General features: G+C 41.9%; 50 protein-coding genes and 1 tRNA gene (2 of these 51 cut by a window edge). 26 read left to right on the top strand and 25 right to left on the bottom strand.

Annotated elements, in window-relative coordinates; all coding sequences use genetic code 11:
• From gdhA (BMW53_RS06675) to BMW53_RS06650, 6 genes are all read left to right on the top strand, one after another.
• A protein-coding gene (gene gdhA / locus BMW53_RS06675) for an NADP-specific glutamate dehydrogenase (RefSeq protein WP_038556450.1) crosses the window boundary here: on the top strand, nt 1–62 show its end. 1,294 nt of this gene lie to the left of the window's left edge; 62 of the gene's 1,356 nt are visible here — the last part of the coding sequence; its start codon lies off the left edge, out of view; the stop codon is at nt 60–62.
• 256 nt (nt 63–318) lie between these two features.
• On the top strand, nt 319–2,721 hold the full coding sequence (locus BMW53_RS06670; RefSeq protein ID WP_038556452.1) for a TonB-dependent receptor plug domain-containing protein: 2,403 nt from the start codon (nt 319–321) through the stop codon (nt 2,719–2,721).
• Nucleotides 2,722–2,950: 229 nt separating this feature from the next.
• Nucleotides 2,951–3,586, top strand: a complete 636-nt coding sequence (locus BMW53_RS06665) for a DNA-3-methyladenine glycosylase family protein (protein WP_038556454.1) — start codon at nt 2,951–2,953, stop codon at nt 3,584–3,586.
• A gap of 49 nt (nt 3,587–3,635) precedes the next feature.
• Nucleotides 3,636–4,112 carry a hypothetical protein gene (locus BMW53_RS06660; protein WP_038556456.1) on the top strand — a complete coding sequence of 159 codons (477 nt, stop codon included), beginning with the start codon at nt 3,636–3,638 and terminating at the stop codon, nt 4,110–4,112.
• A 99-nt stretch (nt 4,113–4,211) separates the two neighbouring features.
• Complete coding sequence (locus BMW53_RS06655; protein ID WP_038556458.1) at nt 4,212–6,824, top strand: TonB-dependent receptor; 2,613 nt, start codon at nt 4,212–4,214, stop codon at nt 6,822–6,824.
• Nucleotides 6,825–6,932: 108 nt separating this feature from the next.
• Nucleotides 6,933–7,757 carry a hypothetical protein gene (locus BMW53_RS06650; protein ID WP_038556459.1) on the top strand — a complete coding sequence of 275 codons (825 nt, stop codon included), beginning with the start codon at nt 6,933–6,935 and terminating at the stop codon, nt 7,755–7,757.
• Nucleotides 7,758–8,043: 286 nt separating this feature from the next.
• Here the strand turns inward: BMW53_RS06650 and BMW53_RS06645 are convergent, their stop codons facing one another.
• The 10 genes from BMW53_RS06645 to BMW53_RS06600 form a co-directional block, all read right to left on the bottom strand.
• Complete coding sequence (locus BMW53_RS06645; protein WP_038556461.1) at nt 8,044–8,514, bottom strand: ExbD/TolR family protein; 471 nt, start codon at nt 8,512–8,514, stop codon at nt 8,044–8,046.
• A gap of 9 nt (nt 8,515–8,523) precedes the next feature.
• Nucleotides 8,524–9,099 (bottom strand): ExbD/TolR family protein, encoded by a 576-nt coding sequence (locus tag BMW53_RS06640; RefSeq protein WP_038556463.1) that lies wholly within the window; start codon nt 9,097–9,099, stop codon nt 8,524–8,526.
• Nucleotides 9,100–9,132: 33 nt separating this feature from the next.
• Complete coding sequence (locus BMW53_RS06635; protein ID WP_038556465.1) at nt 9,133–9,591, bottom strand: hypothetical protein; 459 nt, start codon at nt 9,589–9,591, stop codon at nt 9,133–9,135.
• A gap of 11 nt (nt 9,592–9,602) precedes the next feature.
• Complete coding sequence (locus BMW53_RS06630) at nt 9,603–10,400, bottom strand: MotA/TolQ/ExbB proton channel family protein (protein ID WP_038556467.1); 798 nt, start codon at nt 10,398–10,400, stop codon at nt 9,603–9,605.
• Nucleotides 10,401–10,537: 137 nt separating this feature from the next.
• Nucleotides 10,538–10,625, bottom strand: a tRNA-Ser gene (locus BMW53_RS06625).
• 71 nt (nt 10,626–10,696) lie between these two features.
• A complete protein-coding gene (locus BMW53_RS06620) occupies nt 10,697–11,740 on the bottom strand; it encodes an asparaginase (RefSeq protein WP_038556469.1) in 1,044 nt (347 codons plus the stop codon).
• 27 nt (nt 11,741–11,767) lie between these two features.
• Nucleotides 11,768–12,532, bottom strand: coding sequence for a TatD family hydrolase (locus BMW53_RS06615; protein ID WP_038556471.1), 765 nt, complete (start codon nt 12,530–12,532; stop codon nt 11,768–11,770).
• Between the two features lie 272 nt (nt 12,533–12,804).
• Nucleotides 12,805–14,139 (bottom strand): NADP-specific glutamate dehydrogenase, encoded by a 1,335-nt coding sequence (gdhA, locus tag BMW53_RS06610; protein ID WP_038563957.1) that lies wholly within the window; start codon nt 14,137–14,139, stop codon nt 12,805–12,807.
• Between the two features lie 504 nt (nt 14,140–14,643).
• Entirely contained in the window at nt 14,644–16,281 is a 1,638-nt protein-coding gene (gene groL, locus BMW53_RS06605) for a chaperonin GroEL (RefSeq protein ID WP_038556473.1), read from the bottom strand.
• A gap of 25 nt (nt 16,282–16,306) precedes the next feature.
• Nucleotides 16,307–16,585, bottom strand: a complete 279-nt coding sequence (locus BMW53_RS06600; protein ID WP_038556475.1) for a co-chaperone GroES — start codon at nt 16,583–16,585, stop codon at nt 16,307–16,309.
• Nucleotides 16,586–16,945: 360 nt separating this feature from the next.
• Between BMW53_RS06600 and BMW53_RS06595 the strand changes: the two genes are divergently transcribed.
• Together BMW53_RS06595 and BMW53_RS06590 are read left to right on the top strand one after the other, a co-directional pair.
• Nucleotides 16,946–17,524 carry a hypothetical protein gene (locus BMW53_RS06595; protein ID WP_038556477.1) on the top strand — a complete coding sequence of 193 codons (579 nt, stop codon included), beginning with the start codon at nt 16,946–16,948 and terminating at the stop codon, nt 17,522–17,524.
• 194 nt (nt 17,525–17,718) lie between these two features.
• A complete protein-coding gene (locus tag BMW53_RS06590; protein ID WP_038556479.1) occupies nt 17,719–18,204 on the top strand; it encodes a nitrogen regulation protein NR(II) in 486 nt (161 codons plus the stop codon).
• A gap of 74 nt (nt 18,205–18,278) precedes the next feature.
• On the opposite strand, the gene secG is transcribed toward BMW53_RS06590, so the two are convergent.
• The 4 genes from secG to BMW53_RS06570 are packed head-to-tail and all read right to left on the bottom strand — an operon-like array spanning nt 18,279 to nt 21,003.
• The gene (gene secG, locus BMW53_RS06585) at nt 18,279–18,644 is read right to left on the bottom strand and encodes a preprotein translocase subunit SecG (protein WP_038556481.1); all 366 of its coding nucleotides are present in this window, start codon (nt 18,642–18,644) and stop codon (nt 18,279–18,281) included.
• A gap of 5 nt (nt 18,645–18,649) precedes the next feature.
• Nucleotides 18,650–19,249 carry a tetratricopeptide repeat protein gene (locus BMW53_RS06580; RefSeq protein WP_051567635.1) on the bottom strand — a complete coding sequence of 200 codons (600 nt, stop codon included), beginning with the start codon at nt 19,247–19,249 and terminating at the stop codon, nt 18,650–18,652.
• Between the two features lies 1 nt (nt 19,250).
• Nucleotides 19,251–19,766, bottom strand: a complete 516-nt coding sequence (locus tag BMW53_RS06575; RefSeq protein ID WP_038556483.1) for an LptE family protein — start codon at nt 19,764–19,766, stop codon at nt 19,251–19,253.
• A 4-nt stretch (nt 19,767–19,770) separates the two neighbouring features.
• Nucleotides 19,771–21,003: a sigma-54 interaction domain-containing protein gene (locus BMW53_RS06570; RefSeq protein WP_038556486.1), complete on the bottom strand. Its 1,233-nt coding sequence runs from the start codon at nt 21,001–21,003 to the stop codon at nt 19,771–19,773.
• Between the two features lie 239 nt (nt 21,004–21,242).
• Here BMW53_RS06570 and kdsB point away from each other — a divergent pair, with 239 nt between their 5' ends.
• The 3 genes from kdsB to BMW53_RS06555 all read left to right on the top strand — a co-directional run bounded on the left by kdsB (nt 21,243) and on the right by BMW53_RS06555 (nt 24,792).
• Nucleotides 21,243–21,977 carry a 3-deoxy-manno-octulosonate cytidylyltransferase gene (gene kdsB / locus BMW53_RS06565; protein ID WP_038563963.1) on the top strand — a complete coding sequence of 245 codons (735 nt, stop codon included), beginning with the start codon at nt 21,243–21,245 and terminating at the stop codon, nt 21,975–21,977.
• Between the two features lie 73 nt (nt 21,978–22,050).
• Nucleotides 22,051–22,401 carry a T9SS type A sorting domain-containing protein gene (locus BMW53_RS06560; protein ID WP_168136395.1) on the top strand — a complete coding sequence of 117 codons (351 nt, stop codon included), beginning with the start codon at nt 22,051–22,053 and terminating at the stop codon, nt 22,399–22,401.
• Nucleotides 22,402–22,596: 195 nt separating this feature from the next.
• Nucleotides 22,597–24,792 (top strand): phospholipase D-like domain-containing protein, encoded by a 2,196-nt coding sequence (locus BMW53_RS06555; protein ID WP_038556490.1) that lies wholly within the window; start codon nt 22,597–22,599, stop codon nt 24,790–24,792.
• Between the two features lie 32 nt (nt 24,793–24,824).
• Here the strand turns inward: BMW53_RS06555 and deoC are convergent, their stop codons facing one another.
• A complete protein-coding gene (gene deoC, locus BMW53_RS06550; protein ID WP_051567636.1) occupies nt 24,825–25,538 on the bottom strand; it encodes a deoxyribose-phosphate aldolase in 714 nt (237 codons plus the stop codon).
• Between the two features lie 122 nt (nt 25,539–25,660).
• Between deoC and BMW53_RS06545 the strand changes: the two genes are divergently transcribed.
• From BMW53_RS06545 to lepA, 3 genes are all read left to right on the top strand, one after another.
• On the top strand, nt 25,661–26,668 hold the full coding sequence (locus tag BMW53_RS06545; RefSeq protein ID WP_051567637.1) for an aldo/keto reductase: 1,008 nt from the start codon (nt 25,661–25,663) through the stop codon (nt 26,666–26,668).
• Between the two features lie 146 nt (nt 26,669–26,814).
• On the top strand, nt 26,815–27,315 hold the full coding sequence (locus tag BMW53_RS06540) for a putative molybdenum carrier protein (RefSeq protein WP_038556494.1): 501 nt from the start codon (nt 26,815–26,817) through the stop codon (nt 27,313–27,315).
• A gap of 76 nt (nt 27,316–27,391) precedes the next feature.
• Complete coding sequence (gene lepA / locus BMW53_RS06535; RefSeq protein WP_038556497.1) at nt 27,392–29,179, top strand: translation elongation factor 4; 1,788 nt, start codon at nt 27,392–27,394, stop codon at nt 29,177–29,179.
• Between the two features lie 114 nt (nt 29,180–29,293).
• On the opposite strand, the gene rprY is transcribed toward lepA, so the two are convergent.
• The 3 genes from rprY to purN all read right to left on the bottom strand — a co-directional run bounded on the left by rprY (nt 29,294) and on the right by purN (nt 32,222).
• On the bottom strand, nt 29,294–29,983 hold the full coding sequence (gene rprY, locus BMW53_RS06530; protein ID WP_038556499.1) for a response regulator transcription factor RprY: 690 nt from the start codon (nt 29,981–29,983) through the stop codon (nt 29,294–29,296).
• 2 nt (nt 29,984–29,985) lie between these two features.
• Nucleotides 29,986–31,527 carry a sensor histidine kinase gene (locus BMW53_RS06525; RefSeq protein ID WP_038556501.1) on the bottom strand — a complete coding sequence of 514 codons (1,542 nt, stop codon included), beginning with the start codon at nt 31,525–31,527 and terminating at the stop codon, nt 29,986–29,988.
• Between the two features lie 122 nt (nt 31,528–31,649).
• Complete coding sequence (gene purN / locus BMW53_RS06520) at nt 31,650–32,222, bottom strand: phosphoribosylglycinamide formyltransferase (RefSeq protein WP_038556504.1); 573 nt, start codon at nt 32,220–32,222, stop codon at nt 31,650–31,652.
• Nucleotides 32,223–32,406: 184 nt separating this feature from the next.
• Here purN and BMW53_RS06515 point away from each other — a divergent pair, with 184 nt between their 5' ends.
• The 4 genes from BMW53_RS06515 (at nt 32,407) to BMW53_RS06500 (ending at nt 35,408) form a co-directional block, all read left to right on the top strand.
• Nucleotides 32,407–32,640 (top strand): acyl carrier protein, encoded by a 234-nt coding sequence (locus tag BMW53_RS06515; protein WP_038556507.1) that lies wholly within the window; start codon nt 32,407–32,409, stop codon nt 32,638–32,640.
• A 38-nt stretch (nt 32,641–32,678) separates the two neighbouring features.
• Nucleotides 32,679–33,920, top strand: a complete 1,242-nt coding sequence (gene fabF, locus BMW53_RS06510; RefSeq protein WP_038556509.1) for a beta-ketoacyl-ACP synthase II — start codon at nt 32,679–32,681, stop codon at nt 33,918–33,920.
• A 6-nt stretch (nt 33,921–33,926) separates the two neighbouring features.
• The gene (gene rnc / locus BMW53_RS06505) at nt 33,927–34,658 is read left to right on the top strand and encodes a ribonuclease III (protein WP_081804772.1); all 732 of its coding nucleotides are present in this window, start codon (nt 33,927–33,929) and stop codon (nt 34,656–34,658) included.
• A gap of 63 nt (nt 34,659–34,721) precedes the next feature.
• On the top strand, nt 34,722–35,408 hold the full coding sequence (locus tag BMW53_RS06500; RefSeq protein WP_051567640.1) for a lipid-A-disaccharide synthase N-terminal domain-containing protein: 687 nt from the start codon (nt 34,722–34,724) through the stop codon (nt 35,406–35,408).
• A gap of 141 nt (nt 35,409–35,549) precedes the next feature.
• Here the strand turns inward: BMW53_RS06500 and BMW53_RS06495 are convergent, their stop codons facing one another.
• Nucleotides 35,550–35,930: a MotA/TolQ/ExbB proton channel family protein gene (locus tag BMW53_RS06495; RefSeq protein ID WP_038556511.1), complete on the bottom strand. Its 381-nt coding sequence runs from the start codon at nt 35,928–35,930 to the stop codon at nt 35,550–35,552.
• Nucleotides 35,931–36,148: 218 nt separating this feature from the next.
• Between BMW53_RS06495 and BMW53_RS06490 the strand changes: the two genes are divergently transcribed.
• The 4 genes from BMW53_RS06490 to BMW53_RS06475 all read left to right on the top strand — a co-directional run bounded on the left by BMW53_RS06490 (nt 36,149) and on the right by BMW53_RS06475 (nt 40,545).
• Nucleotides 36,149–37,234 (top strand): sensor histidine kinase, encoded by a 1,086-nt coding sequence (locus BMW53_RS06490; RefSeq protein ID WP_051567641.1) that lies wholly within the window; start codon nt 36,149–36,151, stop codon nt 37,232–37,234.
• Nucleotides 37,234–37,929, top strand: coding sequence for a LytR/AlgR family response regulator transcription factor (locus tag BMW53_RS06485; RefSeq protein WP_038556513.1), 696 nt, complete (start codon nt 37,234–37,236; stop codon nt 37,927–37,929). The genes BMW53_RS06490 and BMW53_RS06485 overlap by 1 nt, the downstream gene beginning before the upstream one ends.
• Before the next feature lie 55 nt (nt 37,930–37,984).
• Nucleotides 37,985–38,869, top strand: coding sequence for a cation diffusion facilitator family transporter (locus BMW53_RS06480; RefSeq protein ID WP_038556514.1), 885 nt, complete (start codon nt 37,985–37,987; stop codon nt 38,867–38,869).
• Between the two features lie 134 nt (nt 38,870–39,003).
• Entirely contained in the window at nt 39,004–40,545 is a 1,542-nt protein-coding gene (locus BMW53_RS06475) for a beta-N-acetylhexosaminidase (RefSeq protein ID WP_038556515.1), read from the top strand.
• 62 nt (nt 40,546–40,607) lie between these two features.
• Here BMW53_RS06475 and BMW53_RS06470 read toward each other — a convergent pair whose 3' ends face one another.
• Nucleotides 40,608–41,645, bottom strand: coding sequence for a WD40/YVTN/BNR-like repeat-containing protein (locus BMW53_RS06470; RefSeq protein ID WP_051567642.1), 1,038 nt, complete (start codon nt 41,643–41,645; stop codon nt 40,608–40,610).
• A gap of 83 nt (nt 41,646–41,728) precedes the next feature.
• On the opposite strand from BMW53_RS06470, the gene BMW53_RS06465 reads away from it, so the two are divergent.
• Complete coding sequence (locus BMW53_RS06465) at nt 41,729–43,105, top strand: alpha-L-fucosidase (protein ID WP_038556516.1); 1,377 nt, start codon at nt 41,729–41,731, stop codon at nt 43,103–43,105.
• Between the two features lie 27 nt (nt 43,106–43,132).
• A complete protein-coding gene (locus BMW53_RS06460) occupies nt 43,133–44,410 on the top strand; it encodes a hexokinase family protein (RefSeq protein ID WP_038556517.1) in 1,278 nt (425 codons plus the stop codon).
• A gap of 148 nt (nt 44,411–44,558) precedes the next feature.
• Here BMW53_RS06460 and BMW53_RS06455 read toward each other — a convergent pair whose 3' ends face one another.
• Nucleotides 44,559–45,305, bottom strand: coding sequence for a hypothetical protein (locus BMW53_RS06455; protein WP_038556518.1), 747 nt, complete (start codon nt 45,303–45,305; stop codon nt 44,559–44,561).
• Nucleotides 45,306–45,485: 180 nt separating this feature from the next.
• On the opposite strand from BMW53_RS06455, the gene BMW53_RS06450 reads away from it, so the two are divergent.
• Nucleotides 45,486–45,926 (top strand): hypothetical protein, encoded by a 441-nt coding sequence (locus BMW53_RS06450; protein WP_038556519.1) that lies wholly within the window; start codon nt 45,486–45,488, stop codon nt 45,924–45,926.
• Nucleotides 45,927–46,490: 564 nt separating this feature from the next.
• On the opposite strand, the gene BMW53_RS06445 is transcribed toward BMW53_RS06450, so the two are convergent.
• From BMW53_RS06445 to alaS, 3 genes are all read right to left on the bottom strand, one after another.
• Entirely contained in the window at nt 46,491–48,281 is a 1,791-nt protein-coding gene (locus BMW53_RS06445) for an AMP-dependent synthetase/ligase (RefSeq protein ID WP_038556521.1), read from the bottom strand.
• A gap of 195 nt (nt 48,282–48,476) precedes the next feature.
• Nucleotides 48,477–51,545, bottom strand: coding sequence for a cytochrome c biogenesis protein CcsA (locus tag BMW53_RS06440; RefSeq protein ID WP_081804773.1), 3,069 nt, complete (start codon nt 51,543–51,545; stop codon nt 48,477–48,479).
• Nucleotides 51,546–51,919: 374 nt separating this feature from the next.
• A complete protein-coding gene (alaS, locus tag BMW53_RS06435; protein ID WP_038556523.1) occupies nt 51,920–54,541 on the bottom strand; it encodes an alanine--tRNA ligase in 2,622 nt (873 codons plus the stop codon).
• A gap of 178 nt (nt 54,542–54,719) precedes the next feature.
• Here alaS and BMW53_RS06430 point away from each other — a divergent pair, with 178 nt between their 5' ends.
• The gene (locus tag BMW53_RS06430; RefSeq protein WP_038556525.1) at nt 54,720–55,700 is read left to right on the top strand and encodes a M23 family metallopeptidase; all 981 of its coding nucleotides are present in this window, start codon (nt 54,720–54,722) and stop codon (nt 55,698–55,700) included.
• A gap of 171 nt (nt 55,701–55,871) precedes the next feature.
• Here BMW53_RS06430 and BMW53_RS06425 read toward each other — a convergent pair whose 3' ends face one another.
• Nucleotides 55,872–57,671 carry the 3' portion of a peptidase domain-containing ABC transporter gene (locus BMW53_RS06425; protein WP_038556527.1) on the bottom strand. The gene runs 390 nt beyond the window's last position, so only the last 1,800 of its 2,190 coding nucleotides appear in the window; its start codon lies beyond the right edge, outside the window; it ends in the stop codon at nt 55,872–55,874.

The following is a 57,671-nucleotide window of genomic DNA, read 5'->3' as shown; positions in this document are numbered from 1 at the left end:
GTGCAAACATTGCCGGATTTGTAAAAGTTGCCAACTCGATGATGGCACAGGGGCTTGTATAAGCCCATAATACGCCTTGACTTTTGCGATGGGTTCCGCTCTTTCGCTCCCACAGAGCAAAGATGTCAGCATTTGTGGCCGGCAAAGCGGTGAAATAAATAATTCATATTCCTTCAGGATTGAGAATTCAAACCTGATTTCATCCTGAAAATTTCTTTCCAATCCGTTTGGTACAGTTTGTAATGCAGCAGTTGTGCACACAGGCATAATTTTTGTTGTAATGCGCCCGATTAATACATTTGCACAAAATTATTTTCGGTGAAAAAATTCAATCTGACCTTTTTTGTATTTCTACTTTCTATTTCCGCTGTTATTGCCCAATCGTATGTTCGGGTAATAAATGCCAAAACAGGTAATCCGGTTGAGCATGCCATGCTTATTTCTGATCACTTTCTTACACAAACCGATAACCAAGGCAGGGCAAAACTCGATGGTTTTTTGGCGGAGGAAAAAATCCTCTTTAAACATTCATCGTACATACCGTATGTAAGTACCCGGCAAAAAATTGAAACCCAAAGCCGAACCGTATTGTTGGTTGAAAGTCCGGTTCGGCTTAACGAAGTGGTTGTTTCTGTTAACCGCTGGAAACAGTCGAAAACCGAAATTCCGCATACCATAAAATCGATACAGCCCGAAGAAATAATGCATTACAATCCGCAAACCACTGCCGATATGCTGGGTACCAAAAGTGGTATTTTTATCCAGAAAAGCCAGATGGGCGGTGGTAGCCCGATGATTCGTGGTTTTGCTGCCAACCGCGTATTGATTATGGTTGACGGCATACGAATGAACAACGCTATTTACCGCAGCGGAAACCTGCAAAATGTAATTTCGGTTGATGCGCAAAGCCTGCAAAATACCGAGGTTATTTTTGGCCCCGGTTCGGTAATTTACGGAAGCGATGCTTTGGGTGGCGTAATGAGTTTTAATACCCTTTCGCCCAAACTTTCTACCGACGATAATTTTGAAACTTTTGGAAAAATATACGCTCGCTTTTCCAGCGCCAATTTTGAAAAATCGAGCCATTTTTCGTACAATTTTGGCGGAAGAAAATGGGCATCAGTAATTAGCGCCACCTACTCGGGTTTTGACGATCTGACAATGGGAACTTCCGGCCCCCACGAATATTTGCGCCCTGAATATGTAAAAGACGCTTCCTATTCCGGAGAGGATCAGATTGTGCAAAACAGCAACAACCGGAAACAAGTATATACAGGTTACAACCAGTTTAACCTGCTGGGGAAACTGCGTTTCAGACCAAATGAAACCGTAGATATTTTACTAAGTGCACAGCACTCTCAAACCGGCGATATTCCGCGATACGACAGATTGATTGAGTATAGTGGCAACGAATTAAAATACGCCCGGTGGTATTACGGTCCGCAAAAGTGGACACTTTTATCAGGCCGACTGCAACTGGAAAAAGAAATGCTGCTTTTTGATAAAGCCAACTTATTGTTGGGATACCAGGACTACACCGAAAGCCGCCACGACCGCAAACGAAATAACGATGTGCTGCGCCACCGTACTGAAAATGTAAACGTGTATTCGGCTAACATCGATTTTGGGAAAAACATAGATAGTAAAAGTGATCTGTTTTATGGTTTGGAAGGCTATTTTAATACGGTAGGTTCAACCGGATTTTCTGAAAACCTGCTTTCCGGAGAGCAGCAAACCATTGCTCCGCGTTATCCCAACAATTCAAAGTATTCGAGCCTGGCAGCTTATTACTCCTTTAAATATTCCATTAGCCCGAAAATTATTTTTCAAATGGGATCGCGTTTTACCTACACGCATTTGGAAGGCGAATTCGATACCGATTATTACCAGTTCCCGTTTGATGGTTTCAACATGAACAACTCGGCATTTAACGGCAACCTTGGAATTGTTTGGCATCCCGCTACCGACTGGCAGATCAATATACATGGCTCCACCGGTTTTCGCTCGCCCAACATTGATGATGTTGCCAAGGTTTTCGATTCGGAACCCGGCACAGTTGTGGTTCCCAATCCCGGCTTGAAGCCGGAATATGCCCGCAACATGGAGTTAAGCCTTATCCGTTCGTACCAAAATAAAGTGAAGGTTGAACTCACCGGTTTTTACACCTGGCTGAAGGATGCAATGGTTCGACGAGCTTTCGACGGACTGGGACAGGACTCGATTTTATACGATGGCGAAATGAGCCGCGTGGAAGCATTGGTGAATGCCGAATCGGCCACAATATACGGAACAACCCTAAATGTAGATTACCTTTTTAATAACCAGTGGCGCACCCGCCACGATATTACCATTACAAAAGGAGAAGATTCGGAAGGTTTCCCCATCCGGCATGTGCCGCCGGTATTTGGTTCGTCGCACTTTATTTTCGAAGGGCCAAAATTGTACCTCGATTTATACTTTAACTATAATGGCAAGCTAAATTTCGAAGACCTGGCACCCGACGAGCAAGACAAACCACATTTGTATGTTCCCGATGAAAATGGTAATCCGTATTCGCCATCGTGGTGGACGGCCAATATAAAGTCGAACTACCAGATTAATTCCAAACTGACACTAAGTGGCGGACTAGAGAACATTTTTAACAAACGTTATCGCCCTTATTCTTCAGGGGTGGTGTCTTCGGGAACGAACTTCGTTATTTCGGCATTACTAAAAATATAAGCGCAATATACTTTACTTCTTTATCGGTTAAATTTTTACTATTTACTGACGATTTGCGTCTTTGCATCCCTCTTGCCTCAAGAGAAAATTTACTACTCCCAAATAGTCAGCTAGCGTTTTTCGCTCAAAAGAGAGTAAACAATTTACGAGAGAAGATTTCATTTATTCAATGGGTATGAGTTGAACATATTCGGCTAAAAACGGTTGTTTGTGGTAAGTATTTTTTAGGATGACCAACATAAAAAACGAAAGCCATTTTAAAGAACTTTGCGACTGGCGTACTGGCGTAGAGCCCAAACTGGAGGCCGTTATCCGAGAATACGACTACCCTCCGCTATGGTACCGCAAGCCCGATTTTGCCACACTGATTCTAACCATTTTAGAACAACAGGTTTCGTTGGCATCGGCAAAAGCAGCTTACAATAAACTGGCTGAGAAAATAAAGGAAGTTACTCCTGAAAACTTATTAAAACTATCGGATGAAGAGTTGCGTGCCTGCCATTTTAGCCGTCAGAAAATACAATACAGTCGAATACTTGCCAACGAAATAGTTAGCGGCCAACTCAATCTTGCTGAATTAAACGAAATGGACGAAGCCTCCATTCGAAAAATTCTGATACAACTAAAAGGCATCGGTAACTGGACTGTTGACATGTATGTTTTAATGAGCCTTCATTTTTCTGATATTTTTCCTCCCAGCGATCTGGCAACCATTAAAGCAGTTTACGAATTAAAGCTTGTAGCTCCCGAAGCCACAAAAGAAGAAATTATTGATTACATGCAACGTTTTTCGCCCAACCGCTCGGTGGCAACTTATATTTTATGGCATTTTTACATTCAAAAACGTAAGCTGATTCTGGAGTAAAGGGTAAATCAGAAAATCACATTATAAAGATTTTCATTACCTTTAAACCATGCTCGTTTCCAACAAAATTTCAAGAACACTTGAAGGCCCGTATCGCTTTATTGGTTTCTATTTTGTGTTTGTAGGAGCGATATCCCTGTTCGAGCAAGCCTGGATTATTTTCAGTATCCACAGTGTTTTAGGCTGGTTTCTTTTGAGCTCTTATTCCGGCGTTGATATCGACACCGAAAAACAACTATTCCGTAGTTTTAATATGTGGTTTGGCATTATAAAAACCGGCAAATGGGAACCGATTAATAAGTTTATCGGGTTAACCCTGGTATCAATGAATAAAGTATATAGTTTGTACAGCCGCTCGAACCGCAATTCAACTTCAGGCAGGAAAGAATTCAGAGTGTATTTTGTAAATAAAAAGAAACGACCTGCCCTTGCCGCTAAAACATGTAAAACAAACGATGAAGCACAACGATGCATGGACGAACTGGCCATTTGGTTACACCTGCCGGTTTATAGCACAAAACATTAATCCTTTATTTGTAGTGCAAGGTTAATTCTCCATAACAGCCATATATTATTTCTCCCGATTTTCCGTTATTTATTCAAACAAACTCAGAACGAAAGAAACATGAAGACTCTTCTCAGTATAATTCTCCTGGTATTTATAGTTTTAACCTCGTTTGGCCAAAGTAAAAAACGCGACAAGGTAAAACGCAAGTACCGAAATATTGAAGCTGTTTCGCGCGAAATGCCTACCGTTTACATACGTGGTTCAGTATATGATAGCGATTACAATCTGCTACCAGGAGCAACCGTTACAATCGACGGTACATCGAAAGGAGTAAATACCAACGAAGACGGCGAGTATTTTATAACGAACCTGGAACCCGGAAGGGCACGTATTCGTGTTTCGTTTATCGGATATAAAACCCATACAGCTGATATTATTCTGAGGGAAGGCAGGAATGAGAAGAATGTTATGCTGCCTACCGACGACATCCATTTGGAACCCATATTGGTGAGCGCACAAAAACGCGAACAACAGTTACTCGATGTTCCAACGGCTGTTTCATCGGTGAGCGATCACCGAATGAACGAGGCCAACATCACCGAACTGAGTACCCTTGCAGAATTTGTTCCGGGATTATACGCCCGCGAACAGGGTGCCAACCGTCCCACTTTTGCCATTCGTGGTTTAAGTAGCGATGAAGTCAGCCCCAGTGCTCAGCCACGTGTTTCAGTATTCTTTAATAATGTACCGATAAACCGCGCCAATTCGGCTTCGCTTGAGCTGTACGACATGAACCGGGTGGAAGTACTGAAGGGACCACAAAACACACTTTTCGGAAGAGGCGCACAGGCCGGAGCAGTTCACTATGTTAGCAAAATGCCGGAAAACAACTATTATGGCAGCGTTACAGCCGGGGTGGGTAATTATGGCCATCAGGAATACCGGGGAATAATCAACGTTCCAATTATCGGGAACAAACTGATGATGCGGGCAGCCGGAATTTACAATTCGTACGATGGCTATGTGGAAAATACCTTTGGCGGCGACCTGATGGGTAAAGAAACACTTGCCGGACGCTTTTCATTGCGTTTCAAGCCACAGTGGAACCACCGTTTTGATGTAGTGGTGAATTACCAAAAAGACGATACTCCGGGAATTGCGTTTATGCCCGGCGGTGTGCCAAACACCAATGGCGACATTGGAATTTTTAGCGGTGTTGCCTCGCACGAGCAAGGCAAAAATCTGGGAACGGGAAAAGAAATTTTTGACGCCACACTGAATTATCGTCTGTACATGACCGAACATACTTACTGGACCAGTATCACTTCGTATCGTAAAACCGATGCCTCATCGCGATGGGATGGCGATGGCACTGCATCGGCAGCCATCGATATGGCAGAGTATGCCGGAGCATCACAGTTTTACCAGGAAATTCGAGGAAATTTCTCGCAGAACAGCCGGCTAAACGGTTCGCTGGGAGGTAGTTTCTGGCGAGAGAAAGCTGATCAGACTTACTGGTTCTCGCCCAACGAGCAGCATTTAGCCAACCTTATGCTATCGCAACCGCCGATGCCACTTGTGGATGCCAGCGGTCAGCCAGTTTCAATTCCTGCCATTCCGAACTACGATGCACAGCTGGATACTACGTTTTATATTCCTCTTCCAACAACGCACGAGGAAGAAATGTACAGTAAAGCCACGAATATGGCAGTGGAAGGGTTTATGGACCTGAACTACCAGATTGCCCGGAAGTTTTTTGTTTCGGCCGGTGTTCGGATGGTTTACGATCCCTATAAACTAAACAGTGAATCATCTTTTGTAAGTGGTTCGCCGTCAGTTTTGGGAACATTCACCGGAAACTATCCCAACGTTTTCTTTTTGCCATACGATGCGAAAGAGATCAGGAAAAATACGCTTTCGTTTACCTGGCGCGGTGGCTTAAAATACCGTTTTAATGAATACGGAAATGTTTATGCCAACTACTCGCGCGGACGCCGACCGGCGGTGTTACAATTTACCTCAACAGGCGAAGAGGAAGTGCTGGAGCCCGAGATCCTCGATAATTTTGAGCTGGGCTTTAAAGGAGCATTTTACAACCGTGTGTTTGTTGACCTAACTGGTTTCTACTCGCTTTACAAAGATTTTCAAACCCGTGCCTGGGTGGCCAATAACGAAACGGGCGAATACAACCTACTGTTTAAAGACGGCGGACAGGCGACATCGTATGGCGCTGAAGCCAATTTACAAGTAGCCATAATCGAACAATTGGATCTTTTTGCCAATTACGCATGGTTAAAAACCGGGTTCGACTCCACTGATGTTGACGGAGCTGCACAACTATATTCGGGCCATGTTTTTAGCCTGGCACCGGAACACAGTTTTGCCATAGGACTGAATGCCCGTGTTAACATTACTTCCAATATTAAGCTGTTTGTAAGGCCAAGCTATTCGTATAAATCGCATATTTATTTTGAGGATGCCAACACTCCCGGACTGGAGCAAGACGGCTATGGTTTGCTGAATATTAACGGCGGACTGGAATTGGCCGATCCAAACATACGGCTCACCATTTGGGCAAATAATGTGCTCGATGAAAAATACATTACCAGCGCCGGAAATACCGGGAGCCTGTTTGGCGTGCCAACCTTTGTGCCAGGTACGCCCAAAATGGCAGGCGCAAAGTTAACCTGGAATTTCACTAAGGATGATCGTCGGAGAAGGAGACGATAAATGTGTTTCATCATTGTGGATCCCGTAACCTTTTATAAATGTTTTATGTAAAAAAAGTTGTAATAGAGAAATAGATATTGCGAAGAAAAAAGGAATAAACAGAGTATTATGAAAACAATGCAGGCACATACCAGGCTTTTAGTTATTGCTGTTGGAATATTATTGGTGTCTATCCTGTTTTTACTTATTGTTACCCCGGCAGCTTATACAAAAACACTACCTAACGAGAACAATTCCGGAGCTTTAATAGGATTATCACTGGCAATTGGTCTTCGTTTGGTACTACTTTCAGCCTATCTGCGCATTATAAAAAAGCTCAGAAAAAACCACAACATTCGGATTGGAAGCTACATTGTAATTGGGGTTTTTCTGCTTATTCTGGGTTTAATTGATACCGATGGCGCTTTTGCCTACCTCAACAATACCGATGCCTTTTACATTTCCTTTTTACTTTTCACCAGTATTTTTTGCGATCTAACTGCCGCCGTACTCACTTTTATATCTGCTTCGTTAAAGCATAAAAATGTGGCCGTTAACACTTCGCCCGACAAAATGTTATTGTATGGAATTGTGGTTGGTATCGGCGTAGTTATGATGATTCTTTTTGCCTTTCCATGGGGAATAATTCTTTCGCTGGCCTTCTGGATCTACTTAGGGATAACCATTCGGAGAAAGCCGTCATTTTTCTCAGATAAAATTGAAGCCACGCTTGCAGAAAAACTCCAGAAACGATTAAAAGGACTTCTTACTGTCGCAGTAATTTCGCTTCCGGTTGCCGTTGCCGGTTTAGTAATACACCATGTAAACTCGGCTGGAACAGACCGTGAAGAATCACTGTTTTTCTATATTGGTATCATTGCCGAGTATTCTTTTGTTGTAGCATCTGCAGCCGGTATTATCACTTTTCTTAAAGGGCAACAAAACCCCAATTAAGTGCAAAACATTTGGAGTGAGCGATGCTTCCACCGGAAGTTACCTGTTATCCGTTTTGAATGTAGGTTTTTTGACAAATGAAAATTAATCACTTGTACTTTTTGATTTAATCACTTGTAATCTTTAAAAGCATCACAGGTGATCATTTTATTACTGTCTTGTAATGAAAATTGTTGTTTGAAAAACGATATGCCAGAGGATATGATATTCCCCTCTTTTAATCAAACAAATAAGCAACAAAAAAGGGAAGCGTTTGCTTCCCTTTTTTTGTATCTAATTCAATGAATTATCTTTCAGCCTTTTTTCTTGACGAGTAGTTAATGTTCAGTGCAGCCGATTTACGCAGCTCCTGCTTCACATCTCCTACAATACTCATTCTTGTATTCTCATCAATTTTCAACGACGTAACCATAAATGGTTGTTCAGCCTCATCTCTGGCTTCGCGTTCAGCAATAATGAAATCTTGTACTTCATCAACTGTTGCGAATTGATCGTTCAACTGAATACGTGGTGCCTTACCAAATGTTTTTTGATACATAGGCAGAGGTTCACCAATATAAATGTAACTTACTAAAGATTTCTTTTCCAGTTTGCTCAATTCAGTAGCTTCCGGAATACGCATTTTTACCTTTAGTGTTACCTCACGCATTGTTGTACTAACCATAAAGAAGAACAGAAGCATGAACACAATGTCAGGCAATGAAGCTGTTGATATCTCGGGAGTTCCCTTTCCATCATCTTTTCTAAATTTGCTCATAATCTATTCTTAAATATTTTTACCTTTTGGTTCAGCTTCAGAAATTTTCTGCGGATAAATCTTTCTAATGGCATCTTGTTTGTCATCGTCAAGATCTTCGTATGCTTTACCAAACTGTTGTTTAGCCAACTCGTCTCTTAATTCATTAATGGCAGCAACCAGTTCGTTTTGAACAGCGAGATAGGTTCCGTATTGAGTATCCAGGTCGTTTCGTAACGAAATCACCCCTTTTGATACCATAACTTGTCCGAAGTATGGTACCTCCATTGGTTCTTTCTCAGGCAAATTTTCAGCATTATATGGGTTCGCCATAAATTCTTTTGCCCTTTCACGCAGGTTCTCAATTTGTTCGTAATCACCTTCTACCAACAGGTCGTTATTTTTGTTAACAAGCACAACGAAAATGTTTCTTTCATTGATTTCGTTATTCTGATCCTTTAATTCTGAAGGATCGACCCATTGCGGAAGTTTTCTTCGAAGACCGCTGTCAACGTCCATCGTGGTTGTTACCAGGAAAAAGATAAGCAACATAAATGCAATATCTGCCAACGATGAGCCCGGAATTTCAGGTACTTTCTTAGCCATAATTTTTTCCTGTTTTTATTACCACAATTAAACTTATCTAAACAAACGCATTACTGCTGATGATGCAACCGACAAAATCGCCAATCCTATAAGGATATAGGTTGCATACAGCCCGGTGTCTGTTAATTTTGCTACTCTCTCATTTAAGGTTCCGTCTGCCAAAAATTTATCAACTCCTATAAATTGTGGAATTTCAGGAGAAGCCAATAGGTAGGCTACAAGAAACACTACTGCCATAAATCCCAGGGCAATAAGCCCTGACTTTGCAGCTCTTTTGTCGGTGAACATGTGGAACAGTCCTGAAAGAACTGCAACACCGGCACCAATAGCTACAAGTATGTAGCTCCATATCAAGTTGGAATTAATCCAACGCCCCATGGTGGGGTCAGTATCTACATCACTAATGTTTACAAATAACGAAACAAGAAGAATGGTAGAAACAATGATAAGAGCCCATAGTATAATAGTTACTATTTTTGCTGTTTTACCCATTTCTCTACTCCTTATTTTTTCATGTTATGTTTTACCAACAAGTCTAACAACGAGATAGAAGCATCTTCCATGCTGTTAATGATGCTATCGATTTTAGCTACACAGTAGTTGTAGAAAACCTGTAGAATCATTGCAACCACAAGACCTGATACAGTTGTAATCAAAGCTACTTTAATACCACCAGCCACAAGAGAAGGACTAATGTCACCTGCTACCTCAATAGCATCGAAAGCGCCAATCATACCGATTACTGTACCCATGAAACCTAACATAGGAGCCAAAGCGATGAAAAGTGCGATCCAGCTTAATCCTTTTTCCAAAAGACCGGCTTGAACACCACCGTAAGAAATAACTGTTTTTTCAACTACATCGATACCGTGATCGAAACGATCAAGGCCCTGGTAGAAGATACTGGCAACTGGTCCGCGAGTAGTACGACATACTTCTTTTGCAGCCTCTACACCACCACTTTCTAATGCTTCTTCAACACTAGCCAACAATTTTTTAGTGTTGCTGGTTGCAAGGTTAAGGTAAAGAACTCTTTCAATTGCAAAGGCAAGACCTAAAATGAGGGCTACCAATACGAAGCTCATAAAAGCAGGGTCACCTTCAATAAATTTTTGTTTCATCTGGCTGTGAAGTGATTTTCCTTCTTCTGCAGCGGCTGCAGCATCTTCTTCAGCTATTGCAGCAGATGTTTGCTCTACTTGTTCAGTAGCAGCTGCTTCTTCCTCCTGAGCAAGCGCTACATTCGATGCCATAAAAAACAGCATCCCAAATACGGCTATTAACGCGAATAGTCTTTTCATAATTGATTTGAATTTTTAATTAATAATCTCTTTGAATTTGTTTTTGTATTGATTTTTAAAATATTAATCCATTTCCACAAAAAACATGCCTCTATTAAAAAGCTTGTTTCTATTTTTAATGAACGTCCCATTTTTTGCGGAGAGAGAGGGATTCGAACCCTCGGTACCCTTTCGGGGTACACACGCTTTCCAGGCGTGCCAGTTCAGCCACTCCTGCACCTCTCCAGTATTCGTTAGCGCGGCCTCCCAAAAATGAGGGCTGCAAATTAATAAAAAATTGTGAAAAAAAAACTTTGCTATTCACTAATTTCCCCGCGCAGACTTTTATTGAGGTACATTTTGATTTCGTCCGGTTTAAGGCTTTGCCCGAGCAAAAACATCAACTTTGTAATTGCCGCTTCGGTGGTCATATCTTTTGCAGAAACGACTCCTGCATTCAGTAACTCAACACTGGTTTGATACTGCCCCATGACTACCTTACCTCCCTGGCACTGCGTAACATTTAAAACCACTATACCTCGTTTAATGGTTCGCTTAATGGCATTAATCAACCAGCGCGATGTAGGCACATTGCCTGACCCAAACGTCTCGAGTACAACACCTTTTAATCCGGGAGTATTCAGCACCGAGTTAAAAACGTTCTGGTTAATCCCGGGAAATATTTTCAGGATAACCACATTGTCATCAAAATCGGTATTTACTTTTAATATGCCTTTGTTTTCGGGGTAATAAATAAACTCGGTACTAAACTTGATGTCGATTCCGGCCACTGCCAGCTCCGGATAATTTACCGAACGAAATGCGCTAAACAATTCGGCATCGCGTTTTAAGGTACGGTTTCCCCGGTACAATTTAAAATCGAAATAAATACAAACCTCTGGAACAATACTGAGTCCCTGAATTTTTGCCGCAGCAATTTCAACGGCCGTTATCAGGTTTTCTTTTCCATCGGTTCGAATCATCCCGATAGGCAATTGCGATCCGGTAAGAATAATAGGTTTATCGAGGTTTTCGAACATATAACTTAAAGCCGAAGCAGTATAAGCCATCGTGTCGGTTCCGTGCAAAATAACAAAACCATCGTAGGCATTATAATGCCGCTCAATAGTTTTGGCAATTTTAATCCACGTAATCGGATTCATGTTTGAAGAATCGAGAGCCGGATTAAAAGTAATGGTCTTTATTATGAAATCAAATTTCTTCAACTCAGGAACTACCTCCTGAATTTTATCAAACTTTACTGGTTTCAAGGCACCATTTTTGGGATCCTGAACCATACCAATGGTACCTCCGGTATATATTATTAATATAGAAGTTTTTTTGGCAGCTCGTGTGGTCATGCAGTTTTTAATTAGGCCTGCAAGTTATCAAATTCCGAATAAATTACGGGCATTGGTGGTGGTTATTTCTGCAATGCGGGTAAGTGGCAAACGGTAAACATCGGCAACTTTTTGCGCAACATGAATAAGATAGGAACTCTCGTTGCGTTTACCTCTTTTAGGAACCGGGGCCAGGTAAGGCGAATCGGTTTCGAGAACAAGGTGATGCGGATCGATTTCTTTAATTACTTCGTCGAGATCGCTGTTTTTAAAGGTAACTACTCCGCCAATTCCGAGCAAAAATCCCAGTTCTGTAATTTTTTGTGCTTCCTCCACCGTTCCGCTAAAACAATGAAAAACACCACGGAGTGTTCCGTCTTGCTCTTCCTTTATAATTTCGTAGGTTGGGTCGAACGACTTGCGCACATGCACAACAATGGGCAGGTTTAACTTTTTTGCCAAACGTATCTGATAGCGAAAAGCCTCTTTTTGCTCCTGTTCGTATTTGCTTTCCCAGTACAGATCGATACCAATCTCGCCAATACCATAGAATTTACGCCGTTGCAACCAATATTCAATGGCTTCCAACTCTTCTTCGTAGTCTTCTTCTACTGAAGTGGGGTGCAAACCAATAAGCGGAAAACACAAATTTGGGTATGCCCCTGCCAGATCAAGCATATGTTTTATCGAGCCGGAATCAATGTTCGGCAAAATAATCTTTTTAACTCCACTCTCATCAGCCCGCTTTAATGCTTCGTCCCGATCGTGAATAAAATCTTCTGAGTATATATGCGAATGTGTATCTATTAACATCTAGGTACTTTTACCTTAAGCTAACTATTGCTTGTTTTTCTATCTATCCTTAATTATCACAATTAATCGTCTGTAAAATCAGATAATTAAACCTGAGTGGCCGACAAAAGTAAAAAAGTGTTTGTTCCTTACCCTCTTTTCAACTTTACCTAAAAATTAAATTTTCACTTTTCGGGATGGTCGCATCGCTGAATTAAAGGCAAAATAAAACATCCGCCCGAAATCCGAGCGGATGTTTTTGTATTTCCAATATTAAGTATTTCTTAACGAGGCTACACAACACCCTGCGCCAACATGGCTTCGGCAACTTTAACAAAACCGCCAACATTGGCACCTTTTACATAATCAACTTTATTTCCTTTTGAGCCATAGCTCACGCACGTTTCGTGAATCGCTTTCATAATTCCCTTTAAACGCTCATCCACTTCTTCGCGTGCCCAGTTGATACGCATACTGTTTTGCGACATCTCCAATCCGGAAACAGCAACACCACCGGCATTTACTGCTTTGCCCGGAGCATAATCCATTGCCTGACTTAAATAGTCGACAGCTTCAGCGGCACATCCCATATTCGATGTTTCGGCCAATAGTTTACAACCATTTTTAGCCAACTCTTTTGCATCTTCCAGACCTAGTTCGTTTTCGGTGGCACAAGGCATTGCCATATCAACCGGCACTTCCCACGGGCGTTTACCGGCAACAAACTCGGCATCGAATTCTTCGGCATACGGCGAAACAATATCATTATTTGTGGCGCGCAATTCAAGCAGGTAGTCGACTTTATCGCCTGAAATTCCATTTTTATCGTAAATGTATCCATCTGGTCCTGAGATGGTAACAACTTTTCCACCCAGCTCATTAATTTTTGAGATAGCTCCCCAGGCAACGTTTCCGAATCCCGACACTGCGATTGTTTGTCCTTCAATGTCTTTTCCAATTCGGTGCAGCATATGTTGCGCAAAATACACGGCGCCAAAACCGGTAGCTTCAGGCCGAATCAAACTTCCACCCCAAGCCAAACCTTTTCCGGTTAATACGCCGGTGAATTCATTTTTTAACCGCTTATATTGTCCGAATAAATAGCCAATCTCACGTCCACCCACTCCGATATCACCGGCCGGAACATCGGTATTTGGCCCGATGTGGCGATACAATTCCGTCATAAAACTCTGGCAAAACCGCATAATTTCGCCATCGCTCTTTCCTTTCGGACTAAAATCCGACCCGCCTTTTCCGCCGCCCATTGGCAAAGTGGTAAGGCTATTTTTAAATGTTTGTTCAAATCCCAAAAACTTTAAAATACTGAGGGTTACGCTGGCATGAAACCGCAAACCTCCTTTATACGGGCCCAATGCCGAGTTAAACTCTACGCGATAACCACGATTTATTTGCACTTCGCCCCGGTCGTCGACCCAAGGCACCCTGAACATGATTACGCGTTCCGGTTCAACCATTCGCTCCAAAATTTTGGCACGCTGGTAACGTGGATTCTTTTCATAAAAATCCCAAACTGAACCAATAACTTCTTCTACTGCCTGGTGAAATTCATTTTCGCCCGGAGTTCTGTGTTCCAAATTCGCAATGAATTCGTTTATTTTTGTTTTCATAAGGTTAAAAATTAGATGACAACCAACGTGCGGCTGCCCCATTAAAAATCATACTTATTTATGAGCTTGTGCAATCAAAATTTGATTGTTTGGCAAAGGTAGAGAAGTAAAAAAACAAATAACAAGCTTTTCGGAAGATTTGCAAAATCCTTTTATCACTGATAAACAACACTTTAGACTCCTGCAAAAAGATGTTAAAAAACACTGTGTGACGGAAATCAGTATTCCTGACATCATTCCCTGAAACACCTCAAAAACAGGCAATTGTAAGTTTTTACATCTCCAAAGTTTAAAATTCTAACTATTGTATTTAAGAAACTTTAGCGCCTGTAATTTAATAACTGCTTTTTCTATCAAAGTATCAAAATACAACGCTCAGTTTAAGCCGGCAAACACAACGCATAACCAGGCGCGTTCATTTTTGAGAAATAAAATCAAAAAAACGGGTATAAAAAAAGCCCCTCCCAAACGGGAAGAGCTTTCTGTATTTTTGTGAGCTGATTTTTACATCATGCCGCCCATGCCGCCCATACCTGGACCACCCATTGGCATTACTGGAGCATCTTCTTTAACTTCAACAATTACTGTTTCAGTAGTTAAGAACATACCGGCAATTGAAGCAGCGTTTTCAAGCGCAACACGAGTTACTTTTGCAGGGTCGATAACACCTGCTTCGTATAGTTTCTGATACTCATCAGTGCGGGCATTGTAACCATAGTCGCCTTCGCCGTCTTTTACGTTTTGAACAACAACAGCACCTTCTTTACCAGCGTTAGCTACAATCTGACGTAATGGCTCTTCAATGGCACGTTTAACGATTTCAACACCTGTTGTTTCGTCTTCGTTTTCGCCTTTCAGGTCTTCCAATGCAGCAATAGCGCGAACCAAAGCAACACCACCACCAGGAACAATTCCTTCTTCAACAGCAGCGCGGGTTGCGTGCAATGCATCGTCAACGCGGTCTTTTTTCTCTTTCATTTCCACCTCTGAAGCAGCACCAACATAGATAACAGCAACACCACCGGCTAATTTTGCCAAACGCTCTTGCAGTTTTTCTTTGTCGTAATCAGAAGTTGTAGTTTCCATCTGCGTTTTAATCTGGTTAACACGAGCAGCAATAGCTTCTTGTGCACCGGCACCGTTAACTACTGTTGTATTTTCTTTGTCAACAGTAATTTTTTCGCACTGACCCAACATATCAATTGTAGCCTGCTCCAGTTTCATACCTTTTTCTTCGGTAATTACAGTACCACCAGTCAGGATTGCAATGTCTTCCAACATTTCTTTTCTGCGATCGCCAAAACCAGGAGCTTTAACAGCACATACTTTTAACGAACCACGCAAACGGTTAACAACCAAAGTTGCCAATGCTTCGCCATCAACATCTTCAGAAATGATCATTAACGGACGACCTGTTTGAGCTGTAGCTTCCAAAACAGGAAGAAGATCTTTCATTGTGCTGATCTTTTTGTCGTGGATCAAGATGAAAGGATTATCCAGTTCTGCAACCATTTTTTCTGCATCGGTTACAAAATATGGAGAAAGGTAACCACGGTCGAACTGCATACCTTCAACTACGTCAACGTAAGTATCAGTACCTTTTGCTTCTTCGATGGTGATAACACCTTCTTTGTGTACTTTTTTCATTGCTTCAGCAATCAACGAGCCGATAACTGCATCGTTGTTGGCAGAGATTTTAGCAACCGATTCGATTTTTGCGTAGTCGTCGCCAATTGTCTGAGCTTGCTCTTTAATGCTTGCAACAACAGCTTCAACAGCTTTGTCGATACCACGTTTCAGGTCCATTGGATTTGCACCTGCAGTAACGTTTTTCAAACCAACATTAACGATCGATTGTGCCAAAACAGTTGCAGTTGTAGTTCCGTCACCAGCGTCGTCGCCGGTTTTCGAGGCTACTTCTTTTACCATTTGCGCACCCATATTTTCGTAGGCATCGCTTAACTCAATTTCTTTTGCAACAGTTACACCGTCTTTAGTAATTTGTGGTGCACCAAATTTTTTCTCGATTACTACGTTACGACCTTTTGGTCCTAAAGTAACTTTTACTGCATTAGCCAGCTGATCAACACCACTTTTAAGCAAATCGCGTGCTTCAATATCGAATTTAATTTCTTTAGCCATCTTTTCTGATTTTTACTTGTTGAAATTAGTTAATGTATAAAACGTCAGATTGCGACATCAATAAATAATCTACTCCATCAATGTTCAACTCAGTACCTGAGTATTTACCGTAAAAAACAATATCACCAACTTTTAATTCCATTGGTTCATCTTTTTTATCGGCACCCACCAATACAATTGTACCAACTTGTGGTTTTTCTTTTGCTGAATCAGGAATAATGATTCCACTCACTGTTTTTTCTTCTGCTTCCTGCGGTTGAACCAGGATCTTGCCAGCAAGAATTTTACCTTTTAAATCTGCCATTTTGTTTTAGTTTTTATGATTAAATATTTTTTTCGTTTTAACGCACTTTCCGTATCATATTTTGTGCCAATCGGCAAAAAGCATTCAAGCCCTCCAAATTAAAGACAAAATAACACGAACAACTGCAAAAACACCTCCAACACACCCGACTAGTACCTGTATATCTGACCATTACAGCCATGTCAGATTTCCTGCCATGGTGACAGCAACAGTAATAATCTACTGCACCAAATTCTATTCAATACCTTTTTGTCCTTTTATTCTTCTTTTCGCAACTAATAACCCGCTTTATTCGTACTTAATATAGTCGGAAAACAGAGCCAAAGTACCGTGGTTTTGTAACATTAAAAACAGAAAGCCATGAAACTCAAAAATTTAATTTTATTGGGGGTACTCTTACTGCCTCTGTTTGCCTGCGACGAAGCAGACACAGATTACACTACCGAAACCAAATTAATCGTTGATATTCCAACAAAATCGTATTTAGCCAATTTCAGCGAATCACCGGAAACTTATCATTTTGATGGCATTGGAATTTTCTGTCTGGGTTACAGCGATGAGCTCAAAAAATGTCCGGGCGATGTTGTTCAGATCCATCCGGGAGCGGGTTCTATCCTTTCATTTGAAACCCTGCAAAACAATGAAACAATTAAAGAACTCCGGCTTGCCATCTCGTTCAAAACTCAAGGCGACGAATACTACCAGCAAATCCACGCGGTAGATTTATTGCAGGAAGGTAATTTTTTAAGCGGCGATTCACATTCGTTGGTTCTGGATGATGTTCTGGCTCCGTTAACTAACCGTTTGAACGAAAATCCACGCTATCTTATTTCGATTGAAATTAAGGGCCTGGCCAACTTTAATCTTTCATCTGACGCGCAATTTGCTATTCCGCTAATTATTGAAAGCGAATACCATTCACCACGATTTACTTTATAGAGATTGCAACAACATGAATGATCATAACCGGGGATTAGCTGAGCATTCAACATAACAGTTTTAGAAATACCCGGCTATTCTCACTTTAAAGCACTCCGCACACAACACGCAGCGTGTACTCAAAAAAAATCCTTACACATTGATTTTCAATATGCTTTTTTGTACTTTTAAGCAATACACCAAACAAAATTGCTATGCAATCAAAAAAAACAATGGCCAATCACAGTTTCGACATGCTAGCCGAATCGGGGGAGTTTATGAATCTGGTTTTGGACAATATTACCAGCTGTGTGTTACTGCTCGACAAAGACATGCGACTGCAGGCTTTTAATAACGCACTAAAAACAATCTTCTCGAACAAAACCAACGAGGATCTTTTATACATGCTATGTGGCGAAGCAATTGGATGTGCCTACCAAATTGAAGAAGCAAAAGATTGTGGAAAAACCAGTAAATGTTGCACCTGCGAGTTACGGCTGGCCGCGTTCGATTCGTACCTGAACAATACTGCTGTGTATAAACAACATATCAGGCGCCCGTTTTTTAACAAGCATGGTGAACGTGAAATGAAAGACCTGCAGTTTTCAACCCGGCATTTCTATTTTCAGAAAGAGAAATACATCATCCTGATAATTGATGATATTACGGGAAGAACAACCACCCCGAACTTCCCTGAATGACAACATTAAAATTTTATCCAGAAAAAAAGCCGCTCGAAATCGAACGGCTTTTATATATCATTTTGTCTTGAATCCTAATTTTCACCACCTTCATCGTCGGCAGCCGGAGTTTCTTCAGTTGCAGCCGGAGGAGTTGTCGGGAATGTTGGAACCTGAGTAGGATCAACAGCTGTTTCAATTTGTTCCTGCACACGACTTTGGTCGGCTTCTGATTGCTCGCGAGGAATAAAACCCGCTCCTACAACAGAAAGGAATAATAAAGCTCCTGCCAAAAACCATGTTCCTTTTTCAAGGAAATCGGTTGTTTTTCGCACGCCCATAACCTGTCCTGAAGACTGGAAGTTACTTGCCAAGCCTCCTCCTTTTGAGTTTTGCACCAGTACAATCAGTACCAAAAGGATACAAACGATAAATAGTAAAACGGTGATTAAAGTATACATCTTTTTTAATTATTATTCTTTAACAATTCTATTTCTTCAATACGGCCTGCAAAGTAAACACTTTTTTCCGGATATTTCAAACTTAATTTTTTATAGGCATCCAAAGCTTTATCAAAGTTCTTTTGCTGAAAATAAATCGATGCCAAAGTTTCGGTTACCAGCTCCTCATCTTCTATTACCGACTGATCGACAATCCATTTCTCGCCTCCGTTCCCATTGGTATCCTGATTATGCTTTACAGTCCTCAATCGCTCACTGTTGATCGACAGAAATTTATCGATCAACGAGTTTTCCGCTTGCAATTCAACATCTCCTTCCAAACGATAAGTTGCCGGGGCGTTCTCGATTGAAGTCTCCACGTGTTTTTTAGGCAATTCATCATTTAAAAATTTAAACAACACTTTTCTGTCGGGAACCATAACCGCCACTTTCTTTAAAACAGCGTCATAATCGGCATGCCCCAGCTTCTTCAGATTCTTTAAATACAACAGCCAGCCGCCTGAAAACCACGGAAAATCGACAGTGAGTTTTTTTGCCTCATCCAACGTTTCCCCATTCAGCGATTTCGATGTATTTATATAGGTCAGAAACTGCTCGCTTTCCATATTACCAGTTTGCAATGGTTGCGTTAAAAATATCTTCGGTGAGCTTTTTAATTATTTCAGCACTCAGTTCTTCTTCTACCGAACTGATTGAAAGGTTACTGTCAAAGTCTTCGTAAGCCGAGAATGACTTTTCGAAATTTTCTTCTGGCACCTGATTGTTGGTGTACTTCAGATTAATTGTAACGGTGAGTCGTGTTTGTGCCGACTCATCCGCTTTTTGTATCGACATCGGACGAAATTCGTACCCAGTAATCTGCCCTTCAAATTCAAGGTCGCCACTTTCCGAAAGCTCGTTTAACGATGTTTGGCGTGTTAATTTCTCGCGCAATTCTTCGGTAAAACTCTGGCTTAAGGTCGGATTAATTAAACGTGCACGGTTGGGAAAATAATACACAGTAAAAGTTTTTACATTGGGCGACAAATTAGCTCCGGTAAATGTATAATTAATTTTACACGATGGTGCCAAAATGCCAACCAGGCCAGCCACAACGGCAACAAACAAAAGTTTTCTCAACATGTTTTTATCCCTTAATATCGTATTCTTTAATTTTGCGGTATAATGTCCGTTCCGAAATTCCCAATTCCTGAGCGGCATATTTTCTTTTCCCACGGTGTTTCTCCAGCGCTTTCTGAATCAACTCAATTTCTTTATCGGCCAAAGAAAGCGATTCTTCCACAAATTCCTCCGTATCCTGAATATTATCTTTATCAACCGAAGTAATATGTATCGGATTAGGCACCTGTTCTTTTGCCACAAAATTACCATCGTCGGTATTATACAAATTCCGGATAATCTGTGCCTGATCGCCTGAAATTGGTGCATCGCGGTTTTCCATTAAATCGAGCACCAGCTTTTTCAGGTCGTTCATATCGCTCTTCATATCAAAAAGAACTTTGTACAATATTTCGCGCTCGTTGGCAAACGACTTATTGTCTTCTTCGCGCGCCAGCAAAGCCGGCAAGTTGGCTCCTCCGCTTACCGGTAAATACGGCCGCAATGATTCGGCTGAAATATCGCGTTCCTGCTCAATTATCGAAATCTGCTCGGTAATATTTTTTAACTGGCGTATATTTCCCGGCCAGCGAAAGTTTACCAAAACCGTTCGTGCATCTTCTTCCAAACGCACGGGTGGCATTCGGTATTTTTCGGCAAAATCGCGTGCAAATTTCCTGAACAGCAAAATAACATCGTCGGGGCGTTCGCGCAAGGGAGGAATTGAAATCGGCACCGTATTTAAACGGTAATACAAATCCTCACGAAACTTTCCCTCTTCAATTGCTTTCGGAATATTTACGTTGGTTGCGGCAATAACCCGCACGTTGGTTTTAATTACCTGCGACGAACCTACCTTCATAAACTCGCCGGTTTCCAACACACGCAGCAAACGCACCTGGGTTGATAAAGGCAACTCGCCAATTTCATCCAAAAAAATGGTACCGCCATCGGCTTCCTGAAAATATCCTTTCCGGTCGGCAAGCGCTCCGGTAAATGCCCCCTTTTCGTGCCCGAACAACTCCGAGTCGATTGTTCCCTCAGGGATAGCTCCGCAGTTTACGGCAATGTATTTACCATGTTTCCGGCTCGAAAACTGATGTATTATTTGTGGAAATATTTCTTTACCAACACCACTTTCCCCGGTTACCAAAACCGACAAATCGGTTGGCGCTACCTGAACAGCAACTTCAATGGCCCGGTTTATTCCGGCAGTGTTTCCTATTATTCCAAATCTTTGTTTTATTGTTTGTATATCCATATTATATTCAGTCAACAACCTGCAAATTTACAATTTTTCGATGGCAATGACAGAAAGTCAGTCACAATTAAGTTTTTTTAGGGTTTTCTCCATCCGGAAGTGCCAGGCAAATCCCGTTCCAACATATTTTCTGCACAAAGCAGCTTAAATCTGAAGCGATTATTATCTTTGATGCGTCGATAAATTGTTCTGACAAATTGTTCGCAAAACAGACTGTAAACGCATTTAAAAAGAGAAAAATGAACTTCATTGGAATTATACCAGCCCGTTATCAATCATCACGTTTTCCGGGAAAACCACTGGCAAAAATAAAGAACAAACCGATGATTCAGTGGGTATATGAAAATGCTTCGAAAGCACTACCGTATGTTTGTGTTGCCACCGACGACGATCGTATTTTTGATGCCGTAAAAGCTTTTGGCGGCGAGGTGGTAAAAACACTTCCTACGCACCAAAGCGGTACCGACCGTTGTGCCGAGGCGGCATTAAAAATTGCTAAAAACCGCCCCGTAGATATTGTGGTTAATATTCAGGGCGACGAGCCTTTTGTAAAACCGGAACAAATTGAATTGATTAAGTTGTGTTTTGAAAGCGAAACAGAAATTGCCACACTGGTAAAAAAAATCGATTCGGAAGAAGAACTTTTTAATCCGAACCGCCCGAAAGTGGTGCTCGACAAAAACGATTCCGCCTTGTATTTTAGCCGCTCTCCTATTCCGTATTTTCGTGGGGAAGAAAACAAAAACTGGGTAAAAAAACATACTTTCTGGAGCCACATTGGCATGTATGCTTTCAAGGCTGATGTGTTACAAAAAATAACGCAGCTGGAACAAGGAAAACTGGAACTGGCCGAATCGCTGGAACAACTGCGCTGGCTTGAAAATGGCTACAAAATAAAAACCGCAGAAACAACATCGGCCACTATTGGCATTGATACACCGGGAGATTTGGAAGCCGCTTTGCAACTGTTTTAATTTTTTCCTGTATACAGCATATACAGGCATGCAATTTGCTGAATACACAAGGAAACAATTAAACAGTGCTGCCATGAAATATATTATACTTTTCTTATTTACATTATTTGTTGCTTCGGCGTCTTTTGCTCAAGACACCGGATTTTCTTCATTTCAAAATGAAGAAGAAGCAAAAAACGAAGTAAAAATTTACCCAAATCCCTGCAAAAACGATAAAGTTACCATTGATTATTCGCTAAACGAAATCAGCGAAATCCGTCTCACCAACATTACAGGGAAGCAAGTTTATTTGAAAGAATATAAAGTTCCTGTTTCAAAAATACAACTGCAGGTTAACGATATTCCAAACGGAATTTATCTGATTCAGATTTTAACAACCGACAATAAACGAACAATAAAAAAACTGATGATCTCGAGAAATTAATTTTTGAACAATTTTCTTTTTCCCCTGTAAATTACAACAGTATTTAGTTATTTTCACCTGCAAATTAAATAGTATGTTGCGAAACGAGCATGAACAAGATTTACACACAAAAGCAGTTAATCAAACTTATGCGAGTTCCCTTTCTGCCGACAGGCAGGCATCTTAAACCTTTAAAAACAAACTTTTTTAAAAAAGATGAAAATCTCTACATTTATTCTATTTCTTTTTTTTAGCGTTGAATTATTCGCTCAAACAAGTATTTACGAGGCACGTCAGCAAGCAACAAGCTCAAGCGTTACGGTTTCAGGCATTGTAACCAACGGCTCCGAACTCGGTTCCATCAGATACATCCAGGACAATACGGGGGGAATTGCCATTTACGACAATAAACTATCGGAAGTACAACGCGGAGACTCCATTACCGTAAGCGGCCAACTTGTTGATTACAACAACCTGCTCGAAGTTAGCTCTGTTACCAACTTTTCAATACACGCATCAGGACTGCCATTACCTGAACCACAAATCATCAGCATAAGCGATATTGGCGAAGAATATGAAGCAGAACTTATCCGGATAAATAATATTGAATTTGTAAATGCCGGCGGAGAATTTGGCGGAAACACGAACTACTCGTTTACAGATGGAACAAATACCGGAGAAATAAGGATAAGCTCAGGCAGCCCACTTGTTGGAGATGCCATTCCAACCGGAACATTCGACCTGCTTGCTATTTGCTCACAATACAAGACAACTTATCAGCTTCTTCCGCGCGATGCCGATGATTTTATTTTTAACACCAACATCCAACTTACGTCGGCGCTTGAAGTAACTGAAACTACAAGCAACTCGATTACAATTGAATGGAACACCGACACCGATGGCACTTCCGAAATACGATACGGATCAGAGATGGAAATCGCAGCATTGACGAATCATGCCAGCGGCCAATCAACAACCAGTGCCGATGAATATACGCACCGAGCGCAGATTACGGGCTTACAAAGTTCAGAGATTGTTTACGCGCAGGCTTTTTCGATTAACGAGGGCGACACCGCTTTTTCGGCTATCAGTGCTTTTGTTAGTAAATCAAATTCATCAGGCGCCATAAAAGTATATTTCAACACCGAAACTGACGAAAGCTACGCCAATCCAACTGTCGCCACTAATATTGATGATTTTATGGCCGACACACTCGCTGCCTATATTGGCAGGGCCAGCGAATCGATTGACTTCTGTATATACAATTTCGACAATTCAAAAATATCGGATGCACTGAATGCCGCATACGATCGTGGAGTTGCAATTCGGTTTATCACCTGCGGATCAACAAGTCACAACAGTGTTTACGATTTAAACAACAACATTCCGGTTCTTGAACGCCCGGAGATAGCCGAAGGTGGCATTATGCACAACAAATTTGTAATTTTCGATGCAAACGCCACAGATGCTAACGCAGCCTGGGTTTGGTCGGGCTCTACAAACCTCACTCCAAGCCAGTTAACTTACGACAGCAATAATATGATTTTTATTCAGGACCAGTCGCTGGCCAAAGTTTACGAGCTTGAATTTGAAGAAATGTGGGGAAGCACTAGCAACCAGCCGAATGCCGGAAATGCAAAATTTGGTGATGCAAAAATTAATAATACACCCCACCAGATTCAGGTAGGCGATAAATTAATTGCCTGCTATTTCAGTCCGTCGGACAACACCAATCAGCAGCTTATAAACGCAATTAATACGGCCGATTACGATCTGGATATTGAAACCATGCTGATCACCCGCTCTGATTTGGCTTATACTATAATCGATGCCTACGATCGTGGCGTTAACGTTAATGTTATTACTGAACGCGAAAGCGACAATACCGACCTGGTGAATAACAACCTTAGCAGCTCACTGCCCGCAAAAAAATACATTTTCGACGATGCAGCAGGTCAGCTTCACCATAAAGTAGCATTAATTGATGCCAACAATCCGGAATCTGATCCGCAAACGATAACCGGCAGCCACAACTGGAGTAGTTCGGCCAACGAACGAAACGATGAAAACACTCTCATTATTCACGATGCCGATATTGCCAACCAGTATTACCAGCAATTTGCTTATCGTTTTAAACAAAACGACGGAACGCTGGTGGTTTCGGCACAGCTGATAAAATCAACTTCGGTTAAGGTTTTCCCAAATCCAACCGAAGGAAGATTGATGATCACTGCAGATAAAGTAATCTCGCGTATTTCGGTATATAACACCACGGGCGTAAAAATCGAAGAGTTGCAGCCCAATGAAAACACGGCAGAATTCAATCTGCCACACCATTTAACCGGGCTGTTTCTGCTAAAAGTAGAATTAAGCAACGGAGATTATAACACGTATAAGATTTTGAAAAAATAAAAAAGGAGCTTCCTGAAACGGAAGCTTTTTTTCTATTCCCCAAATCGTTTTTTCGCTTCTTCAAGAATAGCAACTGTTGCCGTGGCTCCACAACGTGTGCAACCGGCTTCACGCACAGCCAGCAGAGCATCGAGTGTACGCACACCTCCGGCGGCTTTTATTTTTACGTTAGGCCCGCTGCTATCGCGCATCAATTTTAGGTTTTCAATGGTAGCTCCCATGTACGAGTATCGCCCATCGGCACCTTTTACAAAACCAAAGCCGGAAGACGTTTTTACGTAATCGGCACCAACCTCTGTGCATATCTCACACAGCTTTTTAATGTCTAATTTATTCTCAATGTAGTCGGTTTCGAAAATCACTTTTACAATCGCTCCGTTTTTATGACAGACTTTTACCACCGTACCAATTTCAAGTTCAATATATTTCCAGTCGCCCTGCAACGCTTTCCCTATATTTATAACCATGTCAATCTCAACCGCCCCGTCTTTACAGGCTGTTTCCGCCTCAAAAGCTTTTACTTCAATGGCTGAATTTCCGGCCGGAAAACCAATCACACAACCTACCGCCACCTCCGTATTTTTTAACAATTGCCTGGCCTGTTTTACCGCATAAGGTTTTACACACACCGATGCCACATTATACCTTGCCGCAACGGCACATTCCCGTTCCAAATCGTAATCGGTCATCGTGGGATGAAGGATCGAATGATCGATCATTTTTGCAAGCTGCTGAACACTAGTCATTTTAATTGGTTTTAAGTTATAAGGTAAATTTACAAAATATGCCGACTATCTGTGATATATTTTAGAGAACCTTTTTTCAAATAATAAGTATTAAAACAGAAAAACCATAAAACTTAATGACGATGACCAACAGAAGATCTTTTTTAAAATCGCTTGCCGGCGCTACTGCCGGAATTAGCATGGCTTCGGGCTCTTTTGCCTCCGGGCAGGAAACGCGCGACCGACTTGGCGAAGTATTGCCAAAACGAAAATTAGGAAGAACCGGCGAACACGTTACCATGCTTGGCACCGGTGGCTACCACGTGGGCTGGACGACCGAACGCGATGCACAGGAAGTCATTGAAGCTGCCTTAGAAGGCGGTGTCCGTTTTTTCGATACGGCAGAAAGTTATTCGAGCGGAACCAGCGAAGAACGTTACGGAAAATACCTGACACCAAAGTTCCGCGACCTGATTTTTCTGATGACAAAATCAACCGGCCGCGATGCAAAAACAGTGCAGGAACACCTGGAGGGATCGTTACGAAGATTAAAAGTTGATCAAATCGACCTGTACCAGGTTCATGCCATTTCAACGCCCTGTGATGTTGACAATCGAATAAATAACGGTGTTTTAGACGTACTTTTAAAAGCCAAACAAGAGGGCAAAATAAAATACCTCGGATTTACAGGCCACCAAAATCCGTATGCCCACATGCGAATGCTCGAACAAACGGAAGCAAGTGATATTTTCGACACTGTATTAATGCCGGTCAACCTTCTCGATGCATCGTATTATAGTTTTATCGAAAATGTAATGCCAAAGGCGCTGGATCGAAACATGGGAATCTTATCCATAAAATCGTTGGCCGACGGAAGATTCTTTTCGAAAAAAGAAGAAGCCAACTGGACATCCGACGACCCGGTTATCCCGAACTATGTAAGCATAAAAGAAGCGATGCATTTTGTTTGGTCGCTACCTGTTTCAGTATTAATAGCAGGCAATGAAAATGCAACATATATGCGCGAAAAAATTGCGCTGGCACGTTCATTCTCAAAACTATCGGAAGATGAAAAACAGAATCTTATCGACAAAGTAAAACTTCTTGCCGAGTCGGGAGGAATTGAATACTACAAACAAAAGGAATCATAAAAGAAAAATCCCGGAGCCTCTGCTACCGGGATTCAAACTAAACCTAACTAAACCAAACTTATGAAAAAACAGCATATTGCTGTGAAGTATTTTGTTTCTAATTTGTTTTCTGAATACAATTAATAGTACTCAGTTTAATTGTTTTCATGACGAAAACTAAAATACAAATACCGTGCCAAAAGTTGATCACAGGAGGACAAACTGGAGTTGATCGTGCAGTTTTAGATGCCTGCCTGAACTATTCATTCCCGTGTGGCGGCTGGTGTCCGAAAAACCGAAAAGCTGAAGACGGTAAAATCGCTGCAAAATATCCGCTGATAGAAATGCACGAAGAAGACTATGCGGCCAGAACACGAAAAAATGTAGCCGGGTCTGACGGAACATTAATAGTGGTCTCCGGAGACTTAAAAGGCGGAACACTGCTTACCCAACAGTTTGCTCACGAGCTAAAAAAACCGTTGCGAATTGTTCGTCCATACACAAATCCTTCGCACTTAATTCCGTGGCTGATTCTGAATAATATCAGCACGTTGAATGTGGCCGGCCCCCGCGAAAACGAGTGGATTAACGCCTACCCGCTAACCTACCGATTTATTACCGAATTGATTGTAAAAATTAAATCATCAGCATCGGCGATACTGCCCTGATTTATATCAAAAAATAAAATATCTTTGCGCAAAATAGAAGGAACCATTTAATAGAATGGTTGTTAAGAGGTAGTAAATGGAGAAAATTAGAAACTTTTGCATCATTGCACACATCGACCATGGAAAGAGTACGCTGGCTGACCGCCTTTTGGAATTTACCAAAACGGTAAGCGAACGCCAAATGCACGCCCAGGTGCTCGACAGTATGGATCTGGAACAGGAACGTGGGATCACAATTAAAAGCCATGCCATTCAAATGGATTATGTGCACGACGGTGAGCCCTATAAATTAAACCTGATTGATACTCCGGGACACGTGGATTTTTCGTACGAAGTTTCAAGATCGATTGCAGCGTGCGAAGGAGCATTACTAATTATCGACGCTACCCAGGGAATTCAGGCGCAAACCATTTCGAATTTGTACCTGGCCATTGAACACGACCTGGAAATTATTCCGGTACTGAATAAAATGGATCTCCCCAACGCCATGCCCGAAGTTGTTGAAGATCAAATCATCGACCTTATCGGTTGCGACCGCGAAGATATTATTCGTGCCAGCGGAAAAACCGGAGAGGGAGTGCAGGAAATTCTGAACCAGATTATATACAAAATACCCCACCCGAAAGGCGATCCTAAAGCACCACTGCAGGCACTGATTTTCGATTCGGTTTTTAACTCGTTTCGTGGAATTATTGCCTATTTCAAAATTCAGAATGGCGAGATACGGAAAAAAGACCTGGTGAAATTTGTGGCCACCGGCAAACAATACGATGCCGATGAAGTGGGCGTACTAAAACTAAGTTTGCAACCGCGTGATGTTTTAGGCCCCGGCGCTGTTGGATACATTATTTCGGGTATTAAAACAGCGAAGGAGGTAAAAGTTGGCGATACCATTACCCACGTTGATAACCCATGCGACAAAGCCATTGAAGGTTTTGAAGAAGTAAAACCGATGGTTTTTGCCGGAGTTTACCCTATTGACGCCGATGATTACGAAGATCTGCGTGCGGCTATGGATAAACTTCAATTAAACGATGCATCACTGACTTTCGAGCCGGAATCGTCGGCAGCACTGGGATTTGGATTCCGATGCGGATTTCTTGGGCTTTTGCACATGGAAATTATCCAGGAACGACTGGAGCGCGAATTCGATATGAACGTTATTACAACGGTACCCAACGTTTCGTATAAAGCTCACCTTACCGACGGCAGCGAAATTACGGTTTACAACCCTTCGGGAATGCCGGCTTCAACAACTGTTGATGAAATTGAGGAACCATACATCAGAGCCAATATAATTACGGCCTCGGAATTTATCGGGCCGGTAATGACCCTGTGTCTCGATAAACGTGGCGAACTGGTCAGCCAGAATTACCTGACTGCCGAGCGTGCCGAACTGGTTTTTAACCTTCCGCTGGGCGAAATCGTTTTCGATTTTTACGACAAACTAAAAAGTATATCGAAAGGTTATGCTTCGTTTGATTACCACATGAGTGGTTTTAAACCGGCCAAACTGGTACGTTTGGATATTCTGCTGAACGGCGAAATGGTAGATGCCCTGTCAACATTAATTCACTTCGACAATGCATACCCTTTCGGTCGCCGGATGTGCGAAAAGCTAAAAGAACTGATTCCGAGACAACAGTTTGACATTGCCATTCAGGCCGCTATTGGTGCAAAAATTATTGCGCGCGAAACCGTAAAAGCGGTTCGAAAAGATGTAACGGCAAAATGTTATGGTGGCGATATTACACGTAAACGCAAATTACTGGAGAAGCAGAAAAAAGGAAAGAAACGAATGAAACAAGTGGGTAACGTTGAGGTACCACAAAAAGCTTTCCTTGCCGTATTGAAACTGGATTAATACCGATTCATTTGCGAAGATGCGCTAAGCGGATGTCAACCGCTAAGCGCCTGGAATACAAAAAAGCCTGATAACTTTAAAACTATCAGGCTTTTCTTTTGCTATAGCGTTTCATCAAACAATCAGTTTATAACCTTTTCCGTGTACATTTATAATTTCAACGGAAGGTTCTTCTTTCAGGTGCTTGCGCAGTTTGGTAATATAAACATCCATACTGCGTGCATTAAAATAGTTATCGTCAATCCAAATGGATTTTAATGCATAATTACGTTCCAGCACTTTATTGGCATTCTGGCAAAGTAGTTTCAGCAAATCCGATTCTTTGGTAGTCAGTTTTACGGCGTTCTCGCCTTCGGTAAGCGTTTGCTTCCGGGTGTCGAAGGTAAATTTACCAAGGGTAAAAACCTGCTGAGTACTGGCCTGTCCTTCCTGCGAGGTACGACGCAAAATCGCCTCCAAACGCATAATCAGCTCTTCCATACTAAAAGGCTTGGTAATATAATCGTCGGCCCCCAGCTGAAAACCTTCCAGCACATCGTCTTTCATGTTTTTTGCTGTCAGGAAAATTATCGGGATGTCGGCATTTATAATACGTATATCTTTTGCCAGTGTAAATCCGTCTTTTTTGGGCATCATCACATCCAACACACAAATGTCGAAATGCTCTTTCATAAAACCTTTGTAAGCTGCTTCTCCATCAGGATACAGCTCGGCATCATATCCTTTTGCAACCAAATATTCTTTTAATAATAAGCCTAAATTCTCGTCGTCTTCTGCCAGTAATAATTTTGTTTTTTGTTCCATGGTTAATTATTTATTTGTGGGAAATAAATTTTAAATTTCGTTCCTTTATTCAACGCACTTTCAACTTTTATTGTACCGTTGTGAAGGTCGATAATCTTCTTCACATAGCTTAATCCCAGACCGAATCCTTTTACATCGTGAACATTTCCTGTTGGCACCCGGTAAAAGCGATCAAAAATCTGCGCATGATGTTCTTTAGCAATTCCAATGCCATTATCCTGAACAGAAATAACAAGCTGATCTTTTCGATTTTCGGTTTTCACCCAAATCTCAGGTATGTCCTTGCTGTACTTCATCGCATTGTCAAGCAAGTTAAAAATAACATTTGTAATATGCACCTCGTCGCCTTTAATAAGTGCATTATCTGCTGAAATTTCAGTATGAAGTGTTCCGTTTTTATTGTTAACCCGCAACTCGAAATTGGCGGTTACTGTTTTTATCATCTTATTCGCGTCGAACTCGCGGAACTTTAACTTCAGGCGTCCTTCATTAAAAACAGCCATCTGCAGCACTTTTTCCACCTGGAAACCCAAACGCTTACTTTCCTGGTTAATTACGTTAGCAACGTGTTCAATTATCGACGGCGTATTCGTCACACTGCCATCCTGCAACATTTGACTGGCCAGCGAGATGGTTGAAATTGGAGTTTTCAACTCGTGGGTCATATTATTAATAAAGTCGTTTTTAATGTTCGACAGCTTTTTCTGGCGCATAATAACCATTAAAGCATAAGCAAAAATGGCAATCAGCAATCCGGTTAAAATAAATGTTGGTATAATGGTTAATCCGGTTTGTTTCACCAGGTATCTTCTTCGCTCCGGAAAATAAATATTTAAATAATTGGGTTTCGATCCGGTGTAATCGTTCTGAAAAAGCAACTGCGGATATTCTTTCTTTTTACCCGGCTTGTAATCTGTATCGCCAAAAATAATCCGGTCTTTTCCCAATGTTGAGTTTTTAATGGCGTATTTATAGTCCAGATCGATTTCGGTTTGCGCCAGCGCATTTCTCAAAAACATTTCCAACCGTGCCGAATCAATACGTTCTTCAATGGGACGATCTTCCAAAAGAATATCGTAATTTTTCCAGTCGGCATCGCGAAGCCACTGTTGTCGTCTTCGCTCTTGCTCCAGGCTTTCTTCCAAAAAGCGCTGCATTTGCGAAATAGCACTCACTTTTACCGAATCGGCCACCTCTGCCTTATATTTTTCTTCCATTTGCCCGTAAACGCTACCCTGCGAATAGCTGAGCTGAAAACTTACCGTTGCCTGCGACAGGCTATTTCGCGGAAAAACGTTGCTAAACTCACTTGGATTATTCTTTTGCCCCGGCACTATTCCGCGGCTTGCATATTCGCGTGCCAGTCGCTGTTCATCTAAATCCAGCTGCACGGCAACCATATCCAATGCATTAGCCACTAACTGGTTAAACTGCTCCTCCCTGATATCAGATGCCGACTTGATCATCGATCCCTGCACCAATATCAAACCCGACAGCACAACCGCCATCAACACAATTAATGTTATTAGCATTTTACGACTCATGCGACAAAGATAATTTTATTGAAATGCTGAGAATATGGCACTTAACATTATTTAACAGGATATTGTAATTTGTAAAATTAATTAACCAACCCGCCATATTTCCGGTTAATTATTGACGTTTATTAGCTATTTCGGTTTAGCACTTTTTCGATTACCTGTGGGTAATGTTCGTATTCCAACGCATGTACTTTTGCTGCAAGCTGTTCGGGTGTATCGTTGGGCAACACCTCGCATTGTGTCTGAAAGATGATTTTTCCCTCGTCGTAATTCTGATTTACGTAATGAATTGTGATTCCCGAGTGCGTTTCTTTGTTTTCCACCACCGCTTTATGCACATGCATTCCGTACATTCCTTTACCGCCGTATTTGGGCAGCAAAGCCGGGTGTATATTAATAATCGTGAAGTTTTCGACCAGCTTATCCGGAATTAACCACAAAAAACCCGCCAGCACAATAACATCCACTTTACGATTTCTTAATGTTTCAATAATTTCGTTGGTATTATAGAATTGGTTGCGATTGAATACAAAGGTTTCTACCCCATGTTTTTGTGCCCGCACCAATGCATAAGCTTCAGATTTGTTTGCCCACAGTGAATCGATCTTAATTTTTTCATTTCCAAGAAAATACTTAAAAATATTCTCGGCATTGGTTCCCGATCCCGAAGCAAAAACAGCAATCCTCTTTTGTTCCATTTTAACGTTTCTTTAGACTTTAGAACTTTTAAACAATTCGTTCAATTTTAGGCGATTAATAGTTATATGAGCTGCAACGTTAACATCTTTTTTAATTTTTTTCTTGGAGATTTAAAGCGTAAATGTATTACTTTGCAGCGAATTATTTTAAAACAAAATTTAGTATTAATTAAAATTAAGAATTATGTCTGACGTTGCAGCAAAAGTAAAAGCAATAATCGTTGATAAATTAGGTGTTGACGAAAGTGAAGTAACTACAGAAGCATCTTTCACTAACGATCTTGGTGCTGACTCACTTGACACCGTTGAATTAATCATGGAATTCGAGAAAGAATTTGATCTTGCTATTCCAGACGACGAGGCAGAAAAAATTTCTACAGTAGGTGAAGCGATCGCTCACATCGAATCTGCACTCTAATTTTTTAGCACAAGAAGTTATATTCATAGAATTCATTTATGGAATTAAAACGGGTAGTAATAACCGGTGTTGGAACCGTTAATCCTTTAGGGAATTCCGTTGAAGAGTACTGGAAGAATCTTAAGAACGGCGTAAGTGGAGCTGGGCCTATAACCCGCTTCGACGCTTCGTTGCATACCACAAAGTTTGCATGCGAGATTAAAGATTTCGATCCTCTTAAGTACATGGAGAAAAAGGAAATCCGCAAATACGACCTGTACACACAGTATGCATTTGCATCTTCAGAGCAAGCTGTTGCTGACAGCGGCATTGATCTGGAAAAAGTTGACGGTGACCGAGTTGGCGTTATTTGGGGTGCAGGAATTGGAGGCTTACAAACTTTCCACGAGGAAGTAAGAGCTTACAAAGAGGAGCGTCCTCGTTTTTCTCCGTTTTTTATCCCTAAAATGATTGCAAACATTGCGGGTGGTTTGGTATCGATGAAATACGGTTTCAGAGGACCAAACTATACCACTGTGAGTGCATGTGCTTCAGCTTCTCATGCCATGATTGATGCGCTTAATACCATCCGTATGGGAAAAGCCGACATGATTTTGACAGGAGGATCAGAAGCCGGTGTAAACGCATGTGGTATTGCCGGATTTAACTCAATGCGAGCTATTTCAACACGCAATGATGATCCAAAAACTGCTTCGCGCCCATTCGATAAAGACCGTGACGGTTTTGTTATGGGAGAAGGTTCTGCAGCGTTCATATTCGAAGAATACGAACATGCCGTAGCTCGCGGAGCAAAAATTTATGCAGAAATTGCAGGTGGCGGAATGTCGGCCGATGCTTATCACATGACAGCTCCCGATCCGGAAGGAAAAGGTGCGTACTTAGTGATGAAATGGGCATTGGAAGATGCAGGGTTAAAACCTGAAGACGTTGATTATATTAACGTTCACGGAACTTCAACTCCGCTTGGCGACATTGCAGAGCCAAAGGCTATTCTGAAAACATTTGGCGAACATGCTTATAAACTGAGCATCAGTTCAACCAAATCAATGACTGGTCACCTCCTTGGTGCTGCAGGAGCCATTGAAGGTTTAGCAAGTGTTCTCGCCATGCGCGATAGCATTGTTCCGCCTACAATCAACCACTTTACACCTGACCCAGAAATTGACGAAAAGTTGGATTTCACATTCAACAAAGCCAAAGAAAGGGAAATCAATGTAGCTATTAGCAATACATTTGGTTTTGGTGGACATAATGCAACAGTAGTTTTCAAAAAACTATAGTACACTGTGGTTAGAAAAATAGTACAACGAGTAAAACTCTTTTCGTCTGATCGAAAAGAGTTTTATTTGTTTTTAAAAGATCTTTTAGGATTTTACCCCCAGAATTTGCGTTTGTACGATCTTGCTTTTATTCACAAGTCGGCATCAATAGTCGATTCGCAGGGCAATTTTGTAAACAACGAACGTTTGGAGTACCTCGGCGATGCCATTCTAGGAGCCGTTATTGCCGATTTTTTGTACAACCGTTTCCCGCAGGAAGATGAAGGTTTTTTAACCAAAACCCGCTCGAAATTGGTAAACCGTGCCATCCTTACGCAGTTAACGCACGAAATGGGATTACACGTTTTTATCGATTCGAACACCACAAAAAACATCGACAAAAGCCACATTTACGGCGATGCACTTGAAGCGCTGATCGGTGCCATTTATCTGGATAAAGACTACAAAGCGGCAAAGTTTTTCGTTACCAAAAAGATCCTTCCTCAATTTGTCGATCTGAACGAAATTGAACAGGAAGACTCGAATTTTAAAAGCCAGTTGATTGAGTGGAGCCAGAAAAACAAACGCGAAATAGAATTTGAGACCACTGAAGAAACCGACGAAAAAATTAAGCAGCCACGGTTTAAAGCTGTTGTAAAAATCGACAATAAAAAAGCCGGCGAAGGTGTTGGAACGTCTAAAAAAGAAGCCCACCAGAAAGCCGCACACGAAACCTTAAAAAAGCTCGACCAGCTTTAATATTTCCGATGCTCGCACTGCTTATTGCTTACGTTTATTAAATTTGGCCCGCGATAACCATACATGGAAAGTATTTTAATCATAGGACTTGGATTTTTTGCCCAGGGTTTATTCTTTATCCGCACCATTGCGCAATGGTTTAAATCGGAGAAAGAAGGAGAAGTAATATCGCCGGTAATTTACTGGCAGATTAGCCTGGTGGCATCGATAATGATGCTGACCTACGGAATTCTGCGCCACGATTTTGCCATTGTTATGGGGCAGTCGCTGGTGTACGGCATTTACATCCGCAACCTGCAGCTTAAAAATGTGTGGACCAAAATGCACTGGGCCATTAAAGTTCTTGCATTGGCTATTCCTGTTGCTTACTGGGTTTGGCTGCTCACTTCGGGCAGTTTTGCCAACATTCTGCACAACGAAGACGTATCGCTTTTCTGGATGATTTGGGGAACCACCGCACAAGTGGTGTTTATCTCGCGTTTCTTCTACCAGTGGATTCATTCCGAAAACAAAAAGGAATCCTACTTCCCGCTGGGATTTTGGATTATCAGCACCTGCGGCTCGCTTATGATTTTTACTTATTCGATCATTCGTCTCGATCCGGTTCTTTTTGCGGCTCACAGTTTAGGGCTGTTTACCTACATGCGAAATATTGCCCTGCACTATGGCAAAAGCAGCCTGTTCGACAGGCTCAGCAAAATTCCGATGTTGAATAAAGTTATCGGTAAAGTTTCGGATAAGATTAAGTAGCCTCGTATTTCCCGGTTGTTTTAAGGGCATTTTAAATGGCAGATTTAGGATTATCTACCGCCAGGGTAGCCCGTGTAATTTCGCCGCATTATCAAAAAAAAGCAGGCCTCCCGAAAGAAGCCTGTTCAAACATTACTTTGTTTAATTGTTTCCCGTCATTTTCAGTTTAATAAATTCTTTTAACACATAGTAAATCGGCAAAGAAACAAGCAAAACGATTAGTCCCCAAATGGTGCTGTAAAAACTAACAATTGCACCGCCCATAACAATTTCGGGCGAAATATCGCTAGCGGCACGTATGGCCTCCAAAGCCTGCACAATGCCAATAATTTGCGATAAAACTCCGAATGCAGCCGCAAACAATCCGCCCATACGGATTAACCTGATTAGTTTCAGGTTGTATTGCTTTAGAACTACCATTTGGTAAATTTTAATTCCGGCTATAACCAACACCAATAAGCCCATTAAAGAAATAACTCCCATATTTGGGCCACCTGCTTTATGAAATTCTAAAAAGTTCATGATAGTTAATTTTAAAGTTTACACCGGCAAGCTACTCCACATTGTTTAGTTTACAGGAATTTAATCGTTTAACAACCACAAATCAAGGCTCAGTAACCATTTCCGTGAAGGATAACTTATCGGGTGGCTTTTAGGTTATTCATCTTCATTTCGGTGATTTTGGACGATAAAAATAGGTTAATCCAAAAATCCTCGATAATTTACGTATTAATTGTGTTATGACCGATAAGATCCAACATATAATAACCCGGGTAAAAACCTCGAAGTACATCCGACCTGCCTACCACATAGCCTTTTGGATACTGGTTGCCTGTTTCTACTTTTTCATGTTTAGCTGGAACAGTGCTTTTCGCGAGGCAACTATTATTTTCTCGGCCGGATTGCTGCCGGTGGCTATTTTGCTTACCTATTTCTTTAACCACTTTTTAGTGCCGCGCTACCTCTGGAAAAAGCGCTATGGCCTTTTTCTTTTGTACAGTTTTTTCACCCTGCTTGCCGGCGTTTGGCTGTCGTTACTCATCGTTTTTTACGCGCTCATTTATATTCTGAAAAGCAAAGCAATGATCGATCCGTCAGTGCTTCATCCCGAGCTACAAGTGATTTCGCTGAACTTCATTGTGTTTTTTGCCATCGCCGTAAAACAGATAAAACGTGCCTTTTTTATTCAGCAGGAAAAAAACGAGCTGGAACGTAAAAAATTGAATACCGAGCTAAAGCTGAAAGAGGCTAAACTGAAGTTATTAAAAGCACAGATTCATCCCCATTTTCTTTTCAACACACTGAACAACCTTTACGGGCTTACCATGGAAAAATCGGATGAAGCGCCGGGGCTGGTGCTGCGTCTTTCCGAAATTCTGGATTACATTCTGTACCGTTGCAACGAAAAAAAGGTTTTGCTCTACGATGAGATCCTGAACCTGCAAAACTACATCGAGATTGAAAAGCTGCGTTACTCTGAAAAACTAAGTATTACCGTTGATTTCCCCGAAGAAACCAACAACCTGCAAATTGCGCCTTTGCTTCTGCTGCCGTTTGTTGAGAATGCGTTTAAACACGGCGTTAGCCACAATCCGGGCACGGCAAAGATTATATGCAGTTTAAAAACACGACACACTTCAATGGTATTCAAAATCGAAAATTCCATGAATCCGGCGAAACCATATATTAAAAATCTGTCGAAAGGAATTGGCCTTAGTAATGTAAAAAAACGGATGGAGTTACTTTACCCTAAAAAATACGAGTTGAAAATTGACGAAAATGAAGCGACTTTTTCAGTAACTTTAGCCTTAGAATTAGCTGAATAATGTACCGCTGTATCATCATCGACGACGAACCTATTGCCATTCGGGTAATCCGTAACCACCTGTCGGCTTTTACCGATTTCGAAGTGGTTGCCGAGTGCAACAATGCACTGGAAGCAATGCCCGTTCTGCAAAAAGAAAACATCGATTTGCTGTTTTGCGATATACAGATGCCTCAAATTACCGGCGTCGATTTTATTCGTTCGCTACTGCATCCGCCCAAAGTAATTTTCACCACGGCCTATCGCGATTATGCCATCGATGCATTTGAACTAAATGTGGTTGATTACCTGCTGAAACCCATTTCGTTCGAGCGTTTTACCAAGGCCATTAACCATTTTCTTGAATTACAGACAGCTTCTCCCATTTCAACTCCTGAAGCACAGGAAACCCGCGATTTTATTTTTCTGAAAGCCGACAAAAAACATCACAAAATAAACCTTACCGACATTCTGTATTTCGAAAGCCTCGGCGATTATGTAATTGCTCACACCAACGAACAAAAAATTGTTACCAAAGAACGTATCAGCCATCTCGCTGACTTACTTCCGGCCAAACGTTTTCTGCAAATTCATCGCGGCTATATTGTTTCTATCGATAAAATTGAATCGATTGGTGCAGGTTTTGTTGAAATTAAGGGCAAAAAATTACCTATTGGCCGAAACTATAAACCCGATCTACAGAAACTGTTGTCGTAATAAACGTTTCGTTTTTAATCTGTTTTACCTACTTTTAAACCCAATAGAAAACCGGATGCAAAACAACAAGTATATATTTCGAGAAGGTTGGATATCCATTATTGTCAACACGCTTCTTTTCGGCTTGAAATACTGGGCGGGAATTGTAACAGGCTCGGTAGCTTTAATTGCTGATGCCTGGCATACACTCACCGACTCGGTGTCGTCGGTAGTTGTATTGATCGGTGGAAAGATTTCGAGCAAACCGGCCGACGATGATCACCCCTTCGGGCATGGCCGTGCTGAACATATTGCCGCCATAATTATAGGTGTTTTGCTGGCGATAGTTGCTTTCGATTTCGTATTAAAATCAGTTGATAAATTTGGCACCCACGAAACTACGGTTTTTGGCACCGTTGCCTGGGTGGTTACCATTATTTCCGTTGTGGCAAAGGAATTACTGGCCCAATATGCTTTTTGGGGCTTTCGGAAAACCAAATCAACCATATTAAAAGCTGATGGCTGGCACCACCGAACCGATGCGCTTTCATCGGTAATAATTTTAGTTGGTATGCTCGTGGGTAAATATTTCTGGTGGACAGATGCGGTTTTGGCACTAATAGTCGCCATAATGATCGGGTATGCCAGTTTCGAAATCCTATCGAAAGAAATCAAGTCGCTGCTTGGAGAAAGTCCTTCTGATGACTTGTTGGAACAGATCCACAAAACAGTTCAACTTAATTGCAAAATACAAGTTAACCTTCATCACATTCATTTACACCACTACGGACAGCATACAGAAATGAGCTGCCACATAAAACTCCCTCCTGAAATGACGCTTTACGAAACACACGAAATCTGCACAAAAATTGAAAAAACCATTAAAAAGGAATTTGGTTTTATCACCACCATACATCCTGAGCCATTGAGCGATAAACGCACAACATTTGAACGTTTTTAAGGCGGAGCTCACTAAAAATTATTTTTTACAGATCCCAACTCTTTTTTAACATGTAAAAACGCAGCGAGTCAGCTTAAATATTGATTTTTTTCCATATTTTTATCATCTATTTAAATTTTTTAAAAACTAGCTAGATGAGAAAGATATCAGTTTTGTCCATTTTTGTAATCCTCCTGACCATGTTTCAGTCGTGCTCTGAGAAAGTTGAAACCGACCTTACTAAAACGGCTTTTATACCAAAACCAACCAGTGTAACAGCAACAGGCGACGGCTTCAACCTTAATAAAGCCAGTGTAATTTATGTGCAGGAAGGTAGCGAAGGAGTGCTCCGTTCGGCCGAGATACTGGCTGAAAAGATCAACCAGCTTACCGGTGGATCGGTTACCGTAAAACCAACAAGTACTCCTCCATCAAGAGAAATTTACATTTCTGATGTCGACACCAAACACTTAAGTGAGCAAGGTTACGAGCTGAAAATTGAAAAACACCTGATATCAATTCAGGGTGCCGATGCAGCCGGATGTTTCTTTGGTGTGCAAACCTTGTTGCAAACACTACCGGTTAATGCCGATAATACACAAACCTTGTATGTACCAACAGGAACTGTGACTGACTCGCCGGAATATAGTTACCGTGGAGCCATGCTCGATGTTTCGCGCCACTTTTTCAATGTTGAAGAAGTAAAACAATTCATCGATTTCCTGGCGATGTACAAAATGAATGTGCTTCACCTGCATTTATCCGATGACCAGGGCTGGCGAATTGAAATTAAATCGTGGCCAAAACTTACCGAAATTGGTGGCCAAACCGAAGTAGGCGGTGGCGAAGGTGGTTTTTACACACAGGAACAATACAAAGAGTTGGTTCAATATGCTGCTGATCGCCAGATTATGATCGTTCCTGAAATTGATATGCCGGGACATACCAATGCAGCACTTGCATCGTACGCCGAATTAAATTGCGACGGCAAAGCCCGCGAACTTTACACCGGAACCGAGGTTGGATTCAGCACACTTTGTACCGATAAAGAAATTACTTACCAGTTTATTGACGATGTAATCCGCGAGTTGGCTGAAATAACTCCCGGTGAATACATCCATATTGGTGGCGACGAATCGCATGTTACCGCCCACGACGACTATGTGTATTTTGTGAACAGGGTTCAGGAAATCGTAAAAAAACACGGCAAAAAAATTATCGGCTGGGACGAAATTGCCAACGCCAAATTGATTGATGATGTTACCGTACAATTCTGGGCCGATGTTGAAAACACCACAATGGGCGTTGAAAAAGGTGCACAGGTGTTGATGTCGCCGGCAGCGCGCGCTTACCTCGATATGCAGTACGATTCAACAACTCATCTGGGCCTGCACTGGGCCGGTTACATTGAAGTGGATCATGGTTACGACTGGAATCCGGCAACACTGGTTGAAGGCATTACCAAAGAGAATATTCTGGGAATTGAAGCGCCACTTTGGGCTGAAACAGTTACCAATATTGATGAAGTGGAATACATGGTTTTCCCTCGCTTGCCGGGATATGCCGAAATTGGCTGGACAGCACCTGCAGAAAGAAGCTGGGACGAGTACAAAACGCGTTTGGCAAAACACGGCAAACGTTTTGAAGCCTTGGGCATCGATTATTACAAATCGGCGCTGGTTCCGTGGGAAGAATAGAACAAACTGATAGGATTAACATAGGAAGCGGGTTGCAAAAATGCAGCCCGTTTTTTTTTACATCATTCAAATATTACTTTCGAAATTCGACCTTGACTTCCGGCAGCAAAACCGGCCAGTTTACCTGGAATTGCCCGAAACGTATAATAACCTTCGCCGGAAAGAAAGTTCCAGTTTATTCCTCCATCGGTTGAAATATCACACCCGGTTTTTCCAATGGCAAATAAAAACGAAACCTCATCCGCTTCTACATCCTGAACGCATGATCGGTATTCTTTTGGCATAGTAACAGCCGGCTGCCAGGTTATTCCGCCATCAAATGTATAAGAAGCAATATTGGTGTTCAGTTCCGGCTCATCGTAAATTCCACCAACAACTATTCCTTCCCGATCGTTTTTAAATGCAACCGAAAATATTCCTGATGACGCCAATCCGCGAACCATTGGTGTTTTACTCACCTTCCACAATTTCCCAAAATCGTCGGAATAAAAAACACGGGCAGCTTTCCCTCCACTGGCAATCCAGGCTTTCCCTGTGGGCAAATATTCAATACAGGTATTTGAAGCTGCAAAGTTGGCCTCTCCTTCTGCCACCTCCGGAAGATCAGTAACCTGCTGCCAGGTGTTTCCGGCATCTTCAGTTCGCAACACAAAAAACTTTCCGTTAACCGGGTCGCTGACAGCCAAACCATTTTTTGCATCGGCAAATTTTACCGAGTTAAAAAACAGGCCACTTGTAGTGTCACTGAAAACCACATTCCACGTAGCTCCACCATCAACGGTTTTGTAGCCAAAATCAGGGCCGGCAACACCAAAAACGGTGGCCGTATTTTCGTCCCAGGCATGAATACTTCGGAAATCGTTTTGTTTAGCTCCCGGAACTGACACATCCTTCCAACTGTTTCCGCTATCAGTCGATACCAACACAGTTCCTCCTGAGCCACTCGCCCAAACAACGTTTTCATCAACTACGTGCAAGCCACGCAAGCTGGCTTCAGTATTTGGATTAAGTTCAGAAAAAACAACTGCGGCTGGTCTCTTAGGAGTTTGTGTACAAGAAAACAGCAGCAAAATAAAAGCGGAAGTCAGAAGAAATTTCATGTAAGTATCGTTTTTTATAAAACTAAAATAAAAATAATTGTAAGTTTAGGGTATAACTTAAATCATAATCTAAAACCAACAAAATGAAACGAGTTATTCTACTTTCATTCCTATCCCTTTTTATCACATTTTCCTACGCGCAGAAATATAAAGCCAACTGGAAATCAATTGATAGCCGCCCCATACCGCAATGGTTCGAGGATGTAAAATTTGGCATTTTTATTCACTGGGGAGTATATTCCGTTCCGGCCTGGGCACCGGCCAATGCCGATATTGGCGTTTATGCCAAATACGCCGAGTGGTATGGCTTCCGAATTAACGACAATAGCAAGGCCGGAAAACTTTTCCGCGAATACCATAACAAAATGTATGGTGAAGATTTCCTGTATCAGGACTTTGCGCCACGTTTTAAAGCCCAACACTGGAACCCGGAACAATGGGCCGAATTATTTAAACGCGCCGGAGCAAGATATGTGGTACTTACATCGAAACACCACGAAGGATTTACCCTGTGGCCAAGTGCCCAAAGCTGGAACTGGAACAGCGTTGACATTGGTCCGCACCGCGATATTTGCGGCGACTTAACCACTGCAGTTAAAAATGCCGGTCTGCACATGGGCTTTTATTATTCGCTTTACGAATGGTACAATCCGCTTTACCACAACAACCTTGAGAAGTATGTTGACAACCATATGATACTACAAATGAAAGATCTGGTTACCAGCTACGAACCTGATATTTTATGGACCGATGGCGAATGGGATCACCCGAGTGAAGACTGGAAAAGCACGGAATTTTTGGCCTGGCTTTACAACGAATCGCCGGTTAAGAATCAGGTTTGTGTAAACGACCGCTGGGGAGAAGAAACACGCAGTAAACATGGTGGATTTTACACTACTGAGTACGACCTGGTTCACGACGGAAAAAGTGATGGACTGGAAAAAGCATGGGAAGAATGTCGCGGAATTGGAACTTCGTTTGGCTATAACCAGATGGAAACCGTTGAGAATTACATGAGCTCTGAAGCCCTCATTCATTTGCTGATTGAAAAAGTTGCCGGAGGAGGTAATCTCCTGCTTGATGTTGGGCCTACCGCCGATGGCCGTATTCCTGTAATTCAGCAACAACGCTTACTCGACATTGGCACCTGGCTGAAAACAAACGGCGAAGCAATTTACGAAACAAGAAAATGGGAAGGCGCTGAAGATAATGATATCGCTGACGTATATTTCACCAAAAAAGGAAAGGATTTGTATGTACATTGCACAAAGTATCCTACATCCGATTTAAAAATAAAAGGGCTGAAAAAAGCATCATCGGTAAGTCTGTTAGGCTACGCGGGCGATGTAAAATTCAAAAAATCGGGTAAAACAATTACCCTTTCAGCGCCGGTGTTAACGCCGGGCAAACTTACCCAAACTTACGCCTGGGTGTTTAAACTTGAAAATGTACTTAAATAAGAATAACCAAATAAACGTAATAGCAAAATGACCAAAGCAACTGATTTTTTGAAAAGCCACAAGATGACGGCTGACGACATTAACATGAAAGCGGTGGTGAACGCCTTTCTGGACGAAATGGCTAAAGGACTCGCCGGGCAGGAAAGTTCACTTCTGATGCTTCCAACTTATATTGAAGCTGACGGTGAAGTAAAAGCCAACGAACCTGTTGTGGCCATTGATGCCGGTGGCACGAACTTTAGGGCAGCCAAAGTTTATTTCGACGATAACCTGAAACTGGTGACCGAAAACATTAAAAAGGCCAAAATGCCAGGCGTTGAAAAAGAATTGACAAAAGCCGAGTTCTTCGACACTTTTGCCGCTTACCTGGCAGATTATAAAACCATATCGAACAAATTCGGATTTTGTTTTTCATACGCTGCCGAGATTTTCCCGAACAAAGACGGCAAATTGATTGAATGGAGCAAAGAAGTAAAAGCTCCCGACGTGATTGGTGAAATGATTGGCGAAGGCCTTTTGAACGCCATGCAAACACCCGACAAACAGTTGGTATTAATGAACGACACCGTATCTACCCTGCTGGCCGGGAAAGCAGCACGAGCGGTAAAAGCATACGACACTTACATTGGCTTTATTTTGGGCACCGGAACCAACACCAGTTACATCGAGGCCAATAAAAACATAACCAAAACCGACGGGCTGAATATGGAAGGCAGCCAGATCATCAACATCGAATCAGGCGCATTTACGCTGGCACCACGCACCGATATCGACATTGCTTTTGATAACACTACCGAGAATCCGGGCCGTTATGCTTTTGAAAAAATGTTCTCGGGTGGCTACTTTGGTGGTTTATGCACCAAAACGTTAAAAACTGCTGCCGCCGAAGGTGTTTTTGCCAGCCCCGAAGTTTTTGAGAACCTGAAGGAATTAACATCGGAAGAGGTGAATAATTATGTGCACGGCATTGAAAGTGCCCACAATGTTTTGCCCGGCGTTTTTACCAGCGATTCGGACAAAATGCTGGTTGCCGAAATTATCGACGGCCTTATTGAGCGCGCAGCAAAACTGGTAGCTGCTAACCTGGCTGCCGTAATTCTGCAAACCGGAAAAGGCAAACACCACGAAAAACCGGTTTTAATGACCATTGAAGGGACAACATTTTATAAGCTTCATCATTTTCAGCAGCTATTTGAAGATTACCTGCAGGATTTCCTATCGGGCGATAATCAACGTTATTACGAAATTGTTGAAGTGGAGAACTCCAGCTTACTGGGTGCAGCTATTGCAGCCATTGTAAACTAATTAATTTGGTGAGGTTTTCTTGAAAGATAAGATGGTTTGCGTAGAACATCACCCTGAACTCGTTTCAGGGTCTGTTTCCCGCAAAGCAAGATTCTGAATCAAGTTCAGAATGACGGAGTAAGCAACCTACAGGAAAGCCTCACCACTTCTAATTTTCAACCAGCGAAATAACCTTGGCACGCATTAAATCAAGCACAAAAACCTGATGAAACCGCGACTCAAACTCTTCAATACTGATCTTATTCAACAGATTGATATTCTTATCTGCCCGCAAGCAATCGGTGGTTATTAAAAGCCAGTATTGCTGCAGGTTTTGCTTCTGATAAATCCGCAGTTTTTCATCTTTTTTGGCAATGGCTAAATGAATATCGTCAACCACATTGTTTGATACTCCCAGGTTATTCGAACGTTCCCAAACCGACTCTTTTAGTTCCGGATGATAAGCAATCATAACGTGTTCCAATCCGGCAGGCAATTCAGAATTTGTAATTATTTTATGGTAAAAAGCGCCATCCGATATATCTGCAATAGCCGATTTTATTGTTGCAACGGTTTTCGATCGCACTATTAATTCGCGTTCAGGAGTGATTTTGTGTTTCTCCGAAAACATAAATTTCACAAAAAGCTTTGTCTCCGATCCTGCCTCAAAAAGCTCCCGCATATCGGCAACCAATTCGTTTCTGAAGTTAATCAGTGCTTGCACCTCTTCTGTTTTTGTTACCGCATTGGCCGGATTTAGCCGTGTAAGTTCAATGCCCAGTTTGTGTGCATTTTTCATTTTCACCACAAAATCGGGCGACTCGGATGCCACAACTTTCCCCTTTGGAAAACCGGGATAACAATCGCGAAAAAAGTTCACCAATAATACTTCCAGTTGTTTCTTAACTTCTTGCATACTAACCGATTTGTGTTTTTAAGTCTGAAAACCTAAAGAGCTTGTTATTGAAAAAACTAAAGATAAGAAAATACGGCATTGAAAAAACTTGATCGGATTATCATAAAACCGATCAAGTTTTTCTGAAAACTTTCAACCAAAAGCAAAATCTGGTGTTACATTTCAATAAAAACATAAATTATGTATCAAGGACTATTACACGCACATAACGGATTTCGCTGGTTGGTTTTAATCGCACTTGTAGCTGCAGTTTTGCTTGCCGTTAGCGGGCTGGCAAGTAAACGAAAATGGGGCCGCGCCGATAACCTGTCGGGATTAATACTGGTAATGTTAATGGATATTCAGTTTCTGGTGGGAATTGTACTTTATGCCTTTGTAAGCCCGATTACGAAAGCGGCGTTTGCCAATTTTGGTGCGGCAATGAAAAACAGCGACCTGCGTTTCTACGCTGTAGAACATATTCTGTTAATGATTATTGCACTTGCGTTGGTACACATCGGCAGGGCAAAAGCGAAAAAGAATGTGACTCCGCATAAGAAACACCGGGCAGCGGCTATTTTTTACGGTCTGGCATTGGTGCTGATTTTGGCAGCCATTCCGTGGGACAGAGCTTTGTTTTAATCTTAGTCGATTAATAAAAGGAGCATCGTACTCCGTACGTTTGAAGAAAACTGCGTGGGGGAAGCATCGTACTCAGTACGTTTGAAGAAAACTGCGTGGGCGGAGCATCGTACTCAGTACGTTTGGAGAAAACTGCGTGGGCGGAGCATCGTACTCAGTACGTTTGGAGAAAACTGCGTGGGTGAAGCATCGTACTCAGTACGTTTGGAGAATACTGCGTGGGGGAAGCATCGTACTCAGTACGTTTGACAAAGAATGATGCCCCGGAGAATAAAGCATGTTAGTAGAAGCGGCTGTCTGCTCTTCTATTTTTCCAGAAGTTGAAGTATTATACCAATTGTATTTCAACGTGAGCTTTAAGCCATACGTTAAGATTATCCCGAATTCTTTTCGGGAGTTAATGCCGATAATAAACGAAATAGACTTTAGGAGTTTGCGAACTAAAGGCTGGTTTCGATATTAAATCGGTATTAGAACAATTTGGCGAATAAAAAAGGCTGCAAGAATAATCCTGCAACCTTTTCAGTTTGATTCAGCATGTGCTTTCGCACCTGTTTTTTACTACTATTTTTTGCCACCTACGGCATATATATCATCAATTAAGTGCTGGTATTTTACGGCAACAGCATTTCTTCTCAGCTTGAGTGTTGGCGACAGTTCGCCCGAAGTTGGCGTCCACTCTTCGTGCACCAGTCGTATTCGGCTGATTTGTTCGTGCGATCCCAGGGTTTTATTCACCTTCATTACTTCCTTTTGTAATTTCTGAATCACCTCAGGCAGTTGAATCAACTCTTCATTGTTCTCGTAGTGTAATTTATGTTCTCCGGCCCAGTCGTGCAGAATAGGGAAACACGGCGAGATAATGGCACTTGCAAATTTTTCGTTGGCACCAATTACCATTACCTGCTCAATCAATTCAGATGTTTTCAACTTGTTCTCGATCATCTGCGGAGCGATATATTTTCCGCCCGACAGTTTAAAAATTTCTTTTTTTCGATCGGTAATCTTCAGGTATTTGTCGTCAACCAACATGCCAATATCACCGGTATGGAACCATCCGTTTTCATCGATTACCTCATCCGTTAACTCCGGGGCTTTGTAATAGCCCTTCATAATACCGGGGCCTTTACATAAAATTTCACCATCAGCAGCAAATTTTACGTCGTAGCCTTCCAGAATCGGGCCAACTGTCCCCACCATCATTTCCATGGTAGTTGGATTGTTTACGGCAATTACCGGCGAAGTTTCTGTTAAACCATAGCCTTCGAGCGTAGTCAATTTTGCCATTCCAAATACGCGGGCAATGCGCGGCTGGAGTGCTGCTCCACCTGAAACAATATAAGTGATATTTCCGCCAAGTGCTTCCCTCCATTTCGAATAAATCAGTTTATCGGCCACCGAAATTTTCAGTTGCATCAGTGGCCCAAACTTTTTATTGTATTCAAAATTACGGGTAAGATTCAATGCCCAGAAGTACAATTTTTTCTTTATTCCGGAGAGTTCTTTTCCTTTAGCCACAAAACCATCGTAAACTTTTTCGAGCAGGCGGGGTACCGAGTTAAACATATGCGGTTTCACCTCTTTAATCGACGAAACAATCTGCGCCAGGTTTCCCACATAATAAACGCCCATTCCCCTGTGCTGAAAGTGGTAATTCACACTTCGTTCGTAAACGTGGCAAAGTGGCAGAAAACTCAAAGCTCTGTGCTCTGTTCCCAAATTGTGGAGTTTTGCATGCTCGGTAAAATTCGATACCAGGTTACGGTGACTCAACATTACTCCTTTGGGCACGCCTGTAGTTCCCGAAGTGTATATAATCGTTGCCAGATCGTCAGGCTTGATATCGTTTTTAATGCTTTCAAGTTCTGCAGATAACTCTTCTCTTTTTGACTCGCCAAGTTCAAGTATCTGTTCATAGTGTTTGGCTCCTTCCACTTCTTCAAAAGTGTAAACCGTATCAATGCCATCAATCATATTGGCCATCGGACTCATGCTTTTGAAAAGCTTTTTATCGCCCACCAGAATGATCTTCACCTCGGCATGATTCAAAATGTACTTGTATTCGTCGTCTCCCAAAGTTGGGTATATCGGCACATGAATAAAACCACCCATTGCCAATCCCATATCGGCAATATTCCACTCGGGGCGATTGGTTGTAACCGTAGCCACTTTGTCACCACGTTTTAAGCCCAGAGCCATGAGTCCCAGGGCAAACTGGTGCGATTTTTCGTAATATTCCCCGGTTGAATAAGTGCACCATTTACCATTTCGTTTACCGGCAATGGAATCTTCGCGGGGGAATTCTTTTAATGCACGTTCGACTACATCAAAAGTACGTGTAACTGTCTGTCCCATATTTCAAATTTAAAAACCTCGAAATATAAGGCTTTTGTTGTTGGTTGATTTATAAAGCGATTATGCTATTTTTCAGCTTATTCTATTTATATGTATTCTAAATAATTTCAATTAACTGTAAAACAAAATGTTAAAATCCCGACCATCGACTTTCCGAGCCTTTTGTTCTAATATTTCACACTCAGACTGCAGTCATCATTCCCCGGCTTCAGCTTGTTGGGCCTGGTATTTATTGTCTTTTACATAAGCCCAGATTATTAATCCGGCCAGTACTAAAATTGATGCAGGAACGGCAGGATCAACACCATCGGCAACTCCTTTTCCGTACGAATGCAGTCCCGAGAGGTAATAGTTCACGCCAAAATAAGTCATCAGCACCGAGGCGAAACCAAAGATCGATGCAAAATTATAGTTGAAAATTCCCTTTAACGAAGGAATCATTCGCATATGTACAATAAACGAGTAAATCACTACGGTAATCAATGCCCAGGTTTCTTTTGGATCCCAGCCCCAGTAGCGGCCCCAGCTTTCGTTGGCCCAAACGCCGCCAAGAAATGTTCCGATAGTGAGAAAATACAAACCAACCGTTGCCGACATTTCGTTAATGGTTGTTAGTTGCTCGATAAAACCGTTTACTTTTGCCTCGTTCACGCCTCTGCGCAGAACAATTAAAATCATTACCAAAACACCGAGGAACATACTCAGCCCAAGAAATCCGTAGCTGGCGGTAATAATGGCCACGTGAATAGCCAACCAGTAGGATTTGAGTACCGGCACAAGATTGGTCACTTCGGGATTCATCCAGCTGAGGTGAGCTACAAACAGCGCAATTCCGGTTAAAAATGCTGCCGTACCAATTACCATCGGGTATTTTCGGCCAAAAATAATTCCGGCCAGCATGGTTGCCCACGCAACATACACCACCGATTCGTAACCGTTACTCCACGGTGCATGTCCTGAAATGTACCAGCGCACAGCTAATCCAACCGTGTGTACCAAAAACAGGATTATAATGAATCCGAAAAACGAATACCGCAGAAACGACGGCAATTGCTTTTGTCTGAAAATATTGATAAAAAGTACTGTTAACAGCAAGAAACCAAATAAGAGGTAAAACGGAAAGATGCGTTTAAACGGATTTACTTTGTTGAATAGAATTTCAACGTTTTTCTTTTTGTCGCCGGGCAACAAATCGGCTCCGTATTTTACCTGAAAATTATCGACGGCTTGTAAAACCTGCACCGCATTCTCACTTTGGTTTTCGGTAATCGACTGCAAAAGCAACTGAAATCCGCTTTGTATAAAAATAGAATCGCCGTCGGTATATTCAGTGGCAGTACTTCCGGGCGCATACCAGGTATCTTCAACCCGTTCGCGCGGGAAAAGATGGAAAACAGAACCCTGAAATACCATAAAACAAATATTTACGCGTTCATCCACATTTATGTATTCTTTATCCGCACGGTTGCGCATTCCCGGCGCTTTGGCATAAGCTGCCCGCACTTGGTCAGCAATTTTATAATTACCGTTTACATCAAAAAGCGATTCAACCGTAATGTATTTATTTTGTGCACCAAGTACCCCTTCCAGCGATTTATCGGCGACCTTTATTATGGGCATCGATTGCCAGATTTCGGGATAGGCCATCATACTCAGCACCACCCCATCGGCCGACAATCCATACAAACCTGATTTACGGCTAATCTTCCGAACAATCTCGCCCGACAGTGTTGACACCGGCTCAATTCGTCCATCAACTCCCTGCACCCACAATTCGCTGAATTCTTTTACAACTTCCGTGTCGATCGGCGGGATTCCGGCACCAACACCACTTTGTGCCGATGCTGAAAAAGCCACACTTCCCAACATCGCAACAAGCGCAATTACTTTTACCGAACTGGCTTTTAACTTTTTAGCCAGGTATTGAAAATAAGAATTCGGATTGATCAGCGACATAATCACTCCAACAATGAGCAGTAAATAACCGAGGTACGAAATCCACGTTCCCCAAAAGTCGTAATTCACGGAAAGTATCGTGCCTTGTTCATCTCTGTCGTACGACGACTGAAAGAACTTGTAGCCCCGGTGACTCAATGTATTATTCATGAAAATGCGAATATCTTCGTTAATGCCTTTTGCCTGATCGACCAAAACAACCTCTGAAGCAAACGACGATGGCGAGTTTGATCCAGGATAATGCTCCAGCTGAAAATCTTTTAAATGAATACTAAACGGAACCTGCAGCGGCAGTGCGCCATAAGCCATTTTCAGTGTGCCGTTACCCAGTGGAACGCGCACGGTATCGGGGCGTTGCCCTGAATGACCAAACACCGGAATATTTTGCTGGCGTATTCCATCCGAAACCTGAATCATTACCGCATCTTCACCTGTTTCGGCCTGACTTTTTACCGCAGTGAATGTTGCACTTGGCAGGAATTTCCGGACCAAAAAGCGGAAATTGTCATACCCATACAAAAACATCGGTTTTACCGGAATTGTATCGCCGGGATGTAAATCGACCGTTTCCTGCGAGGCCATAGTTGTTTCTTCAAGTTGCGCAAAAGAAGTCATAAACAAGGCGCCATCCTGCAGAAAGAAGTTGATTACTTTTTCCTCATCGACCTGAAAACCGGCTGAAAAACCGGGGTAATCCAACACATCTCCTTCTTTAAACGAAAACGACTGCATCCCTTGTCCTCCGGGTGCCGAAAAAACAAAATCGATAACCGGCTCACCCGAATCGGAAGCGATAGCTTTTTGTTCGGCATTTTCGATAAAACCAACAGCTTTAACTTTTACCGCCTTTCCGTTAACATCGAATTTCGCTGAATACTGCTTAGGCGTAACCTCCGAAAAGCGCACCTGCGAAACCTCTTCCTGGCCTTCAAATGCGGCATAAAAATAATCATTGGTGGAAAGGATATAGTCGGCACTCTGGCCTTCGCGAATGTGCATTACCCCCTCGAAACTGATAAAGCGCGTTACTGCACCTCCGAGTATCATCACCAAAAACGACACGTGAAAAATGCCCAACGTGTATCGCCTGTTGGTGAAAAAACGGTAACGAAACATGTTATTGATAAGGTTGAGCGCAAACAGCCCCCAAAGCACCTCGAACCAATGCGTGTTGTACACCAGCGCACGGGCGGTTGGCGTACCATAGCTACTTTCGATAAATGTGGCAACAGCCATTGAAAAAGCAAGTGCCAAAAAAATAAATGCCGCGAACGGCATGGATGTTATAAACGAATAAAATTTCTTCATTACTATTTTATCAATTTAGTTTCAAGTGATTTTTATACTACCAATTGGTATAACCGTTTCCTTACAAAATAGTTGCTGAAAATAATCCTTATTTAGAACAATTCAAAAAAAAGAGCCGAAACAAAAACCTCTTTGGTATTTTTTATCAATCACCAACAGGGCGTAACTCCATTTTATGCGCTAAGCACATTACCTTCTCTGCGGGGGCAGCAAAAGCAGTATTATTACCTCAAACAAAAGCTGTCATCTTAATACAAAAAAGACCTTCAAGGTTTTGGGAACCTTGAAGGTCTAGATTACCAGCGGTTATAAACCGCTGATCCCGTTATGCGAAAATCAGCTAAATCCGCATTATCAGCGTTCAATAAGTTCTTCTACTGCAAAAAGGAAAGTGCTTTTTCGATAGCCGCCTGCAAACCGCTAACATCTTTACCACCGGCAGTAGCGTAAAACGGCTGGCCACCGCCGCCACCTTTAATCTCTTTTCCGGCTTCGCGAACAATTTGCCCGGCATTTAGTCCTTTTTCGGCAACAATATTATCCGAAATCATTACCGTAAGGTTCGGCTTACCGTTTATGTCGGCACCAATTACCAAAAACAAATCATCAATCTCGCCTTTTAGCTGGAAAGCCAAATCTTTTACCAAGCCGGCATTGTCGATTACAATTTTATCGGCGATGATATTTACGCCGTTTTCGTTTAACACTTTGCTCTTCAGGTTGGCCTTGGTCATTTTTAAACTCTCCTGCTGGAAAGCCTCAATTTGTTTGCTCAACTCGTTATTTTGCTGCAGCAGTGTGGTTACACTTCCCAGCAAATCTTTCGAACCTTTTAGCGTTTCCTTAATGTTGTTAATCAGTGCCAACTGGTCGTTAATGTATTTTTCAGCGCGGTCGGCAGTAATGGCTTCAATACGGCGCACACCGGCAGCAATCGCACTTTCCGACACAATTTTCAGCATCCCGATCTGGCCGGTGGCAGTAACGTGTGTTCCACCACACAGCTCCACCGATTCGCCAAATTTAATTACACGAACCGCCTCGCCGTATTTTTCGCCAAACAACATCATTGCACCCGATGCTTTGGCTTCTTCAATCGGCATTTCGCGGTTTTCTTCTTTTGCTGAATTTTCGCGAATTTTTTCGTTTACCAGTTTTTCTACCGCTGCAATTTCCTCATCGGTCATTTTTTGGAAATGCGAAAAGTCGAAACGCAAATGATCGGCATTTACCAACGAACCTTTTTGTTCCACATGCGATCCTAAAACTTCGCGCAAAGCCGCATGCAACAAGTGCGTTGCCGTGTGGTTATTGGCAATATTTGTACGGCGTTTGGCATTTACCACAGCAGAGAATGTTTCTTCCGGGTTTTCGGGCAGCGCATTCACCAAATGCACAATCAGGTTATTTTCTTTTTGTGTATCGATGATCGAAGTTTTTACGCCATCAAATTCGATGTAACCCGCATCGCCAACCTGGCCACCCGATTCGCCATAAAACGGCGTTTGGTCGAATACCAACTGGAAGAACGATTTTTTCTTCTGCGTTACTTTGCGGTAACGGGCTATTTTAATTTCGGCTTCCAGTTTGTCGTAGCCTAAAAATTCGGTTTTTTCAATTTTGCGCAGTTCCACCCAATCGTCGGTTTCCTGGGCAGCCGCATTGCGCGAGCGATCTTTTTGAGCCTGCATTTCTTTCGAAAAACCATCCTGATCTACACCCAGGCCGTTTTCGCGGGTAATCAACTCTGTCAGGTCGAGTGGGAAGCCAAAAGTATCGTACAATACGAAAGCATCTTTTCCGGCAATTTCTTTGGCGCCATCATTTTTCGCTTTCGAAATCATATCGTCCAACATTACAATACCGGTTGAAAGGGTACGCAGGAACGACTCTTCCTCTTCTTTAATCACCTTTTCAATCAGCGTTTGCTGGCTTACCAACTCGGGGAAAGCTTCGCCCATTGTGTCTTTTAACACACCAATTAAACGATAAATAAAGGCATCTTTTAAATCGAGGAAAGTATAACCATAACGCACGGCGCGGCGCAAAATACGACGGATTACATAACCGGCTTTATTGTTCGATGGCAACTGCCCGTCGGCAATGGCAAAAGCCACCGCACGCAGGTGGTCGGCAATAACGCGCATAGCAATGTCAACCTTTTCCTCTTCGCCATATTTTTTATTACACAGCTTGCCAATTTCGGCAATTGTATTCTGGAAAACATCGGTATCGTAGTTCGACTGAACACCTTGCAACACCATACATAAACGCTCGAAACCCATCCCAGTATCCACGTGTTTAGCTGGCAGACTTTCTAGGTTACCGTTTGCTTTTCGGTTAAACTGAATAAAAACCAGGTTCCAGATCTCAATTACCTGCGGGTGGTCCATATTTACCAAATCGCGGCCGGGAACTTTTGCACGTTCCTCATCCGAGCGAATATCAACATGAACTTCCGAGCAAGGTCCGCAAGGTCCGGTTTCACCCATTTCCCAGAAATTATCTTTTTTGTTACCGTTCAGAATGCGGTCTTTTGGCAGGTACTGCTCCCAGTAACCGGCAGCTTCGTTGTCACGTTCCTGATTATCATCGGCACTTCCTTCAAAAACGGTGGCGTACAAACGGCTGGCATCAATACCCATACGTTTTACCAAAAACTCCCATGCCCAGTCGATCGCTTCTTTTTTAAAGTAATCGCCAAACGACCAGTTTCCCAGCATTTCGAACATGGTGTGGTGATAGGTGTCCAAACCAACTTCTTCCAAATCGTTGTGTTTTCCTGAAACACGCAGACACTTTTGCGTATCGGCCACCCGCGGATATTTTACCGGTTCGTTACCTAAAAACTGGTCTTTAAACTGGTTCATCCCCGCATTGGTAAACATCAGCGTTGGGTCGCCTTTTACCACCATCGGTGCAGAGTTTACAATCTGATGTTCTTTCTCGGTAAAAAAGTCGAGAAAAGCCTTACGTATCTCTTTAGAAGTCTTCATTTTCCGTCTGTATGATTTATCAATTCGTTAAAAAAATTTAATGCAAAGAAAACAAATTCATTAATTATGAGTTATTTACTTACCTTTGCCGCGTGAAAAATCACGTTTTATTAAATCCATGCAAAGTTATAGGATTTAATGAATCAGCATTAATAAAGAGAAAAAACCGGCCTTTTATATGGCAAAAAAGAAATATAAATTTAACCCGGATACGCTGAGTTACGAGAGCGTAGGATTAAGTTGGAAAGCCAAAGCAGCAAAAATACTCACCTATTTTTCGAGTAGTCTGGCCCTGGCTATTGTAATCACGCTAATTTTCGTAAACTTTTACGATACGCCGCGATCAAAGCATTTGATGCGTGAAAACAAGCGCTTGCTTACCCAATACGAGTTACTTTCAAAAGATTTGGACAAGGTAGCCAATGTATTGGCGGAGCTGCAACAGCGCGACGATAATATTTACCGTGTAATTTTTGAAGCCGAACCCATTCCGTCAACTGTACGAAATGCAGGTTTTGGTGGTGCCAATAAATATTCGGAGCTGGAAGACATGGACAATGCCGAGTTGGTTATTGCCACCGCACATAAGTTGGATGTAATTTCGAAACAAGCGTATATTCAGTCGAAATCGTACGACGAAGTGTTGGAACTGGCGCTGAACAAAGAAAAAATGCTGGCTTCGTTACCAGCAATTATGCCCATTACCAACACCGATTTAAAACGTACATCAAGTGGTTGGGGCTATCGCGTTCACCCGATTTACAAAGTACGAAAAATGCACTGGGGCCAGGACTTTACAGCTCCGGTAGGAACGCCAATTTATGCCACCGGCGACGGTAAAGTTACCGACGTGTCAGGTTCGAAAAGAAGCAAAGTTGGACTGGGATTACATGTTAAAATCGACCACGGATTTGGCTACGAAACGGTTTACGGCCACATGAATGAATTTAATGTAAAACGCGGCCAGCAGGTAAAACGTGGCGATATTATTGGCTATGTTGGAAATACTGGCGGATCAACTGCACCACACCTGCACTACGAAGTACATAAAGACGGACGAAAAGTAAATCCCGCCTATTACATGTTTAAAGATCTGACACCTCAGGAATACGACAAAATGATTGCGATTTCGTCTAATATTGGGCAGTCGCTGGATTAAGGCATTCTTAAAAAGCCCTTCCTATTCGAAGAAAAACAGAAAATAGATCACAAAGATTATTACAATGATAATCCATGTAAATAATCTCACTGAACCAATCTTCTTATGAAAGAAACTCTTCATGATTGCTAAATAGGTTTGTTCAAATATGTTGAAAATAACAAAAAAGCTTTAGCACTTCTCATCCAAAACCAGTTCTTCAAAGGCTTCCCGGTAAAACCGGTTTTTATTAATAAGTTCTTCGTGTCTGCCAATTGCTGCTACACCTTTATTTTCAATCACATAAATTTTATCTGAATAACGAGCAAGTTGAGGCCTGTGCGTTACAAAAATTATTGCAACGTCCTTTTTAATCCGGTTCATCATTTCAATAACAAATTTCTCTGTTCGTCGCCCCATTGCAGACGTAGCTTCATCGAGTAATAGCAATTGGGGCTTGTTATATAAAGCTCTTGCTAAAGATATCATTTGCCTTTGCCCCCCAGAAAGATTAGTACTGTTCTCGTTAATGATGGTTGCATATCCTTGTTGGAATTCTGTAATGAACTCATGAAATCCATATTCCTGGCAAAACTGAACAACCTTTTCTGTATCAGGATTCTCTTCCAGCGCAATATTTTCCAGTATAGTACCATTAAATAATTGAACATGCTGCTCTACAACTCCTAAGTATTTCCGCCATGTTACTGTTTCATTCCTCAACCAATCTTCTCCATTTACCAGAATTCTACCGGACTCAGGCTTCTGAAATCGTTGCAAAACAGAAAGCAATGTACTTTTGCCACAGCCAATGTCTCCAAAAAAAGTTACCATTTCTCCTCTGTTCACCTCGAAATTGATATCCTTAAGCAACAAACTCCTCCCGGGAAAACGGAAGTTTAATTCTTTTACCTGAAGGTTGTTAAGTTGAAACACATCTTCTTGCCTATCAAAATCGCAAACCTGGTACTCAGGTTCAGCAGCAGCAAATTCATACATTCGATCAAAAGCAATGCGGGCTTCCTGAAACTGAATATTCGCCATGGCAATATTTATTACCGAGGTTCCCATTCCTCCTACCAAAGTAATAATGGCCATCATTTGCCCCAACATTAATTGTTCAGACAATATTAAAAATGAAGTCCATGAAATAACTCCTGCAACCAGTATTGCACTTCCGAGGCTAATCCAGAAATTAAGCCGGGCTCCAAGCAATCCTAAACTGTAAACTTTCTGCATAAAAAATTCATAAATAGCATTTACAACTTTTGAAAACAGGTTTTCGCGGTTATACGATTTAATCGCTTTTATTCCGCTAATGGTATCTATATACTTGCTTTCGGTAGCAGCATAGCTTTGCATTACTTCGCGTTGGGCAACAATAATCCTTTTGTTGTAACGCCACGCCAAAAAGCCAAAAACCGGTACCGACAATAAACTTATAAAACCGGTTGATACCGAGTAAAAGAAGATGTATCCTGCTGATATCAATGTAACCAATACATCAATAACTATCTGGCTGCTTAAATAAACAACAACCTTTTGTATACGGCTGGCATCATTCATACGAGCAATCATATCGCCGGTTGAAGTGCTATCGAAAAAAGGTTTGGGCAAAAAAAGCAAATTGCCAAAAAAGTTAGCAATTAAGCGCACATTCATTTCTTTACTTTGCCGTACCAAAAATATACTGCGCACATAGGTTATAAGCGCCCTTGCCAAAAGAATAATGGAGAAAATTACAATTCCAAACACCAGTGTTCGAATATTTCTTTCGGGTAAAATCTGATCGATTAATTTTTGCGAGAAAATAGCGGTGGCCAAACCTAATACCGAAATTACAACCCCAAGAAAAGCAGCAATACCCAATAGTGGGAAATCCTCTTTTATTAAACGCAGAAACCAGATACGTTTATTCGTGGTTTCAGACTCTTTTGTAATAAAACTTTTACCGGGAGAAAGTTTAAGAAGCGTTTTACTTTTCCAAACTGC

It is taken from the genome of Draconibacterium orientale, assembly GCF_900111425.1.
In the GTDB taxonomy this organism is placed as follows: domain Bacteria; phylum Bacteroidota; class Bacteroidia; order Bacteroidales; family Prolixibacteraceae; genus Draconibacterium; species Draconibacterium orientale.
The sequence above is the reverse complement of the archived record's forward strand: the minus strand, read 5'-3'. Positions and strand labels throughout refer to the sequence as shown.

Excerpts from the sequence above, each read along its gene's own strand:
- gdhA (WP_038563957.1), bottom strand. The coding sequence starts at position 14,139 with ATGAAAACAAAAATAAACGAATTCATTGCGAATTTGGAACACAGAACT.
- BMW53_RS06655 (WP_038556458.1), top strand. The coding sequence starts at position 4,212 with ATGAAGACTCTTCTCAGTATAATTCTCCTGGTATTTATAGTTTTAACC.
- BMW53_RS06645 (WP_038556461.1), bottom strand. The coding sequence starts at position 8,514 with ATGAGCAAATTTAGAAAAGATGATGGAAAGGGAACTCCCGAGATATCA.
- BMW53_RS06660 (WP_038556456.1), top strand. The coding sequence starts at position 3,636 with ATGCTCGTTTCCAACAAAATTTCAAGAACACTTGAAGGCCCGTATCGC.
- BMW53_RS06540 (WP_038556494.1), top strand. The coding sequence starts at position 26,815 with ATGACGAAAACTAAAATACAAATACCGTGCCAAAAGTTGATCACAGGA.
- BMW53_RS06545 (WP_051567637.1), top strand. The coding sequence starts at position 25,661 with ATGACCAACAGAAGATCTTTTTTAAAATCGCTTGCCGGCGCTACTGCC.
- rprY (WP_038556499.1), bottom strand. The coding sequence starts at position 29,983 with ATGGAACAAAAAACAAAATTATTACTGGCAGAAGACGACGAGAATTTA.
- BMW53_RS06455 (WP_038556518.1), bottom strand. The coding sequence starts at position 45,305 with ATGCAAGAAGTTAAGAAACAACTGGAAGTATTATTGGTGAACTTTTTT.
- BMW53_RS06570 (WP_038556486.1), bottom strand. The coding sequence starts at position 21,003 with ATGGATATACAAACAATAAAACAAAGATTTGGAATAATAGGAAACACT.
- BMW53_RS06525 (WP_038556501.1), bottom strand. The coding sequence starts at position 31,527 with ATGAGTCGTAAAATGCTAATAACATTAATTGTGTTGATGGCGGTTGTG.
- lepA (WP_038556497.1), top strand. The coding sequence starts at position 27,392 with ATGGAGAAAATTAGAAACTTTTGCATCATTGCACACATCGACCATGGA.
- BMW53_RS06620 (WP_038556469.1), bottom strand. The coding sequence starts at position 11,740 with ATGACCACACGAGCTGCCAAAAAAACTTCTATATTAATAATATATACC.
- BMW53_RS06665 (WP_038556454.1), top strand. The coding sequence starts at position 2,951 with ATGACCAACATAAAAAACGAAAGCCATTTTAAAGAACTTTGCGACTGG.
- BMW53_RS06555 (WP_038556490.1), top strand. The coding sequence starts at position 22,597 with ATGAAAATCTCTACATTTATTCTATTTCTTTTTTTTAGCGTTGAATTA.
- BMW53_RS06430 (WP_038556525.1), top strand. The coding sequence starts at position 54,720 with ATGGCAAAAAAGAAATATAAATTTAACCCGGATACGCTGAGTTACGAG.
- BMW53_RS06575 (WP_038556483.1), bottom strand. The coding sequence starts at position 19,766 with ATGTTGAGAAAACTTTTGTTTGTTGCCGTTGTGGCTGGCCTGGTTGGC.
- BMW53_RS06460 (WP_038556517.1), top strand. The coding sequence starts at position 43,133 with ATGACCAAAGCAACTGATTTTTTGAAAAGCCACAAGATGACGGCTGAC.
- alaS (WP_038556523.1), bottom strand. The coding sequence starts at position 54,541 with ATGAAGACTTCTAAAGAGATACGTAAGGCTTTTCTCGACTTTTTTACC.
- BMW53_RS06490 (WP_051567641.1), top strand. The coding sequence starts at position 36,149 with ATGACCGATAAGATCCAACATATAATAACCCGGGTAAAAACCTCGAAG.
- BMW53_RS06590 (WP_038556479.1), top strand. The coding sequence starts at position 17,719 with ATGCAATCAAAAAAAACAATGGCCAATCACAGTTTCGACATGCTAGCC.
- BMW53_RS06595 (WP_038556477.1), top strand. The coding sequence starts at position 16,946 with ATGAAACTCAAAAATTTAATTTTATTGGGGGTACTCTTACTGCCTCTG.
- BMW53_RS06495 (WP_038556511.1), bottom strand. The coding sequence starts at position 35,930 with ATGAACTTTTTAGAATTTCATAAAGCAGGTGGCCCAAATATGGGAGTT.
- BMW53_RS06500 (WP_051567640.1), top strand. The coding sequence starts at position 34,722 with ATGGAAAGTATTTTAATCATAGGACTTGGATTTTTTGCCCAGGGTTTA.
- kdsB (WP_038563963.1), top strand. The coding sequence starts at position 21,243 with ATGAACTTCATTGGAATTATACCAGCCCGTTATCAATCATCACGTTTT.
- BMW53_RS06515 (WP_038556507.1), top strand. The coding sequence starts at position 32,407 with ATGTCTGACGTTGCAGCAAAAGTAAAAGCAATAATCGTTGATAAATTA.
- BMW53_RS06580 (WP_051567635.1), bottom strand. The coding sequence starts at position 19,249 with ATGGAAAGCGAGCAGTTTCTGACCTATATAAATACATCGAAATCGCTG.
- BMW53_RS06480 (WP_038556514.1), top strand. The coding sequence starts at position 37,985 with ATGCAAAACAACAAGTATATATTTCGAGAAGGTTGGATATCCATTATT.
- BMW53_RS06640 (WP_038556463.1), bottom strand. The coding sequence starts at position 9,099 with ATGGCTAAGAAAGTACCTGAAATTCCGGGCTCATCGTTGGCAGATATT.
- BMW53_RS06450 (WP_038556519.1), top strand. The coding sequence starts at position 45,486 with ATGTATCAAGGACTATTACACGCACATAACGGATTTCGCTGGTTGGTT.
- groL (WP_038556473.1), bottom strand. The coding sequence starts at position 16,281 with ATGGCTAAAGAAATTAAATTCGATATTGAAGCACGCGATTTGCTTAAA.
- BMW53_RS06470 (WP_051567642.1), bottom strand. The coding sequence starts at position 41,645 with ATGAAATTTCTTCTGACTTCCGCTTTTATTTTGCTGCTGTTTTCTTGT.
- BMW53_RS06465 (WP_038556516.1), top strand. The coding sequence starts at position 41,729 with ATGAAACGAGTTATTCTACTTTCATTCCTATCCCTTTTTATCACATTT.
- BMW53_RS06635 (WP_038556465.1), bottom strand. The coding sequence starts at position 9,591 with ATGGGTAAAACAGCAAAAATAGTAACTATTATACTATGGGCTCTTATC.
- BMW53_RS06485 (WP_038556513.1), top strand. The coding sequence starts at position 37,234 with ATGTACCGCTGTATCATCATCGACGACGAACCTATTGCCATTCGGGTA.
- BMW53_RS06440 (WP_081804773.1), bottom strand. The coding sequence starts at position 51,545 with ATGAAGAAATTTTATTCGTTTATAACATCCATGCCGTTCGCGGCATTT.
- deoC (WP_051567636.1), bottom strand. The coding sequence starts at position 25,538 with ATGACTAGTGTTCAGCAGCTTGCAAAAATGATCGATCATTCGATCCTT.
- purN (WP_038556504.1), bottom strand. The coding sequence starts at position 32,222 with ATGGAACAAAAGAGGATTGCTGTTTTTGCTTCGGGATCGGGAACCAAT.
- BMW53_RS06630 (WP_038556467.1), bottom strand. The coding sequence starts at position 10,400 with ATGAAAAGACTATTCGCGTTAATAGCCGTATTTGGGATGCTGTTTTTT.
- BMW53_RS06600 (WP_038556475.1), bottom strand. The coding sequence starts at position 16,585 with ATGGCAGATTTAAAAGGTAAAATTCTTGCTGGCAAGATCCTGGTTCAA.
- secG (WP_038556481.1), bottom strand. The coding sequence starts at position 18,644 with ATGTATACTTTAATCACCGTTTTACTATTTATCGTTTGTATCCTTTTG.
- BMW53_RS06475 (WP_038556515.1), top strand. The coding sequence starts at position 39,004 with ATGAGAAAGATATCAGTTTTGTCCATTTTTGTAATCCTCCTGACCATG.
- BMW53_RS06560 (WP_168136395.1), top strand. The coding sequence starts at position 22,051 with ATGAAATATATTATACTTTTCTTATTTACATTATTTGTTGCTTCGGCG.
- BMW53_RS06445 (WP_038556521.1), bottom strand. The coding sequence starts at position 48,281 with ATGGGACAGACAGTTACACGTACTTTTGATGTAGTCGAACGTGCATTA.
- BMW53_RS06615 (WP_038556471.1), bottom strand. The coding sequence starts at position 12,532 with ATGTTAATAGATACACATTCGCATATATACTCAGAAGATTTTATTCAC.
- fabF (WP_038556509.1), top strand. The coding sequence starts at position 32,679 with ATGGAATTAAAACGGGTAGTAATAACCGGTGTTGGAACCGTTAATCCT.
- BMW53_RS06650 (WP_038556459.1), top strand. The coding sequence starts at position 6,933 with ATGAAAACAATGCAGGCACATACCAGGCTTTTAGTTATTGCTGTTGGA.